Here is a 57,671-nt window from a genome sequence, read left to right on the forward strand (position 1 = left end):
GCTGCTGAACGGGACGTTGGCGTTGCCGGGCCTGCCGCCGATCACGTTCCCGGGTCTGCCGGCGTTCACGCTGCCGAACCTGCCGGCTCTGGGTGCCGACATCAACGCGGCGCTCAATGGGCTGGGCGGCTCGATCAGTGCGTCCCTGAACGGGTTTGGCGCGTCGCTCAACGCGATGTTGTCGGGCGGCCTGACTCTCGGAGCCAACTTGTCCGGATTGATTCAGACCGGTCAGACGCTGGCAACCAACTTCGCCGCGGGCATCAACGGAGCGATTCAGACGGGCGAGACGCTGGCGGCCAACTTCCTGGCCAATCTGCCCGCGCTGACCCTGCCGAACCTGGGCCTGACGATCAACGCCGCTCTGGGGGCCAGCCTCGGCGGGGCCCTGAACGGCCTGGCCCAAGGTGGGGCAACCCTGGCCGCCGGCCTGACGGGCGGCCTCTCGGGCCTGGTCCGTGCGGGCGAGGCCCTGGGCGGCGGCCTGGCGGCGAGCCTGGGCGGTCTGGCCGGCACGGGCAACGCCCTGGCCACCATCTGGGGCGACACGGCCGCTCAGATCGGTTCGGCGCTGTTCGGCGGTGTCTCGTCCAGCCTGGACGTGGCCTTCCCGGGCTTCATCGGGCTGAGCCAGTCCCTGGCGGGCGGCATTTCGGGCGCAGCCAACGCGCTGGCCCAAACCGGAGGCAACCTGGCGGCGTCGTTGAACCTCGCCCTGCGGGACCTCGCGCTTTCCCTGCAGGCCGCGCTCAACGCCAGCCTGGGTATCGGGGTCACCACCTGACCCGGTGGCGCCCAGGAGGCGTCGGGCGGTCCGGGCTCTTCCGAAGCGGAACCCTGACCGATCCGACCTCCTGGGCGCACGCCGCCGGTGGAATGGATTTGCAAACTACTGCATAACCATGCAGAATCGTCGGAATGGCCGACGTATTGAGGGTGGCGGTTGCCGGCGCCACCGGCTACGCGGGCGGGGAGATCCTCCGGCTCCTGCTCGGGCACCCCGCACACGCCGACGGCCGGCTCGCGATCGGCGCCGTGACCGCCGCCGCCAGCGCGGGCAGCGCGCTGGGTGAACACCATCCGCACCTGATCCCGTTGGCGCAGCGCGTGGTCGAGCCCACCGAACCCGCCACCCTCGACGGTCACGATGTGGTGTTCCTGGCCCTGCCGCACGGTCATTCGGCCGCGCTGGCCCAACAACTCGGCTCCGACACCGTGATCATCGACTGCGGCGCCGACTTTCGCCTCACCGACGCCGCCGCCTGGGAGCGCTTCTACGGGACGGCGCATGCCGGCAGCTGGCCGTACGGGCTGCCCGAACTGCCCGGCGCGCGCGACCGGCTACGCGGCGCACGGCGCATCGCGGTCCCGGGTTGCTACCCGACCTCGGCATTGCTGGCGCTGCTGCCGGCCATGGCCGAGGGCCTCATCGAGCCCGCGGTCACCGTCGTCGCCGTCAGCGGCGCGTCCGGGGCCGGTCGCGCGGCCAAGCCCGACCTGCTCGGCGCGGAGCTCATCGGGTCGGCGCGGGCCTACAACATCGGCGGCGCGCACCGGCACACGCCCGAGATCGCCCAGGGGCTGCGGGCCGTCACCGACCGCGACGTCGCGGTGTCGTTCACCCCGGTGCTGATCCCCACCTCCCGGGGCATCCTGGCCACCTGCACCGCGCGCACCCGGGCGCCGCTGTCGCAGCTGCGGGAGGCCTACGAAAAGGCCTACCACGCCGAACCTTTCGTCTACCTGATGCCGGAGGGCCAACTTCCCCGCACCGGATCGGTGCTCGGCAGCAACGCCGCGCACATCGCCGTGGCGGTGGACGAGGCCGCCGAGACGTTCGTGGCGATCGCCGCGATCGACAACCTGGTCAAGGGAACGGGCGGCGCCGCGGTGCAGTCGATGAACCTGGCGCTGGGTTGGCCTGAGACCGAGGGACTTTCGGTGATCGGCGTCGCGCCGTGACCGGGACAAACGAGGCGCGGCTGCTGCGCGAGCAGGGCGTCACCGCCCCGGCCGGGTTCCGGGCCGCCGGGATCGCCGCCGGGATCAAGGCCTCCGGAGCGCGCGATCTGGCGCTGGTCCTCAACGAGGGACCCGACTGCGCGGCCTCCGGCGTGTTCACCCGCAACAAGGTCAAGGCCGCGCCGGTGCTGTGGAGCCAGCAGGTGCTGACCACCGGGCAGTTGCGCGCGGTGATCCTCAACTCCGGCGGCGCCAACGCCTGCACCGGACCCGGTGGCTTCCAGGACACCCACGCCACGGCCGAGGCCGTCGCCGCCGCGCTGTCGGACTGGGGGACCGAGACCGGGGCCATCGAGGTCGCGGTGTGCTCCACCGGGCTGATCGGCGACCGGCTGCCGATGGACAAGGTGCTCGCCGGGGTCCGCGAGATCGTGCACGAGATGGCCGGCGGGCTGACCGGCGGCGACGACGCCGCGCACGCCATCATGACCACCGACACCGTGCCCAAACAGGTTGCGCTGCACCATCCGGACAACTGGACGCTCGGCGGGATGGCCAAGGGGGCGGGCATGCTGGCCCCGTCGCTGGCCACCATGCTGTGCGTGCTGACCACCGACGCGGCCGTCGCGCCGGACGCGCTGGATGGGGCGTTGCGCCGCGCCACCGCGGTCACCTTCGACCGGCTCGACATCGACGGGGCCTGCTCGACCAACGACACCGTGCTGCTGCTGGCGTCGGGGGCCAGCGAGGTCACCCCGTCCCAGGCCGACCTCGACGAGGCGGTGCTGCGGGTCTGCGACGACCTGTGCGCCCAGCTGCAGGCCGACGCCGAGGGCGTGACCAAGCGCGTGAACGTCACCGTCGCCGGGGCGGTCTCCGACGACGACGCGCTGGTCGCCACGCGCACCATCGCCCGCGACAGCCTGGTCAAGACCGCCGTGTTCGGCTCGGACCCCAACTGGGGCCGCGTGCTCGCCGCCGTCGGCATGGCGCCCGTCGCCCTGGACGTCGATCGGATCACGGTGTCGTTCAACGGTTTCACGGTCTTCGCCGACGGTGTTCCGGTGCCGGGCGCACGCGAGGTGGACCTGTCGGGAGCCGACATCGACATCACCGTCGACCTGCAGCTCGGCGACGGCAGGGCCACCATTCGCACCACCGACCTGTCGCATGGCTACGTCGAAGAGAACTCGGCCTACAGCTCATGACCACCAGCACGCTTCCCACCCAGATCAAGGCCCAGGTGCTCGCCGAGGCCCTGCCCTGGCTCAAGCAGCTGCACGGCAAGATCGTCGTCATCAAGTACGGCGGCAACGCCATGACCGACGACACCCTGCGCCACGCCTTCGCCGCCGACATGGCGTTTTTGCGCAACTGCGGCATCCATCCCGTCGTCGTGCACGGCGGCGGACCGCAAATCAGCGCCATGCTGCACCGACTCGGCATCGAGGGCGACTTCAAGGGCGGATTCCGGGTCACCACACCGGAAGTCCTCGACGTGGCACGGATGGTGTTGTTCGGGCAGGTGGGCCGCGAGCTGGTCAACCTGATCAACGCGCACGGACCGTATGCCGTGGGCATCACCGGCGAGGACGCGCAGCTGTTCACCGCCGTGCGGCGCAGCGTCACCGTCGACGGCGTGGCCACCGACATCGGCCTGGTCGGCGACGTCGAGCTGGTCAACACCGCGGCGGTGCTGGATCTGATTGCGGCCCGGCGCATTCCGGTGGTCTCGACACTCGCTCCGGACGCCGAGGGCGTGGTCCACAACATCAACGCCGACACCGCCGCGGCGGCGCTCGCCGAAGCCCTGGGAGCCGAAAAGCTGCTGATGCTCACCGATGTCGAAGGCCTCTACACCAGCTGGCCGGCACGCGATTCGCTGGTCAGCGAGATCGACACCGCCACACTGGCGCAACTGTTGCCCACGCTGGAGGCGGGCATGATCCCCAAAGTCGAGGCGTGCCTGCGCGCCGTCACCGGCGGCGTGCCCAGCGCGCACGTCATCGACGGGCGGGTCGAACACTGCGTGCTGGTCGAGCTTTTCACCGACGCGGGCACCGGCACCAAGGTGGTGAACGCGTGAGTCTCACGGACCGGTGGCAAACCGTCATGATGAACAACTACGGCACGCCGCCGCTGTCGCTGGTCAGCGGCGACGGCGCGGTGGTCACCGACGCGGACGGCAAGGCCTACGTCGACCTGCTCGGCGGCATCGCGGTCAACGTCCTCGGCCACCGGCACCCGGCCCTGATCGAGGCGGTCACCACCCAGCTCAACACGCTGGGCCACACGTCGAATCTGTATGCCACCGAGCCGGGTATCACGCTCGCCGAGGCGCTGGTCGAGCACCTCGGCGCGCCCGCCCGGGTCTTCTTCTGCAACTCGGGAACCGAGGCCGTCGAGGTGGCCTTCAAGATCACCCGGCTGACCGGGCGGACGAATGTCGTTGCGGCCCAAGGGGCATTCCACGGCCGGACGATGGGATCGCTGGCGCTGACAGGTCAGCCTGCCAAGCAGGCGCCATTCGAGCCGTTGCCGGGCAATGTCACCCATGTGCCCTACGGGGACACCAAAGCCCTTGCCGGGGCGGTCGATTCAGCCACCGCGGCCGTGTTCCTCGAACCGATCATGGGGGAGGGCGGCGTCGTCGTCCCGCCCGAGGGCTACCTGGCCGCCGCGCGGGAGGTCACCGCCCGCCACGGCGCGCTGCTGGTGCTCGACGAGGTGCAGACCGGCGTGGGTCGCACCGGCGCCTTCTACGCCCACCAACACGACGGGATCACCCCCGATGTGGTGACGCTGGCCAAGGGCCTGGGCGGCGGGCTGCCGATCGGTGCCTGCCTGGCCGTCGGGGCAGCCGGCGAACTGCTCACTCCGGGACTGCACGGCAGCACCTTTGGCGGCAACCCGGTCTGCACCGCGGCCGCGCTGGGGGTGCTCAAGGCGCTGGCCGACGGCGACCTGATCGCCCGCGCCGCGATGCTGGGCAAGACGCTGAGTCACGGCATCGAGGAACTGCGCCATCCGTTGGTGGACCACGTGCGGGGCAAGGGGCTGCTGCAAGGGGTGGTGCTGACCGCGCCGCACGCCAAGGAGGCCGAGGCGGCCGCGCGCGACGCCGGCTTCCTGGTCAACGCGGCCGCGCCCGACGTGATCCGGCTGGCGCCGCCGCTGATCATCACCGAGGCCCAGCTCGACGGCTTCGTCGAAGCGCTGCCAGCCATCCTGGACGGGGCCGAACGATGACCAGACACTTCCTGCGCGACGACGACCTGTCGCCGGCCGAGCAGGCCGAAATCATCACGCTGGCAGCCGAACTCAAGAAGGACCCGTTCGCCCGTCGGCCCCTGGAGGGGCCGCGCGGCGTCGCGGTCATCTTCGACAAGAACTCGACCCGCACCCGGTTCTCGTTCGAGGTGGGCATCGCCCAGCTCGGCGGGCACGCCGTCGTCGTCGACGGCCGCAGCACCCAGCTCGGCCGCGACGAGACCCTGCAGGACACCGCGCGGGTGCTGTCCCGCTACGTCGACGCCATCGTGTGGCGCACCTTCGGGCAGGACCGGCTCGAGGCGATGGCCGCCACGGCGACCGTGCCGGTCATCAACGCGCTGTCCGACGCGTTCCACCCGTGCCAGGTGCTGGCCGATTTGCAGACCGTTGCCGAGCAAAAGGGGTCACTGAAGGGGTTGCGGCTGAGCTACTTCGGCGACGGCGCCAACAACATGGCCCAGTCGCTGCTGCTGGGCGGGGTCACCGCCGGCGTCCACGTCACCGTCGCCGCGCCCGAGGGGTTCGCGCCCGACCCGGCCGTGGTGGCCGCCGCCCGCAACCGCGCCGAGGACACCGGCGCCTCGGTCACGCTGACCGCCGACCCCGACGCCGCGGCCAAGGGCGCCGACGTCCTGGTCACCGACACCTGGACGTCGATGGGCCAGGAGGGCGACGGGCTGGACCGGGTGGGGCCGTTCCGGCCGTTCCAGCTCAACACCAGGCTCGTCGGGCTGACGGACCCGGAAGCCGTTGTGCTGCACTGCCTTCCGGCCCACCGCGGGGACGAGATCACCGACGAGGTGATGGACGGCGCGGCCAGTGCGGTCTGGGACGAGGCCGAAAACCGGCTGCACGCCCAAAAGGCGCTACTGGTCTGGCTTTTGGAGCGATCGCGATGACGCGCGGCGGCCCGAAGACCACCCCTGTCGAAACGACTCGCGCCGGTCGGCAGGACCGCATCGTGGCGATCCTGTCGTCGTCGTCGATCAGCAGCCAGAGCGAACTGGCGGCCCGGCTGGCCGGCGAGGGCATCGACGTCACCCAGGCCACCCTGTCGCGCGACCTCGAGGAACTCGGCGCGGTCAAGCTGCGCGGCGCCGACGGCGGCGTCGGCGTCTACATCGTTCCCGAGGACGGCAGCCCGGTGCGGGGCGTGACCGGCGGCACCGCGCGGCTGTCCCGGCTGCTGGGCGAGCTGCTGGTGTCCGCCGACGCCAGCGCCAACCTCGCGGTGCTGCGTACCCCGCCCGGCGGCGCAAACTATTTGGCCAGCGCGATCGACCGCGCGGCGCTACCGTACGTCGTCGGCACCATCGCCGGCGACGACACCGTCTTCGTGGCCGCTCGCGAGCCGATGACCGGCGCCGAGCTGGCCACCACCCTGGAGAACCTCAAGTAAAAGGAGATTGGTTCATGTCAGAACGCGTCATCCTGGCGTATTCCGGCGGGCTGGACACCTCGGTGGCGATCAGCTGGATCGGCAAGGAGACCGGCCGCGAGGTGGTGGCGGTGGCCATCGACCTCGGCCAGGGCGGCGAGGACATGGAGGTGATCCGGCAGCGTGCGCTGGACTGCGGCGCCGTGGAGGCCGTCGTCGTCGACGCCCGCGACGAGTTCGCCGAGGGCTACTGCCTGCCGACCGTGCAGAACAACGCGCTGTACATGGACCGCTACCCGCTGGTGTCGGCGATCAGCCGGCCGCTGATCGTCAAGCACCTGGTGGTGGCCGCGCGCGAGCACGGCGGCAGCATCGTCGCGCACGGCTGCACCGGCAAGGGCAACGACCAGGTCCGCTTCGAGGTCGGATTCGCTTCGCTGGCACCGGATCTGGAGGTGCTCGCACCCGTCCGCGACTACGCCTGGACGCGGGAGAAGGCGATCGCGTTCGCCGAGGAGAACGCCATCCCGATCAACGTCACCAAGCGCTCGCCGTTCTCGATCGACCAGAACGTGTGGGGCCGCGCGGTGGAAACCGGTTTCCTGGAACACCTTTGGAACGCCCCCACCAAGGACATCTACGCCTACACCGAAGACCCCACCCTGAACTGGAGCACCCCCGACGAGGTGATCGTCGGGTTCGAGCGCGGCGTGCCGGTGTCCATCGACGGCCGTCCGGTCTCGATGCTGGGCGCCATCGAGGAACTCAACACCCGCGCCGGCGCGCAGGGGGTGGGCCGCCTCGACGTCGTGGAGGACCGACTGGTGGGCATCAAGAGCCGCGAAATCTACGAGGCACCCGGCGCGATGGCGCTGATCACCGCCCACACCGAGCTCGAGCACGTGACCCTGGAGCGCGAACTGGCCCGGTTCAAGCGGCACACCGACCAGCGCTGGGCCGAGCTCGTCTATGACGGGCTGTGGTACTCGCCGCTGAAGACCGCGCTGGAGGCGTTCGTCGCCAAGACCCAGGAGCGCGTCACCGGCGAGATCCGGATGGTGTTGCACGGCGGCCACATCGCGGTCAACGGCCGGCGCAGCGCGGAGTCGCTCTACGACTTCAACCTGGCCACCTACGACGAGGGCGACAGCTTCGACCAGTCGGCCGCCAAGGGCTTCGTCTACGTGCACGGGCTGAGCTCCAAGATCGCGGCCCGCCGGGACCAGGCCACATGACCGTTCTCCGGCGAGCAGACACAAAAGCACCCGACACGCCGGGCGCAGAGGTGCTTTTGTGTCTGTTCGGCACAGAAAAGTGAGCACCCGCGAGGGATCGCTGTGGGGCGGCCGCTTCGCCGACGGCCCGTCCGACGCGCTGGCCGCACTGAGCAAGTCCACGCACTTCGACTGGGTGCTGGCGCCCTACGACATCGTGGCCTCGCGCGCCCACGCCGTGATCCTGTTCCGGGCGGGGCTGCTCACCGAGGACCAGCGCGACGGGCTGCTGGCCGGACTGGACAGCCTCGCCGGCGACGTCGCCGACGGCAGCTTCACCCCGCTGGTCACCGACGAGGACGTGCACGCCGCGCTGGAGCGCGGGCTGATCGACCGGGTCGGCGCCGACCTCGGCGGCCGCTTGAGGGCCGGGCGCTCGCGCAACGACCAGGTGGCCACCCTGTTCCGGATGTGGCTGCGCGACGCCGTGCGCCGCGTCGCCCAGGGCGCGCTCGACGTCGTCGGCGCGCTGGCCGCCCAGGCCGCCGCGCACCCGGCGGCCATCATGCCCGGCAAGACCCACCTGCAGTCCGCCCAGCCGATCCTGCTGGCCCAGCACCTGCTCGCGCACGCGCACCCGCTGCTGCGCGACGTGGACCGCATCGTCGACTTCGACCGGCGCGCGGCGGTGTCCCCGTACGGGTCTGGAGCGCTGGCCGGCTCGTCGCTGGGCCTGGACCCCGACGCGATCGCCGCGGAACTGGGCTTTCGCGCCGCCGCCGACAACTCCGTCGACGCCACCGCGGCCCGCGACTTCGCCGCCGAGGCCGCGTTCGTCTTCGCCATGATCGGCGTCGACCTGTCCCGGCTGGCCGAGGACATCATCCTGTGGAGCTCCACCGAGTTCGGCTACGTCACCCTGCACGACTCCTGGTCCACCGGCAGCTCGATCATGCCGCAGAAGAAGAACCCGGACATCGCCGAGCTGGCCCGCGGCAAGGCCGGCCGGTTGATCGGGAACCTGGCCGGGCTGCTGGCCACACTCAAGGCCCAGCCGCTGGCCTACAACCGTGACCTGCAGGAAGACAAGGAACCCGTGTTCGACGCGGTGGCCCAGCTGGAGCTGCTGCTGCCGGCGATGGCGGGCCTGGTGGCCAGCCTGACGTTCAACGTCGAGCGGATGGCCGCCCTGGCCCCGGCCGGCTACACCCTGGCCACCGACATCGCGGAATGGCTGGTGCGCCAAGGCGTCCCGTTCCGGTCCGCCCACGAGGCGGCCGGGGCGGCGGTGCGCGCCGCCGAACACCGCGGCGTCGGCCTCGACGAGCTCACCGACGACGAGCTGGCCGCCATCAGCCCGGAGCTGACGCCGCAGGTCCGCGAGGTGCTGACGATCGAGGGCTCGGTGTCCTCGCGCGACGGGCGGGGCGGGACCGCGCCGAGCCGCGTCGCCGAGCAGCTCGACGCCGTCCTGGCCGCCGCCGCCGGGCTCAAGGACCGGCTAGGTAGCTGAGTTTCGCCGTTTCCGGCAGACTAAGCTTCCAGCCTGCGAGCAGGTTGAACCGTTCGACCCCGATCGTCGTCACCAAGGGATGGGACCTATGAGCGTCATCGCCGGCGTATTCGGTGCCCTGCCGCCGTACCGCTACTCCCAGCGCGAGCTCACCGACTTCTTCGTCGGCATTCCCGAATTCGAGGGCTACGAGGACATCGTCCGGCAGCTGCACACCAGCGCCAAGGTCAACAGCCGCCACCTGGTCCAGCCGCTCGAGCGGTATCCCGCGCTGAAGGACTTCGGCCGGGCGAACCGCATCTTCATCGACAAGGCCGTCGACCTCGGCTGCGAGGCGCTGTCGGGCGCGCTCGACGAGGCGGGCCTGCGGCCTTCGGACCTCGACGTGCTGGTCACCACGACGGTCACCGGCATCGCCGTCCCGTCGCTGGATGCGCGCATCGCCGGGCGGCTGGGGCTGCGCGACGACGTGCGGCGGATGCCGCTGTTCGGCCTGGGCTGCGTGGCCGGGGCGGCTGGCGTGGCCCGCCTGCACGACTATCTGCGGGGGGCCGAGGACGGCGTCGCGGCCCTGGTCTCGGTCGAGTTGTGCTCGATGACCTACCCCGGCTACAAGCCGTCGCTGGCCGGCATGGTCGGCAGCGCGCTGTTTGCCGACGGCGCCGCGGCGGTGGTCGCCACCGGTGAGCGCCGCGCCGACCAGATCGGCGCGCGCGGGCCCACCATCGTGGACTCGCGCAGCCACCTGTATCCGGATTCGCTGCGCACCATGGGCTACGACGTCGGCGCCGCCGGGTTCGAGCTGGTGCTGTCCAAGGACGTGGCCGCGGTCGTGGAGCAGTACATCTCCGACGACGTGACGTCGTTTCTGGGCGCGCACGGGCTGAGCGTCGCCGACATCGGCGGCTGGGTCAGCCATCCCGGCGGTCCCAAGGTGATCGAGGCGATCGTCGCGGCGCTCGAGTTGTCGCCGCAGGCGCTGGAGCTGACGTGGCGCTCGCTCGGCGAGATCGGCAACCTGTCGTCGGCGTCGGTCCTGCACGTGCTGCGGGACACCCTGGCCAAACCGCCGCCCAGCGAGAGCCCCGGGCTGATGCTCGCGATGGGCCCGGGATTCTGTTCCGAACTCGTGCTGCTGCAGTGGCACTGATTTTGCTGTGCTCGTGGATATTTCGTCGTACCGTAGGGGATCGCCCGTTGCTGGTGGGGCATCGAGGCAAGTGATGGCGATGATGCGGCGGGAGCGTGGTCGGGGGTTTGTTCGGGGGTTTCGGGGGGCTGAGCGAGAAGCCGTCCCCGACCCCCGTTCGGATGACTGACGAGAGGCCGGGTCGCGTGAACAGCACCCAAGATGAGCTCGTCGAGGCGCTCCGCCGATCACTGAAGGAAAACGAGCGGCTGAAGCGGGAAAACCGCCGTTATCTGGCGACCGAACCGGTCGCGGTGGTGGGGATGGCCTGCCGGTATCCGGGCGGGGTGGACTCCCCGGAGGCCCTGTGGGAGATGGTGGCCGAGGGCCGCGACGTGGTTTCGGAGTTCCCGGCGGATCGCGGCTGGGACCTGGCGGACCTGTTCGATCCCGACCCCGACGCGGCGGGCAAGTCCTACGCGAGGTGCGGCGGATTTCTGTCCGGCGTCGGCGATTTCGATGCCGGGTTCTTCGGGATCGCGCCGAGTGAGGCGCTGGCGATGGATCCGCAGCAACGCCTGTTGCTGGAGGTGTCGTGGGAGGCGTTGGAGCGGGCCGGCATCGACCCGCTCGCGCTGCGCGGCTCGCCCACGGGCGTGTTCGCCGGGGTGTTCCACGGTTCCTACGGCGGGCAGGGCCGGGTGCCCCGTGACCTGGAACGCTATGGGCTGCGCGGGTCCACCCTGAGCGTGGCGTCCGGACGGGTGGCCTACTCGCTGGGGCTGGAGGGTCCCGCAGTGTCGGTGGACACCGCGTGCTCGTCGTCGCTGGTGGCGATGCACCTGGCCGCGCAGTCGTTGCGGTCCGGCGAGTGCGACCTCGCTTTGACCGGCGGCGTGACCGTGATGGCGACGCCGGCGATGTTCATCGAATTCAGCAGGCAGCGAGCGCTGTCCGCCGACGGGCGCTGCAAGGCCTACGCAGGGGCGGCCGACGGCACCGGCTTCTCCGAGGGCGTCGGCGTGCTGGTGCTGGAGCGGCTGGCCGACGCCCGGCGGCTGGGCCATCCGGTGCTGGCGGTGCTGCGGGGGTCGGCGGTGAATCAGGACGGCGCCTCCAACGGGCTGGCGACGCCCAACGGGCCGTCGCAGCAGCGGGTGATCCGGGCGGCGCTGGCCAGCGCGCGGCTGGGCGCGGCCGACGTGGACCTGGTCGAGGGCCACGGCACGGGCACCACCCTGGGCGATCCCATTGAGGCTCAGGCGCTTTTGGCCACCTACGGGCAGGACCGGCCGGCCGATCGGCCCCTGTGGCTGGGGTCGATCAAGTCGAACATGGGGCATTCGTCGGCCGCGGCGGGCGCCGCCGGCGTCATCAAGATGGTGCAGGCGATGCGGCAAGGCCTGATGCCCAAGACGTTGCACGTGGACGAACCCACGCCGCATGTGGATTGGTCGGCCGGGGCGGTGTCGCTGTTGACCGAGCCGCGCGCCTGGCCTGCGCAGGACCGGCCGCGGCGCGCGGGGGTGTCGTCGTTCGGGATCAGCGGCACCAACGCGCACGTGATCCTGGAAGAGGTTGCCCCGGAAAGCGTTGGGGTGCAAGGTGATAATGCGGCCGCCCCGTGGGTGCTGTCGGCCCGCTCACCCGAGGCGCTGGCGCAGCAGGCCGCCCGGCTGCTCGCACGCGTGAGCGCCGATCCGGGCCTGCGTGCGGTGGACGTGGGATGGTCCCTGGTGGCGACGCGCTCGTCGTTCGCCCATCGCGCGGTGGTGGTCGGCAGTGTTCCCGACGAATTGGCCGCCGGCCTGGCGGGCCTGGCCGGCGGTGAGCCGGGCGCGAACGTGGTGACCGGCCGGGCGCGGCCGGTGGGCAAGACGGTGTTCGTGTTTCCCGGGCAGGGCTCGCAGTGGGCCGGCATGGGCGCCGAGTTGCTCGACACCTCACCGGTATTCGCCGAGCAGCTGCGGCGCTGCCACGACGCGCTGGCCGCGCACGTGGAATGGTCGCTGCTCGACGTCATCCGCGGCGCGCCGGGGGCGCCGGGGCTGGATCGCGTCGACGTGGTGCAGCCCGCGCTGTGGGCGGTGATGGTGTCGCTCGCCGAATTGTGGCGCTCGCTGGGCGTGGTCCCCGACGCCGTGATCGGGCATTCGCAGGGCGAGATCGCGGCCGCGTGCGTGGCGGGCGCGCTGTCGCTCGAAGACGCCGCCCGGGTCGTCGCGCTGCGCAGCCGGCTGCTGGTGGGGCTGTCGGGCGCGGGCGGCATGGTGTCGCTGGCCTGCGGGCCGGCGCGGGCGCGGGAGTTGGCGGTCGAGTGGGGGGATCGGCTGAATGTCGCCGCGGTCAACGGTGTTTCGGCGGTCGTGGTGTCCGGCGATCCGGATGCCCTGGGCGAGCTGATGCGGCGCTGCGAGGCCGAGGATATCCGTGCCCGCGCCATCGACGTGGACTACGCGTCGCACTCCGCGCACGTCGACGCGATCCGCGAGCCGCTCGCCGGCGCGTTGGCCGGCATCGCGCCGCGGTCGTCTTCGGTCGCGTTCTTCTCGACGGTGACCGGCGGGCGTATGGACACCGCCGGCCTGGACGCCGACTACTGGTTCCGCAGCATCCGCCAGACCGTGCAATTCGACGCGGCGGTGCGCAGCGCGGCCGGCGCGGGGCATCGCGTCTTCGTCGAATCCAGCCCCCACCCGGTGCTGATCGCCGGCATCGAGGACACGCTGGCCGATGCCGGTTTCGGGGACGACGCGGTCGTCGTTCCATCGCTGGGACGCGATGATGGTGGGCTGCAACGCTTTTGGCTGTCCGCCGGGCGGGCGCACGTGGCCGGCGCCGCGGTGGATTGGCGGCCGGCCCTGGCCAGCGGGCGACGGGTGGACCTGCCGACGTACGCGTTTGTGCGGCGGCGGTTCTGGCTGGCGGACGGGTCGGCGGTGTCGGGCGATGCCGGCGGCCTGGGCGTGGCGGGCGCCGGGCACGCCCTGCTGGGCGCGGTGGTGGAACGGCCCGATTCGGGTGGGGTCGTGCTGACCGGCCGGCTTTCGGTGGCGGCTCAGCCGTGGCTGGCCGCGCACGCGGTGGCCGGGACGGTGTTGTTCCCCGGGACGGGTTTCGTGGAGTTGGCCGTCCGGGCCGGCGACGAGGTCGGCTGCGGGGCGATCGAGGAGCTGACCCTGTCCGCACCGCTGGTCTTGCCCGCGACCGCGGGCGTGCGGGTGCAGGTGGTGGTCGGCGCGCCCGACGAATCCGGACGACGGGACGCGTCGGTGTATTCGGCTGGCGCCCAACCGGGTTCGGAATGGGTGTTGCACGCGCAGGGCGTGCTGGGCGAACGGGCGGTCACGCCTTCCGCGGACCTGTCGGTGTGGCCGCCTGTCGGTGCCGCCGCGGTGGACGTCGGCGGCGCCTACGACCGCCTGGCGGCGCGCGGCTATGAGTACGGCCCCGCGTTTCGCGGCCTGCGGGCGATGTGGCGGCGCGGGGACGAGACCTTCGCCGAGGTCGACGTCCCGCAGGAGGCGGGCGCGCAGGCCGGCGGGTTCGGGCTGCACCCGGTGCTGCTCGACGCGGCGCTGCATGCCGTGGGGGTGGCGGCGGAAGGCGCCCCGACCGTGTTGCCGTTCTCCTGGCAGGGCGTGTCGCTGCACGCGGCCGGCGCCACCCGCGCGCGCGTTCGGATAGCGCCGGCGGGCGCCGAGGCGGTGGCGGTGGAGTTGGCCGACGCGGCGGGGCTGCCGGTGTTGTCGGTGCGGTCGCTGGTGATGCGCCCGGTGTCGCCGGGGCAGCTGTCGGCGGCCGGGCAATCTCCGGCCCCCGCCGAGGGGCTGCTGGAGGTGGTATGGGCGCCGATCACCGCGGCGGACAACGTCTTTGGCGAGGACATTGCGGTGTGGCAGCTCGCCGACGCCGACCCGGACGTGGTGGGTTCGGTACACGCGGCCACCACAGAGGTGCTGGGCGTGTTGCAATCCTGGCTGGCCGGCGACGGGTCCGGGGTGCTGGCGGTCCTCACCCGCGGCGCCATGGCACTGCCCGGCGAGGACGTCTCCGACCTGGCGGGCGCAGCGGTGTGGGGGCTGGTGCGCTCGGCGCAGGCCGAACACCCCGGCCGGGTGGTGCTGATCGACTCCGACGGCTCGGTCGAGGTCTCGGCGGTGATCGGTTGCGCCGAGCCGCAATTGGTGATCCGCGCGGGTGTGGTCCACGCGGCCCGGCTGGCCCCGGTGGCGGCCGACTCGGTCCTGCGGCTGCCGGCGCGGGGCTGGCGGCTGGACGCCGGACGCGGCGGCACGCTGGAGGACCTGGTGGTGCGCCCCGGGCCGCAAGCCGAATTGGGGGCGGGGCAGGTGCGCGTGGCCGTGGCCGCGGTCGGGGTGAATTTCCGGGATGTGTTGGTGGCGCTGGGCATGTATCCCGGCGGCGGCCAGCTCGGGGCCGAGGGCGCCGGGGTGGTCGTCGAGGCCGGGCCGGGCGTGACGGGGGTGGCCGTCGGCGACCCGGTGATGGGACTGCTCGGGGTGGTCGGTTCCGAGGCGGTGGTGGACGAGCGCCTGGTCACCCGGGTGCCGGCGGGGCTGTCCCTGGTGCGGGCCGCGGGCGTGCCGGTGGTGTTCCTGACCGCGCTGTACGGGTTGGCGGTGCTGGCGGGGCTGCGGGCGGGGCAGCGGGTGCTGGTGCACGCCGCCACCGGTGGGGTGGGCATGGCCGCGGTGCAGCTGGCGCGGCACTGGGGCGCGGAGGTGTTCGCCACCGCCAGCCGCGGCAAGTGGGACACGTTGCGCGCCATGGGTTTCGACGACGACCACATCGGCGACTCGCGGACGCTCGGGTTCGAGGAGAAGTTTTTGGCCGCCACCGGTGGGGCGGGCGTGGACGTGGTGCTCAACTCGCTGGCCGGCGAGTTCACCGACGCGTCGTTGCGCCTGTTGACCCGCGGCGGCCCGTTCATCGAGATGGGCAAGACGGATCCCCGCGACCCGGTCCTGATCGCGCAGCAACACCCGGGCGTGGTGTATCGGGCGTTCGACCTGATGGAGGCCGGCCCCGACCGCACCGCGGCGATGCTGGCCGAGGCGCTGCAACTGCTGGCCGACGGCGCCGTGGAACCGTTGCCGCTCACTACGTTTGACGTGCGGTGCGCCGTGGCGGCCTACCGGTTCGTCAGCTCGGCGCGCCACATCGGCAAGGTGGCACTGACGATCCCCGACGGGCCCGGCGGGCCGCTCAGCGGCTGCGGCGGCGGGCTGGCCGGCGGCAGCGTCGTCGTCACCGGCGGCACCGGCATGGCCGGTTCGGCGCTGGCCCACCACCTCGTCGAGCGCTACGGGGTGGCGCACGTGGTGCTGGCCAGCCGCGCCGGAGCGCGCGCCGACGGCGTCGCGGAGCTGGTGGGCCGATTGGAGGAGGCCGGGGCCAAGGTGTCGGTGGCGGCCTGCGACGTGGCCGACCGCTCGGCCGTGGCCGCGATGCTCGCACAGCTGCCGGACGACTACCCGCTGCGCGCGGTCGTGCACGCGGCCGGGGTGCTGGACGACGGGCTGATCTCCTCGCTGACACCGGACCGGGTGGACGCGGTGTTGCGGGCCAAGGTCGACGGGGCCTGGAACCTGCACGAGCTGACCCGGGACCGCAATTTGGCCGCGTTCGTGGTGTTTTCGTCGATGGCCGGGACCGTGGGCACACCGGGCCAGGCCAACTACGCGGCAGCCAACAGCTTCCTCGACGGGTTGATCGCGCATCGACGCGCGCACGGTCTTCCGGGTCTGTCGGTGGCCTGGGGGCTGTGGGAACAGTCCTCGGCGATGACGGCGCACCTGGGCGAGCGGGACAAGGCCCGGATCGGCCGGATCGGGCTGGCGGCCCTGTCCACTGAGCAGGCGCTGGAGTCGTTCGACACCGCGCTGCTGGTGGAGCGCCCCGTGGTGGTCGCCGTCCGGGTGGACCGAGCCGCCCTGTCCGACAACGCCGACGGGCTGCCCCCGCTGCTGCGCGAGCTGGCCGGACGCCCGGGCCGTCGCGTCGTCGCCGAGGCCGAGGTCACCGCGTCGACGACCGGCCTCAAGGCACGCCTGCACGGGCTGAGCCCGGAGGCGCGCCGGCACGAACTGGTCGAGCTGGTGCGCGGCAACGCAGCGACCGTACTGGGCCTGCCCGGCGGCGCGGACGTCGAGCCCGGCCGGGCGTTCCAGGAACTCGGCTTCGACTCCCTGACCGCCGTCGAACTGCGCAACCGGCTGAAAACCGCCACCGGGCTTACCCTTTCGCCGACTCTGATTTTCGACTACCCCACGCCGGCCGTCCTCGCCGACCACCTCGGCGCCGAACTGGCCACCACCACCGACCGGCCGGCCCTGATGGCCCGCTTCGACGACATCGTCCGCGAACTGCAGGCGCTGCTCGACGCGCCCGACTGCAAGCCCGACGACAAAGCGCGGCTGAGCGCCCGCATCCACAATCTGCTTGCCAACCTCGCGCCCGCCGACCGTGCCGAGCCGGAACGGCTCGACGAGCTCGACCAGGATCTGCACGCCGCCGACGAAAGCGAACTTTTCGCGATCCTCGACGATGAGCTCGGAATCTGAGCATCAGGAATGACCCGGAAATGGCTCGAGATATGACGGACCCGAATACCTCCAAGCACGTCGACTACCTCAAGCGCCTGACCGCCGACCTGCGCCGGGCCCGGCGGCGGCTCGCCGAGCTCGAGGGCAAGCTGTCCGAGCCGGTGGCGATCGTCGGCATGTCCTGCCGCTACGCCGGCGGGGTGGATTCGCCGGAAGCCTTGTGGCAGCTGGTGGTCGAGGGCCGCGACGCGGTGGGCGACTTTCCCGCCGACCGGGGGTGGGACGTCGACGCACTGTACGACCCGGACCCCGACGCGCCGGGCAAGATGTACATGCGCCAGGGCAGTTTCCTGCAGAACGCCGGCGACTTCGACGCGGGGTTCTTCGGCATCGGGCCCAGCGAGGCGCTGGCGATGGACCCGCAGCAACGGCTCATGCTCGAGGTGTCCTGGGAAGCGTTGGAGCGGGCCGGGATTGACCCGCTGGGGCTGCGCGGCTCAGCGACGGGGGTGTTCGCCGGGGTCATCCACGCCGGCTACGGCGGCGAGGTGAAGGGCGAGCTGGAGGGTTACGGCCTTACCGGCTCCACGCTGAGCGTGGCCTCGGGCCGGGTGTCCTACGTGCTGGGGCTCGAGGGCCCGGCGGTGTCGGTGGACACGGCGTGTTCGTCGTCGTTGGTGGCCATGCATCTGGCGGCGCACGCGTTGCGTTCGGGGGAGTGCGATCTGGCGCTGGCAGGTGGCGTCACGGTCATGGCCACCGCGGCCGCGTTCGTCGAGTTCAGCCGGCAACGGGCGCTCGCCCCCGACGGCCGGTGCAAGGTGTACGCCGGCGCCGCCGACGGCACGTCGTGGTCGGAAGGCGCGGGCGTGCTCGTGCTGGAGCGCCTGGCCGACGCGCGGCGGCTGGGGCATCCGGTGCTCGCGGTGCTGCGCGGGTCGGCGGTCAATCAGGACGGCGCCTCCAACGGGCTGACGGCCCCCAACGGGCCGTCGCAGCAGCGGGTGATCCGCGCGGCGCTGGCCGACGCCGGGCTGACCACCGCCGACGTGGACGTGGTCGAGGGGCACGGCACCGGAACGGTATTGGGCGATCCGATCGAGGCCCAGGCGCTGCTGGCGACCTACGGGCAGGACCGGCCGGCGGACCGGCCGCTGTGGCTGGGATCGATCAAGTCCAACATCGGTCACACCTCGGCCGCGGCCGGGGTGGCCGGGGTGATCAAGATGATCCAGGGGATGCGGCACGGGCTGATGCCCAAGACGCTGCACGTGGATGAGCCCACGCCGCATGTGGATTGGTCGGCGGGCGCGGTGTCGCTGCTGACCGAGCCCCGCCGCTGGCCGGCCCGGCCGGGCGGCCCGCGCCGGGCCGGGGTGTCGTCGTTCGGGATCAGCGGCACCAACGCCCACGTGATCGTCGAACAGGCCCCCGACAGGCCGGAAGATCCTACGCCTGAACGCGACGACTCCAATCCCGTTGTGCCGTGGGTGGTTTCGGCTCGATCCGAACCGGCGCTCGCCGCTCAGGCGGCGCGTCTGTTGACGCACCTGGACACGGATGCCGCCGCCGCCGACGTCGGCTGGTCGTTGGCCACCACGCGGTCGCCCCTCGAGCATCGGGCGGTCCTCGTCGGCGCCGATCGCGAAGCGCTGCGCGAAGCCTTGGCAGAACTGGCCGCCGGCAACCCGGCGCACGCGGCGGTGGGGATCGCGCGGTCGCCGGGCCAGACGGTGTTCATGTTCCCCGGTCAGGGCTCCCAATCGCTCGGCATGGGCGCCGCGCTGCACGGGCGTTTCCCGGCGTTTGCCGCCGCCTTCGACGAGGCCGCCGCGGCGGTGGACGCCCACCTGCGGCTGCCGCTGCGCCAGGTGATGTGGGGCGAGAACCCGGAGTTGTTGCAGAGCACCGAGTTTGCCCAGCCGGCGCTGTTCGTCGTCGAGGTGGCGCTGGCGGCGCTGTGGCGGTCGTGGGGCGTGCTGCCCGACGTGGTGCTCGGCCACTCGGTGGGCGAGCTCGCGGCCGCGCACGTGGCCGGGGTGCTGTCGCTGCCCGACGCCGCGCGCGTGGTGGCGGCGCGCGGGCGGTTGATGGCGGGGCTGCCCGCCGGCGGCGTGATGGTCGCCGTCGCCGCCGACGAGGCCGAGGTGGCCCCGCTGCTGACCGGCGCCGTGAGCATCGCGGCGGTCAACGGCCCGAACGCGGTGGTGGTGTCCGGTGAGCGGGCCGCGGTCGACGCGGTGGCCGGCGGGCTGGCGCAGCGCGGCCGGCGTGTGCACCGGCTGGCGGTCTCGCACGCGTTCCACTCGGCGTTGATGGATCCCGTGCTCGACGAGTTTTCCGCGGTGGTGGCGGACGTCAAGCCCGGTGAGCCGCGAATCACGTTGGTGTCCAACGTGACCGGTCAGCCGGCCGGGCCGGGGTACGGGTCGGCGGCGTACTGGGTGCGGCACGTGCGCGAGCCGGTGCGCTTCTTCGACGGGGTGCGGGCGGCCGAGGCGCTGGGCGCCGGGGTGTTCCTGGAGGTCGGCCCGGGCGCCGCCCTGACGGCGTCGGTGGCCCAGGCATCGACCACGCCGACGGTGACGTCGGTGGCCAAGGACCGCCCCGAGATCGATTCGGTGCTGCGCGCGGCCGCGAACCTGTTCGTCGCCGGCCGCGCCGTCGACTGGGCCGCGACGTTCGAAGACCTGAACCCGCGACGGATTCCATTGCCCACCTATGCCTTTCAGCGGCGCCGGTATTGGCTACCGGCCGAGCTGGTCGGCACCAGCGACGTGGGCGCGTCGGGGTTGGTGGGGACCGAGCACGGCTTGTTGGGCGCGGTGGTGGAGCGGCCCGACTCCGGCGGCGTGGTGCTGACGGGCCGGCTGTCGACGGTCGCCCAGCCGTGGCTGGCCGACCACGCGGTGGCCGGCACGGTGTTGTTCCCGGGCGCCGGGTTCGTCGAGCTGGTGCTGCGCGCCGCCGACGAGGTCGGCTGCTCGGTGGTCGAGGAGCTGACGCTGTCGGCCCCGCTGCTGCTGCCGGTGACCGGCGGGGTGCGCGTGCAGGTGGTGGTCGGGGTGGCGGGCGAGTCGGGGCGCCGGCCGGTCGCGGTGTATTCGGCGGGCCTGCATGCGGATTCGGGCTGGGTGTTGCACGCCGAGGGCGAGCTGAGCGTGGACCCCATCCAACCCTCCGCCGAGCTGTCGGTGTGGCCGCCGGCCGGGGCGACGCCGGTGGACGTGGCCGGCGGCTACGACCGGTTGGCCGAACTGGGCTACGACTACGGCCCGGCCTTCCGCGGCCTGCAGGCGATGTGGCGGCGGGGCGGGGAGATCTACGCCGAGGTCGCCGTGCCGCCGGCCGCCGGGGTGACCGTCGGCGGGTACGGCATCCACCCGGTGCTGCTGGACGCGGCCCTGCACGCGCTGGGGATGGACGACGAACACGCCCACGCCGTCCTGCCGTTCTCCTGGCAGGGCGTGTGCCTGCACGCGGCCGGCGCGCCGCGGGCGCGGGTGCGGCTGGCCCCGGCCGGCGCCGGCGGGGTCTCGCTGGAGCTCGCCGACGCGGCGGGCCTGCCCGTGCTGACCGTGCGGGAGTTGGCTCTTCGGCCGGTGTCGCCCGGGCAGCTGTCGGCGGGGGCGGCCCGCACCTCGGGTGAGGGCCTCTTCGAGCTGGCCTGGGCGCCGCTGGAGCCCGACGCCGCGGGCGCCCCGGTCACGGTGTGGGAGTTGGGGTCCCAGGGCGGCCCGCCCGCTTCGGTGTACGCCGCCACGCACGAGGCGCTGGGCGTGTTGCAGTCCCGGCTGGCCGCCGACACCGCGGGCGTGCTGGTCGTGCTGACCCACGGGGCGGTCGGGCTGAGCGACGGGGAGGTCACCGACCCGGCCGCCGCGGCGGTGTGGGGGCTGGTGCGCTCGGCGCAGGCCGAGCACCCCGGCCGGGTGGTCCTGGTGGATTCGGACGGGTCGCTCGACCTCGACGACATGAACGCCGTGATCGACGGTGGCGAACCGCAATTGGTGGTGCGCGCCGGCGAGGTGTATGCGCCGCGGCTGGCGCCGGCCCGGGTCGGGCCGCTGCTGGCGCTGCCGCCGGGGGAGTGGCGGCTGGCGGCGGGAGAGTCGGGGACGCTCGAGGAGCTCGTGGTGCAGCCCCGCCCGCGGGCCGAACTGGCCGCCGGGCAGGTGCGGGTGGCGATCGCGGCCGCCGGGGTGAACTTCCGGGACGTGCTGGTGGCGCTGGGCATGTATCCCGGCGCGGCCGAGTTGGGCGCGGAGGGCGCCGGGCTGGTCGTCGAGGCCGGGCCCGGCGTGACCGGCCTGGCCGTCGGCGACGCGGTGACGGGGATCGTGGGCCTGACGGGTTCCGAGGCGGTGGTCGACCAGCGCCTGCTCACCCGGGTCCCGGCGGGCTGGTCGTTGGCCCAGGCCGCCGGGGTGCCGGTGGTGTTCCTCACCGCGCTGTACGGGTTGTCGGATCTGGCCGGGCTGCGCGCGGGGCAGCGGGTGCTGGTGCACGCCGCCGCCGGCGGGGTCGGGATGGCCGCGGTGCAGCTGGCGCGGCACTGGGGCGCGGAGGTGTTCGCCACCGCCAGCCGCGGCAAGTGGGACACGTTGCGCGCCATGGGTTTCGACGACGACCACATCGGCGACTCGCGGACGCTCGGGTTCGAGGAGAAGTTCCTGGCCACCACCGGCGGGACCGGCGTCGACGTGGTGCTCAACTCGCTGGCCGGCGAGTTCACCGACGCGTCGCTGCGCCTTCTGACCCGCGGGGGCCGGTTCGTCGAGATGGGCAAGACCGACCTGCGCGACCCGGACCTGATCGCGCGGCAACACCCTGGCGTGGGGTATCGGGCGTTCGACCTGATGGAGGCCGGCCCCGACCGCATCGCGGCGATGCTGGCCGAATTGATGAGCCTGTTCGCCGCCGGCACGCTGACGCCGTTGCCGGTCAAGGCTTTCGACGTGCGGCACGCCCCCGAGGCCTACCGGTTCGTCAGCCACGCCCGCCATATCGGCAAGGTGGTGCTCACCCTGCCCGACGGTCCCGGCGGGCTGGCCGGGGGAACGGCCCTGATCACCGGCGGGACCGGCATGGCCGGTTCGGCGCTGGCCCGCCACCTGGTCGGCCGTTACCGGGTTCCGCACGTGATGCTGGTCAGCCGCGGCGGCGAACGGACCGGCGGCACAGCCGAACTCGTGACCGAGCTGACCGAAGCCGGCGCGTCGGTCACGGTGGCCTCCTGTGACGTCGCCGACCCGGTCGCGGTGGCCGCGCTGCTCGACCAAATGCCGACGGCCCATCCGCTGCGTGGGGTGTTCCATGCCGCGGGCGTGCTGGACGACGGCCTGATCACCTCGCTGACCCCCGACCGGCTGGACGCGGTGTTGCGGGCCAAGGTCGACGGCGCCTGGAACCTGCACGAGCTCACCAAGGACCTGAATCTGTCGGCGTTCGTGATGTTTTCGTCGATGGCCGGCATCGTGGGCGCCCCGGGCCAGGGAAACTACGCGGCGGCCAACAGCTTCCTGGACGCGCTGGCCGCCTACCGGCGCGCCCACGGCCTGACCGGGACGTCGGTGGCGTGGGGGTTGTGGGAGCAGCCCAGCGCCATGACGCGGCACCTCGGCGACGCGGACCGGGCCCGCATGAGCCGCGCCGGGCTGGCGCCGCTGTCCAGCCGGCAGGCGTTGGCCCTCTTCGACGACGCGATGCTGGCCGACCGCTCGGTACTGGTGGCCACCCGGCTGGACACGGCGGCGCTGGGCCGCGCCGGCGACGCGCTGCCCCCGCTGCTGCGCGGGCTGGCGGCCCGCCCGAACCGTCGCGTCATCGCCGACGCGGGCGCCGCGGCGGCCTCGGCGTCGGGGCTGCGCGCGCGCCTGCACGGGCTCACCGCCGAGCAGCGGCACCGCGAGCTCGTCGATCTGGTGTGCGGCGACGCCGCCACCGTGCTCGGGCACGCCGGCGTCGACGCCGACCGCGACTTCGGCGACCTCGGGTTCGACTCGCTGACCGCGGTCGAGCTGCGCAACCGGCTCAAGGCCGCGACGGGGCTGACGCTGTCGCCCACGCTGATCTTCGACCACCCCACGCCCTCGGCGCTGGCCGAACACCTCGACACCGAATTGGCCGGTGGCGCCACCGATGCGGCGCCGGACCGCCTGGCCCGATTCAACGACGTCGCGGGCGAACTGCAAACGCTGATCGACCAGCCGGGCTGGACCCCCGCGGACAAAGACCAGCTGAGCGCGCGCGTCCAGGCGCTGCTGGCCGCCCTGCAGCCCCAACCCGACCCCGACTCCGACCCCGACGACAAGTTCTACGAGGACTTTCCGGACGACTTTCACGACGACATCGAAACCGCCACCGAGGCAGAGCTTTTCGCCATCCTCGACGAGGAAGTCGGGCCGTAGCTCGTGCCGGCCACCGACCTAGCGGACGTAGCGATCATTGGGCTGGCGTGCCGATTCCCCGGTGCCACCGACCCCGGGGAACTCTGGCGCCTACTGCGCGACGGGCGAGAGGCCACCCGGCTGCCGTGCGACACCGCGGAATTCGACGCGGACTTCTTCAACCTGTCGCCGCGCGAAGCCGCCGCGATGGACCCCCGCCAAAGGCTGGCCCTGGAACTGGCCTGGGAGGCGCTGGAGCACGCGTTCGTCGTGCCGGAGACCCTGCGCGGCGAGCGGGTCGGCGTCTACCTCGGGGCGATGACCGACGACTACGCGGTGTTGACGCTGGGGGAGCACCCCGACCACCACAGCTTCGCCGGGATCAGCCGGGCGCTGATCGCGAACCGGATCTCCTATGCCCTGGGGCTGCAGGGCCCGAGCCTCGCTGTCGATTCCGGCCAGTCGTCCTCCCTGGTGGCCGTCCACCTGGCATGCGAGAGCCTGCGCGCGGGCGAGTCCGAGCTGGCCCTCGCCGGCGGCGTCCACCTCAACCTGGCGCCCGAAACGGCCGCGCTGGAAAGGGAATTCGGTGCGGTGTCGCCCTCCGGGCACACCTACGCCTTCGACGCGCGCGCCGACGGCTACGTGCGCGGCGAAGGCGGCGGCCTGGTGCTGCTGAAGCCGTTGCGCGCCGCCCTGGGGGACGGGGACCGCATCCACGCCGTCATTCGCGGCAGCGCCGTCGGCAACGCGGGGCACACCGCCGCCGGGCAGACCGTGCCCTCGGTCCCGGCGCAGGCCGACGTCATCCGTCGCGCCCTGGGGGCCGCCGGGCTCGACGCCGACGGGCTGGACTACGTCGAGGCGCACGGCACCGGCACCGAAGCCGGCGACCCGGTCGAGGCCGCGGCGCTGGGCGAGGTGTTCGCCGGGCGCCGGGACCCGATCGCGCTGGGTTCGGTGAAGACCAACATCGGTCACGCAGGCGCCGCGGCGGGCATCGCCGGCCTGCTCAAGACGGTGCTGGCGCTCGAAAACCACGCCATCCCACCGAGCCTCAACTACGTCACGCCGTCGGCCGACCTGGACGCCCTGGGGCTGCGGGTCAACACCGCGCTAGAGCCCTGGCCGCCGACGGCCGACGTGCCGAGACGCGCCGGGGTGTCGTCCTTCGGGATGGGCGGCACGAATGCCCACGTGATCGTCGAGGGCGCCCCCGATCCACCGAAAAGCCCTGCCGCCGAACGCGATCCGGCGCCGTCGGTGTGGGTGCTGTCGGCCCGCTCGGGACGCGCGCTGGCCGGCCAGGCCGCGCGGCTGCTGGCGCACGTCGCCGACGAGCCGGCGCTGCAGGCCGGCGACGTGGCGTGGTCGCTGGCGACGACCCGGTCGGTCTTCGAGTGCCGGGCGGTGGTGGTGGGCGCCGACCGCGCGGCCCTGACCGCCGGGCTGACGGGCCTGGCCGCCGGCGAGCCGCGCCCCAACACGGTGGTTGGCCGGGCCGGCGCGCCGGGCAGGACCGCGTTCGTGTTTCCGGGTCAGGGGGCGCAGTGGCTCGGCATGGGGACCGACCTGTACGCCCGGTTCCCGCTGTTCGCAAAGGCTTTCGACGAGGCCGCCGAGGCGCTGGACGCCCGGCTGCGGCTCCCGCTCAAGGACGTGATCCGCGGCGGCGACCCAAACCTGTTGGACAACACCGAGTTCGCCCAGCCGGCGCTGTTCGCCGTCGAGGTCGCGCTGGCGGCGCTGCTGGCGCACTGGGGCGTCGTCCCCGACGTCGTGCTGGGCCACTCGGTCGGCGAGATCACCGCGGCCCACGTGGCCGGCGTGCTGTCGCTGGCCGACGCCGCCACCATCGTCGCGGCGCGGGGACGGCTGATGGCCGCGCTGCCCGACGGCGGCGCGATGGTCGCGGTGGCCGCCGGCGAGGCCGAGGTCGCCGCCATGCTCACCGACGGAGTGGCCGTCGCGGCGGTCAACGGCCCCGATTCGGTGGTGCTCTCGGGTGCGGAGGCCACCGTCGGCGCCATCACCCGAACGCTGGCGCGGCGGGGCAGGCGGGTGCGTCGGCTGGCGGTCTCCCACGCGTTCCACTCGCCGCTGATGGACCCGATGATCGACGACTTCGCGGCGGTGGTCGCGGACATCACGCCGCACGAGCCACGAATCATGCTGGTGTCCAACGTGACCGGACAACCGGCGGGACCCGGATACGGGGTCGCGGACTACTGGGTCGAGCACGTGCGCCGCCCGGTGCTGTTCGCCGACGGGGTGCGGGCCGCCGAATCCTTGGGCGCGGACGTGTTCCTCGAAGTCGGCCCGGGTAACGGCCTGGGCGCCGCGGTTGAGCAATCCCTCACCACCGACGGGCCCGCGGCCGTGGTCACGCTGGCCAAGGACCGCCCCGAAACCGAATCGCTGCTCGCCGCCGCCGGCCGGCTCTTCGTCGCGGGCGCACCAATCGACTGGCAAGCGGTCCTGCAGTGCGGCCACCGCGTGCCGCTACCGACGTACGGCTTTGCCCGGCAACGCTTTTGGGTGGACGCCCACCCACACTCGCCGTCGCCGGCGGCGACCGGGACGGCCGAGCTGACCGAGCATCTGCAAGGACTGGCGCCCGCCGAGCGGCATCGCGAGCTGGTCGAGCTGGTGCGAGCGCACGCCGCCGCGGTGCTGGGGCACTCCGGTGGCCACGCCGTCGACGCCGAACGGGCGTTCCAGGATCTCGGGTTCGACTCCCTGACCGGGGTCGAACTGCGTAACCGGTTGCGGGCCGACATCGGGCTGCCGCTGTCGCGCACCCTCGTCTTCGACTACCCCAACCCGGCGGCGCTGGCCGATCACCTGGCCCACCAACTGCTGCACGGTGACCACCGGGAGTCGGACGAGGACCTAATCTGGTCGACTCTGCGCAAGATTCCGCTTCGCGAGCTTCGGCGAACCGGACTGCTCGACAAACTATTGCTGATGGCCGGCGACCCGGAGAAGCCGCTCACCGACCCGACGGTCAGCGACGACACCATCGACTCCCTGACGCCGGAGGCGCTAATAGCGCTGGCCCTCGATTCCGATGACCCCGACGGCACCCGTCGCTGATCTTGACGAAACTCCTGATTGCGGAATTGAATACGCGGCGCGCTTAAAACGCTTATTTGACAGACGTTGAATATCAAGCACTTTGCGATATCGCGCCAAAACTTCTAAACTTCCCACGTTAATGTGCGGGTCTCAGCGGGGGTGTGAGAGCAGCGACTTTCGTCCAGTCACAACCTTAAAGGCAGGGGCATGAGCGTTATCGCGGGTGTGTTCGGTGCGCTACCACCGCATCGGTATAGCCAGAGCGAAATCACCGACCAATTTGTCAACTTCCCGGGACTCAAGGAACACGAAGAGATCATTCGGCGTTTGCACGCCGCCTCGAAGGTCAACAGCCGCCATTTCGTCCTGCCGCTGGAGCGCTACGCGACGCTGACGGACTTCGGCGAGGCCAACGAGATCTTCATCGAGAACGCCGTGAACCTCGGCTGCGAGGCCCTGCTGGGCGCACTCGACGAGGCCGGCCTGGAACCCCAGGACATCGACCTGATCGCCACCACCACGGTCACCGGTGTCGCGGTGCCGTCGCTGGACGCCCGGATCGCCGGGCGCCTCGGCTTGCGGCCGGACGTGCGCCGGCTGCCGCTGTTCGGCCTGGGCTGCGTGGCCGGCGCCGCGGGTGTGGCCCGGTTGCACGACTACCTGCGCGGCGATCCCGACGGCGTCGCCGTGCTGATCGCCGTCGAGCTCTGCTCGCTCACCTACCCGGCGATGAAGCCGACGGTGTCGGGGCTGGTCGGCAGCGCGCTGTTCGGTGACGGGGCGGCCGCGGTGGTGGCCGTCGGCGACCGCCGCGCCGAACGGGTCCGCGCCGCCGGCCCGGATATCGTCGATTCGCGCAGCCGCATGTACCCCGAATCGCTGCACATCATGGGCTGGAACGTGGGCTCCTCGGGTTTCCAGCTGGTGCTGTCGCCGGAGCTGACGAACCTCATCGACCAGTACCTGGCCGACGACGTCAACGGCTTTTTGGCGATGCACGGGCTGGCCAAGGACGACATCGGCGCGTGGGTGACCCACCCCGGTGGCCCCAAGGTAATCGACGCGATCACCCGCAACCTCGAGCTCGAACCCGACGCGCTGGAACTGACGTGGCGGTCGCTGGGTGAGATCGCCAACCTGTCGTCGGCCTCGGTGCTGCACATCCTGCGCGACACCATCGCCAAGCCGCCGCCGAGCGGCAGCCCGGGGCTGATGCTGGCGATGGGCCCAGGGTTCTGCTCCGAGCTGGTGCTACTGCGCTGGCGCTAGCTCGGCCGGCGCGACGACCGGAATTCCTTTGGGAGCGGCCATTGCTCGGGCATAGGGGCTCACTCGAGCAGCTCCGAGAGCTCCAGCCATTGCGCCTCCATCATGGCGGTCTCGTCCTCGAGCTCGCGCAGTTCCCGCGTCAGCCGCGTCAGCCCGGCGTGGTCGGACTGGTCGTGATCGGCGAGCTCGTGATGCTTGTCCGTGATTTGCCCGGCCAGCCGCGCCAGCCGGCGGTCGACGGAGGCCAGCTCCTTTTCCGCGGCGCGCCGCTGCGCGCCCGCCGGTCGTGCCGCGCGCGGGGCGGGTGCTTCGACGTTCTGCGACGCCGCCAGCCGCAGGTATTCGTCGATGCCGCCGGGCAAATGCCGCAGCCGGCCGTCGAGGATCGCATACTGCTGATCGGTGACCCGCTCGAGCAGGTAGCGGTCGTGCGATACGACGATCAGCGTGCCCGCCCACGAGTCGAGCAGATCCTCTGTGGCGGTGAGCATGTCGGTGTCGACGTCGTTGGTGGGCTCGTCGAGCAGCAGCACGTTCGGTTCCGACAGCAGCGTCAGCATCAGCTGCAGGCGGCGGCGCTGCCCGCCGGACAGGTCGCCGACGCGCGACGACAGCTGGCCCCCCGAGTTGCGCCCGCCGAATCCGAGCCGCTCCAGCAGCTGGGCCGGGGTGACGTCGCGCCCGTCGACCTGGTAGCCGCCGCGCAGCCCGCCCAGCACGTCGGCGATCCGCTCGCCGGCGACCGCGTCCAGCTCCTCGCCCCGCTGGTCGAGCACGGCCAGCCGGACGGTCTTGCCGCGCTTGACGCGCCCGGTGTCGGGTGTGACGGTCCCGGCGATCAGGCCCAGCAGCGTCGACTTGCCGGCCCCGTTGGCCCCGACGATGCCGGTGCGTTCGCCCGGGGCGATCCGCCATTCGACGTCGCGCAGCACCGGCCCGTCGCCGAACGAGACCGATACGTCGAGCAGGTCGACGACGACCTTGCCCAGCCGCGCGGTCGCCAGCCTGGCCAGCTCGACGGTGTTGCGCAGCGGCGGCACGTCGGCGATCAGCTGGTTGGCGGCGTCGATCCGGAACTTGGGCTTGGAGGTCCGCGCCGGCGGGCCGCGGCGCAGCCAGGCCAGCTCCTTGCGCAGCAGGTTCTGCCGCTTGGCCTCGGCCGCGGCGGCCACCCGGTCACGTTCCACGCGTTGCAGCACGTAGGCGGCGTAGCCGCCCTCGAACGGCTCGACGATCCCGTCGTGCACCTCCCACGTCGCGGTGGCGACCTCGTCGAGGAACCAGCGGTCGTGCGTGACCAGCAGCAGCCCGCCGGCGTTGCGGGCCCAGCGTTGCCGCAGGTGGCCGGCCAGCCAGGTGATTCCTTCGATGTCGAGGTGGTTGGTGGGCTCGTCGAGGGCGACGACGTCCCATTCGCCGATCAGCAGCCGGGCCAACTGCACCCGCCGGCGCTGCCCGCCCGACAGCGTGGCGACCGTAGCGTCCCAGGCGATGTCTGAAACCAGCCCGCCGACGACTTCGCGCACCCGCGGGTCGCTCGCCCACTGGTGTTCGGGCGCGTCGCCGACCAGCGTCCAGCCGACCGTGTGGTCGTCGTCGAGGGTGTCGGCCTGGCTCAGCGCGCTGACCCGCAGCCCACTGCGGCGGGTGACGCGCCCGGCGTCGGGCGCTAATTGCCCGGTCAGCAGGTTCAGCAGGCTGGACTTGCCGTCCCCGTTGCGCCCGACGATGCCGATGCGCGCCCCGTCGTCGACCCCCAGCGTGACCGACTCGAACACGACCTGGGTCGGGTATTGCAGACGTATGCCCTCGGCGCCCAGTAGGTGTGCCACCGGGCCATTATTCGAGGGTCAGCAGCGCGTGGTCGACGTGGGTACGGGTGTCGGGGGAGGTCTTGCCGACGATCGCGTTCAGGAAGCGGGCCGCGAGGTCGCGCACCTTGAGGTTGGATTCCTGGGACCGCCACACCAGGATGTCGAACGCCCGCTCGGCGGTGATGCCGTAGGCGCTCATGAGCACACCCTTGGCCTGCTCGATGCGGGCGCGGGCGTCGGCCACGGCCTCGAGGACGTTGGTGATGTCGGTGTGCAGCGAGTCGGTGACGTCGACGTAGAAGCCGGAGGTGCCGATCAGCGCCCCGGTGCCGTCGGTCATCCGGTCGCCGGCGACGACGAGGCAGTGGGTGCGTCCGGCGGTGTCGATGATGCGGTGCCGGCTGCTGAACGGCTTGCCCTTGTGGACGTTGTCCAGCACGGTTGCGCAGCGCTCGCGGTCGTCGGGGTGCTTGTGCTGCAGCAGCAGTTCCGTGGTCGGCTCGACCTCGCCCGGCTCGTAGCCGTGCATGCGCGCGACCGGGTCCGACCATTCCCAGCGCTGGCCCTCGAGGTAGAACCGGAAGCGGCCGACCCGCTGCGGGTCGCCGAGCCCCAGGACCAGATCGACCGCGCCGAGCTCTTGCTCGACGAGGTCGGACATGAGCGCCTCGCGCCGCGCTTCCGAACGGTCCTCGCCGGCCTGCCCGTCGCGATCCTCATAGGTGTCACCCTCGAAGTTCACACTCATTGGCTCAAAATGCCCATTTTCATGCTCATCCATGCACGGCGCTGCGAGGTTTTTGGCGCGTCAGCGCACCCGATACTGCTCGGCGTCGCGGTGTTTGAACTCGAGCCCAAGCCCCGGTGTTTGCTGGTCGGGCCGCAGCGCCCCGCCGTCGGGGTCCAGGGCGCCGTCGAAGAGCAGGTGCTCGATGCGGTGGTGGTCGTGGAAGTACTCGAGGTGGCGCAGGTTGGGGATCGCGGCGGCGACGTGGGCGTGGAGGTTGGGGGCGCAGTGCCCGGAGACGTCGACGTTGTGCGCGGCGGCGACGGCCGCGGCGCGCAGCCAGTCGGTGATGCCGCCGCAGCGGGTGACGTCGATCTGCAGGCAGTCGACCGCCTCGGCGGCCAGCATCCGGCGGAAGTAGCTGAGGTCGTAGCCGTATTCACCGGCGGTGACGTCGGGGGTGACCTGGTCGCGCACCTCCCGCAGCCCGGTCAGGTCGTCGGAGGACACGGGTTCCTCGAACCAGGTGACGTCGTGGTCGGCCATGGCGTGGGCGACGCGGATCGCCTGCTTGCGGCGGTAGCCGCCGTTGGCGTCGACGTACAGCTCGGTGTCGGGCCCGATCACCCTGCGCGCCAGGGCGATTCGGTCCAGGTCGCGGCGCTCGTCGGAGCCCGAGGACTCGCCGATCTTGATTTTCACCCGCGGGATCTTCCAGGCGTCGACCCAGCGCTCGAGCTGGGTGCGCGTCTGGTGCTCGTCGTAGGTGGTGAACCCGCCGCTGCCGTAGATCGGCACCTCCGGGCGAACCACCCCGAGCAGCCGGCACACCGGCAGGTCGAGGAGCTTGCCCTTGACGTCGAACAGCGCGGTGTCGACGGCCGAGATCGCGCAGGACGCCAGGCCGGGGCGCCCCATGTTGCGGATCGCTTTGACCATCGATTCCCAGGCCCCGGTGATGTCGAAGGCGCTGTGCCCTTTGACGGCACCGGCGAGCGGCCCGGTGATCAGCTGGCCGCAGGCGCCGGCGGCGTAGGTGTAGCCGATCCCGCGCCGTCCGCCCGCGGCCACCTCGGCCAGCACCAGCGTGGTCGACGACCAGGCGAAGGTACCGTCGGCTTCCGGTGCGTCGGTGGGGATTTCGTACACCTGCGCGGTGATCTCGTCGATGCAGGCGTCGGGGCGCACCATGGCAGACCTCCTAGATGTCCAAAGCGGCGCGGGCGGAGGCGGGCAGGGTATGCCGGGTGATCGGCGCGGCGATCCGATGGCGCAGGCGGGCCAGCGCGCCCAGCGCATCGTCGGCCTGCGAGGGCTTGGCGGTCTTTGCCCGGCGCGCGTCAGCGGCCCCGGCGACGGCGAACAGGCCGGCGATCGCGGCGCTGGCCAGCGTCAGCCGCCGCGACCGGCGGTCCAGCGCGGCCCACACCAGCATCGTGGCCGCGTGCACGAAATCGACCTCGGCGCCCAGGGCCAGGGACACGGCGTCGGGGCGGACGTCGGTCGCCGCCGCCTGCGCCAGCAGTCGCGCCCCCAGGATGCGGGTAACGGCCTGTTCGCGTGTCGTTGCCGTTTGTCCGGTGATCAGCCGCAGCAGCGGGCTGGGGACGGCGAGCAGCACCGCCCCGTAGACGATTCGCGCCCAGGCGGTCATCGGGCCAGGCGCCGCGCCAGCAGCCCGCCGAGGGCGCCCAGCGCGCCCAGCGCTCCGGCGCCGCCTGCGACGGGGTGCTGGGAGAGCCACACCTGCGGGCTGTGGGAGTGGGACTTGTCGTCGAACTCGCCATGGGCGCCGTGGTCGCTGCCGGGCTCCTGGTCGACCGGCTCCCACAGGTTGCTCGGCTGTTGGCCGTTCACGCGTTCCCCGGTCTGCTGCGAGTCGTACCCGGTGCGGCCGAGGTAGCGGTCCAGCAGGGGAGCGAGGAACTTCTGCCCGAGCAGGGTGACCGCGGTGCTGTCGCCGACCCAATACTGCTTGCGCTCCGGGTGATCGGCGGCGTAGGCGACGCCCCGGGCGGCGACTTCGGGCTGGTAGATCGGCGGCACCGGCTGGGGATGGCGGGGCAGCCGGGACAGCACCCAGGAAAACTGGGGCGTGTTGACCGCGGGCATCTGCACCACGGTGATCCGCACGTTGGAGTCCTCGTGCAGCAGTTCGCAGCGCACCGATTCGGTGAACCCGTTGACGGCATGCTTGGCGCCGCAGTAGGCCGACTGCAGCGGGATGGATCGCTGACCGAGCGCCGAGCCCACCTGCACGATCGTGCCGCGGTCGCGCGGCTTCATCTTGGCCAGCGCCGCCATCGTGCCGTACACGTAGCCGAGGTAGGTCACCTCGGTCACGCGCTTGAACTCCTCGGCGGAGATCTCCCAGAACGGCGCGAACACCGACGTGAACGCGACGTTGACCCAGGTGTCGATCGGGCCGAAGGCCGCCTCGGCCTCGTCCGCGGCGGCGGCGACGGCCTTGTAGTCGGCGACGTCGGTCGGGATGGCCAGCGCCTTGCCGCCGCCGGCCTCGACGTCGGCGGCCGCCCCCTCGAGTCCGGCGGCGCCGCGTGCGAGCAGGGCGACGTTCGCGCCGCGCTGCCCGAACAACTGGGCGGTGGCGCGGCCGATGCCGGCGCTGGCTCCGGTGATCACCACTGTTTCTGTCATCGCGAAATGCCTTTCTCTCTCAGTCGTGGTGGATGGCGTCCTCGGCCAGGGTGGCCGTGCATTCCAGCAGCAGGGCGTGCGCGAACGCCTGCGGCAGGTTGCCGCGCAACTGGCGCTGCCGGACGTCGTATTCCTCGCAGAACAGCCCGGGCGGGCCGCACGCGGCGCGGTTGCGTTCGAACCAGCGCATCGCGCAATGGGCGTGGCCCAGTTGATCTTCGGCCAGCGCCATCATGAACCCGCACAGCAAGAAGGCGCCCTCGGCGTCGCCGAGGTCGCGTTCGTCGTGCCGGAAGCGGTAGACGTAGCCGTCGCGGGCGAGGTCCCGGCGCACGACGTCCAGCGTGGCCCGGGTGCGCGGGTCGTCGGCGGGCACGGCGCCGCGCACGGGCGCCAGCAGCAGCGACGCGTCGACCCCGGTCAGCTGCGGGCTGCGTTGCCAGTAGCCGTCGTGCGGGTGCAGGCTACTGGCGGCGGTGTCGGCGAGGATCGCATCGGCCAGCGAGGCGCACGTGCTGACCTCCGCGCCGGCGCCGGCCACCTTGGCGATGGCGCGCAGCCCGGCCACGCAGGCCAGCCGGGACTGCGTCCAGTGCTGGTCGTCGACCTCCCAGATCCCGGCATCCGGCTCGCGCCAGCGCTTTTCGATGGCGCCGATCGCGGCCTGCGCGGCGCGCCAGCCCTCGGCGTCGAGCCGGTCGGCGTCGCCGGCCCGGGCCAGCAGCTGCAGCGCCTCGCCGAAGACGTCGAGCTGGAACTGCTGGTTGACCCAGTTGCCGATCTTGTCGGTGCCGCCGGGGTAGCCGGGCAAATCCAGCGTTTCCTCGCTCGGCACCGCGCCGCCGTTGACGGTGTAGGCGGGCTTGAGGTGCGGGCCGTCCTCGAGCAGCCGGGCGCCGACGAACCCGACGGCATCGTCGAGCAGCTCGGTCGCCCCCACCGCCGCGGCCGCGACGCCCGCGTACACCTGGTCCCGGATCCACGCGTAGCGGTAGTCGTAGTTCTGGTTGGTGTGCGCGCGTTCGGGCAGGCTCATGGTGGCCGCCGCGACCATGCCCCCGCCGCTGCTGGTCAGCCCGCGCAGCACCGCATACGAGTGGCGGCCGTCGCGGGGCGCGATGGTGCAGCTCAGCTCCGGCATGCTGCGCTGCCAGGTGGCCGCGGTTGCCTCCCAGGCGATGTCGGGATCGGGTGGCTCGTCGGGCAGCGTGCGTTCGGACAGCTCCAGCACGAAGTCGTGGTGGCAGCCCTCGTCGATGGTGAGCTCACAGGTCAACAGCTCGCCGCGGTCGCGCGCAGAGTGCGCCGGCCGCGCCTCGCCACCGCCGCACCAGCGCCACCGCAACCGCCCGGACCGCCCGCTCCACAACCCGTCGTCGAGGGACGGGTTCCCGAGGCCGTGGCGGCCGAATGCGGCGCTCGGCCGCAGCAGGACCCGCACTTGGGCCGTGCCGCGGCAGCCCGTCAACCGCCGCAGCAGCACCACCCGGTCGGGGTCCCCGGGAAAGGCCAGCGCCTCACGGCATTCCACGATGCCGTCGCGGGTAGTCCAGCGGTTCCGCCAGATCAGGCTGCCCGGCTCGTAGTAGCCGCCCCAGACGTGCCGCACGTCGGTCGGGGTGATCGCATAGACCCCGTCGCCGCCGATCAGGGCGGAGAAGACGCCCTCGGATTCCCACCGCGGCGCGCACATCCACGCAACGTCGCCCTGCGGCCCGAGCAGCGCGCCGCGCTCGCCGTCGGCGATGAGCGCGTACTCGCGCAGCACCCGGGGCGGGAAGGCCGCCTCGACGTCGTAGGTCTGTTCAGCCACGCGCTCCCGCCTTCGACCGGGCCTGGGTGTCGGGGCGGATCTGCCCGGTGGCCATCCGGTCGGCCAGCCGCGAGGCCAGCGCCATGATCGTCAGCGCCGGATTGGCCGAACCCTGTGTGGGGCAGACGGATCCGTCGGCGAGGAACAGGTTGGGCACCCCCCACACCCGGTGATCGGAGTCGACCACCGAGTTTTGGGGGCTGGTGCCCATGCGGGCGCCGCCGATCAGGTGGGCGAAACGCTGGATGGTGAGCACGTCCTGGGCGTCGGCGGCCTGCAGGATGTCCGCGATCACCTTGGTCGAGTACTCCATGTTGGCCTTGTCGTTGTCGCACAACGTGTAGTCGAACCGGGCCACCGGGATGCCGTAGGTGTCCTTCTCGTCGGCCAGCGTCACCCGGTTGTCGGGCCGCGGCAGCAGCTCGTTGAGCACGCCGATGGTCGCCCAGTGGTTGTAGTCGCGCATGTACTCCCGCAGCGCGCGGCCCCAATGCCCTTCGGCCATCACGTGTTCGGCCCAGCCGATGGGCAGCGGCGACACGGTCTGGATGGAGAAGCCGCGGGCGAACCCGCGGGCGGGGTCGGTCTCGTAGAACTGTTCGGAGGACACCTCCGGCGGTGGTGCCTTGTACATCCGGACCTCTTCGGACCACCGGCCCGCGGACTGCGTGGCGCCCTGCACCATCACGTAGCGGCCGACCTGATCGTCGTTGTTGCCCAACCCGTTCGGGAAGCGCTCGCTGGCCGAGTTCAGCAGCAGCCGCGGCGTTTCAATGGAATAGCCGGCGATCGCAACGGCTTTGGCGCGCTGCAGCCGCTCGGCGCCGCCGGCCTCGTCGTAGTAGACCACGCCTTTGGCCACACCGGTCTCGTCGAGCTCGACGCGTACGGCCATGCTGTCGGCGCGGATCTCCACATCGTGCGCCAGCGCGTCGGGCAGATGCGTGACGTACGGGCTGGCCTTGGCGTTGACCTTGCAGCCCTGCAGGCAGTAGCCGCGGTAGATGCAGTGCGGCCGGTTGCCGAAGGTCCCGTTGACGATGCCGACGGGTCCCACCCGCATCTCGATGCCGAGCTTCAGCGCGCCGTCCCACAGCTTGGCGGCGGCACCCGAAATCGGGTGCGGGGCAAAGGAATACCGATGGGGGTCACCCCACGGCCAGTTCTGGCCGGCCACCGGCAGCTCGAGCTCGATGCGCTCGTAGTGACGGCGGACGTCCTCGTAACGGATCGGCCAGTCGGCGCCCACGCCGTCGAGGCTGTAGGTCTGAAAGTCGCTGGGGTGAAAGCGCGGGCAGTACCCCGCGTAGTGGACCATCGAGCCGCCCACGCCGCGCCCGGAGTTGTTCTTGCCCAGCTCGATCGGGTCGTCGCCGCCGATGATGCGCTTCTGCGTCCAGTACAGCTCGTGCGAGCCGGCCTCGTCGGACACCCAGTCCTCGTCCGGGTGCCAGAACGGGCCGGCCTCGAGGATGACGATCCGCCAGCCCGCGCGCGCCAGCCGTTGCGCCAGCACCGATCCGCCGGCACCCGCCCCCACGACCACGAGGTCGACCTCGTCGTCGTCGCGGTAGCGGCGCATGGTCTTTTCGCCGGGCAGGTCGCGCGAATGCACGTCGAGCAGGAAGCGGGAATCGTTGTCCTTCGGCCCCACCGCCCCCTTGAGCAGGCCGCGCCAGAAGTCGCCCATCACACCTCACCGTTCTTCACGACCTGGACCGGGTCTTCGTCGGTGGCGCCGGGGGTTTCGAAGGGTTCGCGCGCCGCGGCCGGCCCGGTGGCGCCGCCGAGGCGCATGAACCCGCGCGGGTAGGCCGGGCCGCCGAACCCGATCTCGTTCCACGCCCAGGGGTGGGAGTAGAAGCCCGACAGCGTCATTCGCATGCACACCGACCACGCGCGCTTGACGTTCAGCCGGTCCCAGGTGCCGCCGTCGAGCTTGCCCTGCGAGAACTGGCCGATGATCTCCTCGCGGATGTCGGGTCCGGCCGCGGCGAACGAGGTCTTGCCGTAGCGGCTCGACGCGGTCTCGTCGAGCGCGCGCAGCACCAGCCGCCACGTGTCGCGATCGTCGGGCATGTCGGCGTACTGGTAGCCGTCGAGGCGCCCGTCGGCGAGCTTGGCGTCGACGGACTCGGCGACCGGCACCCGGGGCTCGGTGTACTGCGCCAGCACCGTGTCGCAGAAGGCGCGCAAGCAGGGCTCCTCGCCGGCGCTGAAAAACCGCAGCGGGCCGGGCGGCTCCAGCCGGGCCAGCACCACCTTGCGGGTGGCCTCGTCCCAGGTGTCTTTGGTCGCCAGCACGTCGAAATCGGGGTAGCGGCCGATCATCTGCGGGGTGGTGCCGCGGCGTTGCCGCGGCAGCCAGGACGGGTGCGGGGCCTCGCCGTCGGGGCGCAGGTTGGGCAGGTGGTCGGGGCGTGCGGTGTCGGCCATTCGCGCTTACCCCCGGAACCGTTCGCGGCGCAGGATCGACGCCAGCAGCCCCATCCCCCCGACCATGCACATCAGTCCCGGCGCCGCGATCGGCGGGCCCATGGGAACGTTGTAGGACGCGTGTTTCCAGCCGCCCGGTTTGCGCGCCACCCCGCGGGCGTGCAGGTACTCGCCCATCAGCCCGTTGGCGGTGTAGATGCCGGCGGTGATCGGCAGCCACAGTTTGGCCCAGCGCCGCGAGAACACCCCGCCGATGCCCGCGACGACCACCGGCGGGGTCACCACGATCGGGCTCCACATCCATTTGTTGCCGAAGCTTGCCTTGTAGTGCTCGAAGTAGATCTCGGCCGTCGTGACGAGGGCCGCCATGGCCGTCAGGCCGGACAGCGAGCGCTCGAAGCGGCCGTGGGCGACGTTGTACAGCGCCCGCTCGGTCAGGTGCTCGGCCTCATCCGTGCGCCGTCCGCCGTTGCCTAACAAGAACATTGGTTGCCCTTCCTCGGTGGTTTGGTGTTGCCGAGCCTCGCTCCCACACGCTCCGGCAGCCGAACCCGGTCGCGACGACGTGCTGAGATAGCCGTCCCGAGAACTGGTTGGCGCCCAGCTGTGTGTTTCAACCGAGGGGTCCTGACGGCATGCGGGCATGCGTCGCGAACCTTGCGCCATCGGTAGATACCCCGTTGCGCCGCTGGTTAACCGGGAAGATCACGGGCGGGCGCCGCCCTCGCGGACGGTACGATTAGCCGCGCAGTTCCCGGCTACCCTCGGTGATCACCCGAAGGAGCGCCCATGATCACGTTGGACCGCCTGGTGAACGTGCTGGGCGGTTATGGGGTCCGGCTGCGTTGGTCCTCGCTGCCGCGCACGGCTGAGCTGCGCAGCGTGGTGGTCCACGAGCCGGCCGCCGAGGGCCAGGTGATGGGGGATTTGCTGCTGGCGATCGGTGCCCGGTCACCCGCCGAAGCGGCGCGGTGGGCGGCCGCGGCGCGGGCCGCGGTGGTGGTGATGCGAGACGGCGGGGAACCGATCACTTTCGAGGGTGAATCCGATGTCGGCGCGGTACTGGTGATCGACGAGTCGGTGCCGTGGAGCGAGGTCTCCGCGGTGGTCTACGGCCTGGTACTCGAGGGCCGCGAGACCGAATCCGGACGTGGTCCCACCGACTTGTTCGCGCTGGCTGACAGCCTGGCCGACGCGGTCGGCGGTGCCGTGGTCATCCACGATCGGCTGTTGCGGGTGCTGGCGTATTCGCGCTTGCAGCAGCACGCCGACGCGGCACGTGTCGAGACGATCCTGGAGCGCCAGACACCGGAATGGCTGCGCGAATTCTACGAGCGCCGAGGGGTGTTCGCGCACCTGGAAGCGCGCGACGATCCCCTGTTCGTGGCTCAGGACGCCGAGCACGGGTTCACCGGGCGGATGGTCGTGGCGGTGCGCTCGGGACGACAACTCATGGGCTCGGTGTGGGTGGCGTGCGCGACGCCGCTGGATGACGCCGCGCGCACCGCCCTGGCCGAGGAGGCGCACACGGTGGCGCTGCATCTGCTGCGCTCGCGCGCGAGCGCGGATCTGGAACGCCAGGTCGAATCCGACCTGGTGATCCGGCTGCTGGAGGGAAGCGCCGACGCCGCCACGCTGGCCAGCAGACTGGGCCTGCGCGGGCGCCTGCGGGTGATCGCGCTGCAGGCGTCGGGCGGCCCCGACCGCGACGGCGCTCTGCTGTTGGCTTTTGAGCGCGCCACCACCGGGTTTGGCTGGTCACGGCCGGGCCGCAGCGCGTTGGCGGGCAACACCGTCTACACCGTGCTGCCGGGCGAGCAGCCCACCGCGGCGCGGCGCTGGGTGGCGGGCCTGCGCGCCGCGCTGCCCGACCGGGTGACGGTGCTGGCCGGCATCAGCGGCCCCGCCGATGCGGTCGAGCTGGCCGCCGCCTGCCAGGAGGCCACCGAATGCCTGGCGCTCGACGAGGCGTCGCCCGGAGCCGCGCCCCCCGCCTATGACGGGTCGTGGGACGACATCGTGCTGCGGCGGCTGCGCACCGCGGCGCGCTCCGGCCGGTCGCCGACGCGCGGACCGGTGGCCGAGTTGCGCCGCCACGACCAGGCCAACGCGACCGGCTACGTGGCGACGCTGCGCGCGTGGCTGGAGGCCCAAGGCGACCCGGCCGCGGCCGGCGAGCGCTTGGGCGTGCACGAAAACACGGTGCGTTACCGGTTGCGCAAAATGGCCGAGATCACCAACCTGCCGCTGGACGATGCCCGCAAGCGGCTGGCCATGATGATCGAACTCGCCGCTCTCGACACCGATTAGCCCGGGCCGTTGTCGGATGGCGACAACGGCCCGCGGCGGCGTTGTCCGGCTGGGGCAATCCCTCCGCGCTCGCCCGCACCACCATGGGATCGGGAGACCAAATCCGGATTGTGGAGGTGTGTGTGATGGTCGGCGTCGAGCGAATCGGCGGCGGACCCCGATCGGCGATCGTCGTCGGCGCGGGCATCGTGGGATTGTCGACGGCCTGGTTCCTGCAGGAGCGCGGCGTCGAGGTCACGGTGGTGGACGGCGCCGACGAGCCCGTCGGCGCCTCGTGCGGTGACGGGGGATGGGTGGCCCCGGGACTGGCCCTGCCGTTGAACTCCCCGGATGTGTTGCGGCCCGGGCTGGGCGCGCTGCGCGACCCGGCCGCCCCGCTGCACTTCCCGCTGACCGCCAAGACGGGATTGCGGGTGTTTTTGACCCAGTTCCTCGCCAGCAGCGCGCACTCACCGTGGCAGCGGGCAATGCGGGCCAACATGCCGCTGAACGAAGACTCCATCGAGGCGTTCGACGTGCTCGTCGCCAACGGGGTCGATGCACCCGTGACCGCCACACCGGTCACCGCCGCATTTCGCACCGCCGCGGAGGCGGAGCACCTGCTGTGGCAGCTTCGCCAGCGCGAAAACGCCGGGCAGACAACCTATGTCACCGGGTTGTCGGGTGACGCGTTGCGCGAGCAGATACCACTGGCCTCACCGGGGATCACCGCCGCGCTGAACATCAACGGTCAGCTGTTCGTCGACCCGCGCCGATTCCTGGACGCTCTGACGCGCGCGGTGGTGCATCGGGGGGCGCCGATACACCGATTGGAAATCGCCGACGTCGTCAGCTCGGACAGCGGTGTCGCTGTGCACTCGCGTCGCCGGGTGCTGACCGCGGACGCCGCGGTGATCGCGACAGGGGCGCGACTGGTTCAGCTGGCGGGCCGCTGGTTGCGGGTCCCGGTGCAGGTCGGTCGCGGCTACTCCTTCACCGTGCCCGTGGACAATCCGATGCCGGCTCCCGTCTACCTGCCGCACGCCCTGGTGGCATGCACACCCTTCGAGGGCGCCATGCGCGTCTCCGGCACGCTGGATTTTCGTCACCCGCATCGCTCGGTCATCCGGGAACGGGTCGGCGCGATCGTCGCCTCCGTCGCCCCCTTGTTGGACGGCGTGTGCTGGGACGATCTCGGCGACGTGCGGGCGGATGCATACCCGCTGACACCCGATGGTCGTCCCCTGATCGGCGAGGTGTCGCGCGGTGTCTACGTCGCCGGCGGACACGGCGTATGGGGATTGACGCACGGGCCGGTGACCGGCCGCCTGCTGGCCGAGCAGATCACGACGGGCAAGCAACCCGAGGTGCTGGCCGAGTTCGATCCGCTGCGCCTGAGCGGCGCCCGGGGGGACTAACCCCACAAACCACGTCTGGACCCGAGGGCCTGAGTCCTCGGGGGCGGTGCTTGTCGCCTCCGACCCGACGGCCCCCTCCTGAGACCCTCCTGCGAAAGGAACCAGCACGATGACGAGTACCCAACGGTGGTTGACGCGGCAGGAATATGCCCGTCTGCAGCACGAGCTCGCCACGCTGCGACGCTGCACCCGGGGTGGCGGCGACCTGCTGACGTGCGACGTCGACCTGATGGCGCGGCAAACCCGCATCCGCGAGATCGAGGCCTTGCTGGACGGTGCGGTCGTCGACGGGGATCCCGTCGGTCAGCCCGTCGCCCGGCCGGGCATGGTCGTGACGATCCGCTACGACGCGACCGGGGAAACCGACACCTTCCTGCTCGGCAGGCGCGGCGCCGGCGACCCCGACATCACCGCCTACTCGATGGCATCGCCGCTGGGCCGCGTGATCGTCGGTGCGCGTCCCGGTGACCAACGCATGTACGCGATCCCGCATGAGACGGGTCGCGCCGTGACGCTGCTGGAAGCCGTGCCTTACGAGTTGTATCGGCCCAAACCGCCCGTCCCGTGACGGGTGATCTCAATTACCGGTAACCACAAGTGATATCGAGGAGTTTTTATGCTTATCGGCAACAAACGCTGCCATCGTCCCGGCATGTCGCTGCGCACACACTTCCAGCCCGGCCTGCTCGTAGTGCAGGTGACGGGGGCGATCGAAGCGTGCAACGCCACCCGGCTGAGCGACTACATCGGCGATCTGGCGAAGCCCGACCGGCCCTTGATCCTCGATCTTCGGGGTGTGGATTTCATCAACAGCGACGGCTTTTATGCGCTGGTCAGGATAGCCGAGTACGCGCATCGGACGGGGATGGACTGGGCGCTGGTAACCAGCGAGGCAGTCGATCGGCTCCGCAGTGTCACGCGCAGCACCTACCGGCTGCCCGTCACGGCCTCGGTGGACGAGGCCATGCGGCAGTTGACATTTCGCCACCCCGGCTGGTCCCCACCACGTCGGGTTGTCACGACGACGAAAGAGCTCACGAGATGCTGACGCGAGGAGACGGTTCGCACACAACGCAATTGACTCATGAGCCGACGAAGGAAGAGGTAGTGAATATGGTCGCGATCGAGTGGCTTGACCAGGACAGTCTATGGGCCCTTTCCAGGCGGATGGACAAGCTGGGCGTGTTGTCGGTGTACGTGAACGCAGATCCCCGCCGCGACCCGAATTCGCAAGCGGCGGCGATCGACTTGAAGAACCGGTTCCGGGAGTTGCGCAGCCGGGTTGCCGAGGACAGGGGCGCTGAACGCGGCCGCGATGTGGTTGCCGCGCTCGACCGGCTCTGGCCGCAAATCGAGGACCTGACAAGCCCGACTGCCTCGGGGCGAAGCCGAATCGCGTTCGCCGCGTTGGACAGTGGCTGGGTGCTGCGGCTCAAGAGCGCGATGCCGGTGCCCAATCGGGTGGTATTGGGCGACGGCCCGTTCATCCACCCGCTGCTGGAGTTGCTCGACGAGGGTCGGGCGGCAGGTGTCGTCCTGATTTCGGCGCAGGAGGCCCGGATGTTCGAATGGCGGGCCGGATCATTGCAGTTGCTGAGGCGAATCGAACAGCCTTATGTTCAGGCGCCGCATGAGCGAGCCGGCCAAATCGGGGGCGGTCCCGACGGGCAGTTTCACACGCCGATGCGCGAACAGCGCCAGGCGCGCGAACGCGACCGGATGCTGCAATTTTGTGGAACGAGTCGCCGAAATGGCAGCGGATCTGGCCGGATACCGCGGCTGGGAGCGGATACTCGTCAGTGGCGGCGAACGCTGGACCGAGCCGACCGTCGCGAGATTCCCCCGGGCACTTCGTGGCAAGGTATTCGCGGATGCGCGGATCTTCAACGGGCGCAACGATGACGAACTGGCCATGGCAGTGACGGACTGGGTTCACGACCAGCACGCCGAGCACGAGCGGCAGCTCGTGGAACACGTGCGCGACGTTGCCGGGTCGGGGCGCGCGGCCCTGGGTTTGTCCGAAGTGACCGCAGTGCTCAACGCCGGCAGGGCCGCACACCTCCTGTACGACCCTCAGGTCCGCTACCAGGGGACGGTGGGCGCCGACGGGTCGCTTTACGGTGGAGACGAGGCCGGCCCGAACGGACATCCGGTGACCCGGGAGCCCCGGTTGACCGAACGGCTGGTCGAACGGGCACTGATGACCGGCGCCCGGATCAGTCCGGTAGACGGCGCTGCCGACACCGGACTAAAGGACGCCGAGGGCGTGGCCGCGTTGCTGCGCTGGTAGGCGCGCGCCACAAACGCAGGCGGTCCTTTTGTCGCGGTGTGACAAGGCGGCCAACGCGATTCGTAGCAGCATGGATTTCGGACGCTGGCATCCATAAGCGAACAACCGAGAAAGGCAACTCATGACATCCACCCCGTACGCCGACGCCGCACGCGTCCGGCGGCCGGCGACGCACACAGCGCGCCTGCGGTTGAAGCCGACGTCGAAACGGGCGGGCCCGGTGCGCGGTCACGTGCAAGGGGCGTGGTGGCCGCACTCGACATTGCTCGCCGACGAACTCCCGTCACTGCTCGAGGCTTTCGCGCGACGGGTGGGTGTGATCGACCGCGTCGCGTATCACCAAAGCGATTGGTCGCCGGCAATTTCGAGCCCCGACGGCGAAGTGATTCTCGATCCCGGTGCCGAATCGCCCGATGTCGTGTCGGTGTTCGGTGAGCCCTTCGGCCGGCTGCGGCTGCTGCTGGTATCTCCCTACGCCGATCCCAGCGACGCGTACACGGCGATGACGACGGCGGCAAGCCCCGGCGATGCCTCGACCCCCGACCAACTGCTCGGTCACTCCGCACGTCGGGCCGAAGATCGCCGCAACGCCCTTATCGCGTTGCAGCGCTGGGAATCTGACGGGGGAGCAGTTTGTGGTGCTCGATGACGACCGCCCGAAAAACGAAGGAGTAATGATGATGACGTCAACGCTGCGTCTGGGCCGGATTGCCGGCGTGGCAGTCGGTGTCCACTGGAGCGTGCTTGCCATCGTGGCGCTGCTGGTCGTCGGTTTGTCGACGCACTTCGGCGGGATGGTTCCGGGATATCCCTGGGCGGCCTACCTGCTGGTCGCGTCGCTGGCCGCCGCGCTGTTCGTGCTGTCCCTGCTGGCTCACGAGATGGCCCACGCGATCGTGGCGCAACGCAACGGCGTCGAGGTGGAGGGCATCACGCTGTGGCTGCTCGGCGGGGTCGCCCGGCTGCGCGGTGAAGCCACCACGCCGGGTGCGGATTTCCGCATTTCCGCGATCGGCCCGCTCAGCAGCCTGCTGGTGGCGGCGGTGTTCGGCGCCGCGGCGTGGGCGGCTGAGCACGCCGGCATGAGCGCGCTGGTGGTGGCGGTGCCGAGCTATCTGGCTGCGATCAACGTGGTGCTGGCAGTGTTCAACTCGATCCCGGCGGCGCCGCTGGACGGCGGTCGGATCCTGCGCGCGGGCGTTTGGGCGTGGCGGGGCGATCGCCTCGCCGCGACGGTGGTGGCCGCCCGGGCCGGGCGGCTGTTCGGATTCATCCTGATCGCGCTCGGCATTCTCCAGGCCATCGGCGGCGTGGGCGGCCTGTGGTGGATCCTGCTGGGATTGTTCGTGGTCACCATGGCCAGCGCCGAGGAGCACCAGGCCCGCACCAGCACCGCGCTGGCCGGGATCCGGGTCCGGGACGTCATGGCCGAGCACCCCGAGACCGCGGACGGCAACGCGACCATCGCCGGGTTCCTGCGCGACATCGCGCTGCTGCGCCGGCACTCCTCATTTCCGCTGCTCGACGACGCCGGCAGGTTGCAGGGCCTGGTCACGCTCAACCGGATCCGCGGCGTGCCGGCCGAGCGGCACGCGACCACCCTGCTGAGCGAGGTGGCCTGCCCGCCGGACGAGATTCCGCGGGCCCGCCCCGAGGAACCGCTTGCGGAGTTGCTTCCCAGGCTGAGGGGCTGCACCGACGGCCGTGCCCTGGTGTTCGCCGGCGACGCCATGGTGGGCATCGTTTCCCCCAGCGACATCAGCCGCGCGGCGGCACTCCACGGCCTGGGCGTGCAGTTCGGCGCCGGGGGCGCCGACATCGCCGAATTGACGTCCCGGCGACCGGGCGCAGCGCTGGTCAACTGAGCCGTCGGCGCCCCGCGCCCGTGGTGTGAACTGATCACTGCGCCCCCGCCGAGCAAACCCCCAGGCCAGCACCGCCGAGCACGCTGATGTGCCATGATGTTCCCGCTGTCAACACGCAGGGAGCAGCGGTGGATCTCAATATTTCGATGGTCACGCGACCGGTCGGGCGCCTGATCGCCACGGCGCAGAACGGCCTGGAGGTGCTGCGGCTGGGGGGCTTGGAAACCGAGAGTGTCCCGTCGCCGTCCCAGACCGTCGAGAGCGTGCCGATGTACAAGCTGCGGCGGTATTTCCCGCCGGACAGCCGGCCGGGCCAATCGCCGGTGGGGCCGCCCGTGCTGATGGTGCACCCGATGATGATGTCGGCGGACATGTGGGACGTCACACGCCAGGACGGCGCGGTGGGCATCCTGCACGCCCACGGCCTGGACCCCTGGGTCATCGACTTCGGCTCCCCGGACAAGGTCGAGGGCGGCATGCGCCGCAACCTCGCCGACCACATCGTCGCGCTGAGCCAGGCCATCGACACGGTGAAGGACGCGACCGGCAGCGACGTGCACCTGGTCGGCTACTCGCAGGGCGGAATGTGGTGCTACCAGGTCGCGGCCTACCGCCGCTCCAAGGACCTCGCCAGCATCGTGACGTTCGGGTCGCCGGTGGACACGCTGGCCGCCCTGCCCATGGGCATCCCGCCAAACTTCGGCGCGGCCGCAGCGAACTTCATGGCCGACCACGTCTTCAGCCGGCTGGCCATCCCAAGCTGGATGGCGCGCACCGGTTTCCAGATGATGGACCCGCTCAAGACCGCCAAGGCGCGGGTGGATTTCGTGCGCCAGCTGCACGACCGCGAAGCACTGCTGCCGCGCGAGCAGCAGCGCCGGTTCCTCGAGCGCGAGGGCTGGATCGCGTGGTCGGGCCCGGCGATCTCCGAGCTGCTCAAACAGTTCATCGCGCACAACCGCATGATGACGGGCGGCTTCGCCATCAACGGTCAGCTGGTGACGCTCACCGACATCACCTGCCCGGTGCTGGCCTTCGTCGGCGAGGTCGACGACATCGGGCAGCCCGCCTCGGTGCGCGGTATCCGGCGGGCGGCGCCCTACGCCGAGGTCTACGAACGTCCCATCCGCACAGGACATTTCGGCCTGGTCGTCGGATCCAGGGCGGCCAAGGAGAGCTGGCCGACGGTCGCCGCCTGGGTGCGCTGGCTGTCCGAGGGCGGGGACAAGCCGGACGGCATCGACCCGATGGCCGACCAGCCGGCCGAACACACCGACAGCGGGGTCGCGCTCAGCTCCCGGATCGCGCACGAGCTCGGCGAGGCATCCGAAGCGGCGCTGGGACTGGTGCGCGGCGCGGCCAACACGGTCGTCGCGGCCAACAAGTCGATGCGCACCCTGGCCGTCGAGACGGTCCGCACGCTGCCGCGACTGGTGCGGCTGGGGCAGATCAACGATCACACCCGAATCTCGTTGGGCCGCATCATCGACGAGCAGGCGCACGACGCTCCGCAGGGCGAATTCCTGTTGTTCGACGGCCGCGTGCACACCTATGAGGCGGTGAACCGGCGCATCAACAACGTCGTCCGCGGCCTGATCGAAGTCGGGGTGCGCCAGGGCGACCGCGTCGGCGTGCTGATGGAGACCCGGCCCAGCGCTCTGGTCGCGATCGCCGCGCTGTCCCGGCTGGGCGCCGTCGCGGTGGTCATGCATCCCGAATCCGACCTGGCGGCGGCGATCCGGCTCGGGGGAGTCAGCGAGATCCTGACCGACCCCACCAATCTCGCAGCGGCACGCCAACTTCCGGGCCAGGTGCTGGTGTTGGGCGGCGGTGAGACGCGCGATCTGCAGCTGCGCGAGGACGCTTCGGAGCAATCCCAAGTCATCGACATGGAGCAGATCGACCCCGACGCCGTCGAGCTGCCCGCGTGGTATCGCCCCAACCCCGGCCTGGCGCGCGACCTCGCGTTCATCGCGTTCAGCGCGGCCGGCGGCGAGCTGGTCGCCAGGCAGATCACCAACTACCGCTGGGCGGTGTCGGCGTTCGGGACCGCCTCGACGGCCTCCCTCGACCGGCGCGACACCGTCTACTGCCTCACGCCGCTGCACCACGAGTCCGCGCTGCTGGTCAGCCTGGGCGGCGCGGTCGTCGGCGGCACGCGCATCGCGCTGTCGCGCGGCCTGCAACCGGACCGCTTCGTCCAGGAGGTCCGGCAGTACGGCGTGACGGTGGTGTCCTACACCTGGGCCATGCTGCGCGACGTTGTCGACGATCCCGCGTTCGTGCTGCACGGCAACCACCCGGTGCGGCTGTTCATCGGCTCGGGCATGCCGACCGGCCTGTGGAAGCGCGTCCTCGACGCGTTCGCGCCCGCCCACGTCGTCGAATTCTTCGCCACCACCGACGGACAGGCGGTGCTGGCCAACGTGTCCGGCCACAAGATCGGCAGCAAGGGCCGCCCGCTGCCCGGCGTGGGACGCGTCGAGCTCGGGGCCTACGACGCCGAGCACGATCTGATCCTCGAGGACGACCGCGGCTTCGTTCAGGTCGCCGCGCCCGGCGAGGTCGGGGTGCTGCTGGCGGCCTCCAACGGGCCGATCGACCCGAGCGCGTCGGTCAAGCGCGGCGTCTTCGCCCCCGCCGACACCTGGATATCGACCGAGTACCTGTTCTACCGCGACGGCGACGGCGACTACTGGCTGGCGGGCCGGCGCGGCTCGGTCGTGCACACCGCGCGCGGGCTGGTGTTCGCCGAGCCCGTCACCACCGCGCTGAGCTGCATCACCGGCGTCGACCTCGCGGTCACCTACAACGTGCCGTTCGGCAACCTGGACGTCGCGGTCTCGGCGGTGACGTTGTTGCCGGGGGCCAGCATCACCGCGGCGGATCTGACCGAAACCCTCGCGGACCTGCCGATCGGGCTGGGACCCGACATCGTGTGCGTGGTACCGGAAATGACGCTCAGCGCGACCTACCGTCCCACCGTCAGTGCGCTGCGCGCGGCCGGGATCCCCAAATCCGGGCGCCACGCCTGGTATTTCGACACCACCGGCGGGCAGTACCGGCGGTTGACCCCGGCCGTGCGGGCCGAACTGAGCGCCGTGTACCGGGGTGACGATGATTGATCGGACCCTGCTCGACATCCTGGTGTGCCCGGCCGACCGGGGCCCGTTGGAGCTGATCGGAGACGAACTGCTCTACAACCCGCGGCTGCGGCGCGCCTACCGCATCGACGACGGCATCCCGGTGCTGCTGATCGACGAGGCCCGCGACGTCGACGACGACGAGCACGAGCGCCTCATGGCGCGGGCGCGTCCGGCAGATCCCCGGTGAGGTAGCGCTGCAGGTTCGGCGCGATGGTCCGCGCGATGTGCTCGGCCGGCAGCGACGCGAACGGCTCCAGTCGCAGGATGTAGCGCGCCATCACCACACCCACCAGTTGCGATGCGACGAACTGGATCCGGACGAGGCCGCTGCCGGGCGGGTCGTCGACGCGGGCACCCACCTCGACCGCGATCACGTCCTCGATGAACGTGCGGAACAGGTTGACCTCCGAGCCGGCCAGGATCGACCGCAGCGTGGCGACGAACGCCGCGCCGACCTCGGAGTCCCACAGCCGCAACAACATCGACGGAATCGTGTAGCCGAGCTCCTCGACCGGCACGTCGCGCAGCGCGCCGATGACGTCCATCGGGTCGACCGGGATGTGCACGGCCGCGGCGAACAGCTGCTCCTTGGTGCCGAAGTAGTGGTGCACCAGCGCCGAGTCGACGCCGGCCGCCGCGGCCACCGCCCGAATCGAGGTATTGCGGATACCGTTGCGCGCGAATAGTTCTCGCGCGCCGGCCAGGATCCGGTCGCGGGTGTCGGAGGTCCCGGCCGGTCGGCCCCGCCGCCGGCGGCCGGTGTTGGTGGCGGTCACGGCGTCCGTCGCCGCAGCGTCGCCGCGGCCAGGCACAGCGCCGCGATCGCGAAACCCAGCACGACGACGATGTCGCGCACCGCGGTGAAGGTCAGCTCCGGGTGCGCGCCCACCTGCTGCAGCGCCTCCAGCGCGTAGCTGGCCGGCAGCGCGTTGCTGATCCACTGCAGCCAGTGCGCCATCAGCGCGCGGGGCACGATGATGCCGGCCAGCAGCAGCTGGGGGACCATGACCAGCGGGATGAACTGCACGGCCTGAAATTCGGTGCGGGCGAACGCACTACACAGCAGGCCCAGCCCGACACCGAGCATCGCGTTGACGATCGCGATGACGAACACCCACGCCGGGCTGCCGGCCGTGTCGAAGCCGAGCAGCCAGAACGACACGACGCAGGCCAGGATCGCTTGTGCGGCAGCGGCTACCGAGAACGCGCTGCCGTAGGCGATCAGCAGGTCGAGGCGGCGCAGCGGCGTGGTCAGGATGCGCTCGAGGGTGCCGGAGGCCCGTTCCCGCTGCATCGTGATCGAGGTGATGATGAACATCACGAACAGCGGGAACAGGCCGAGCAGGATCAGGCAGGCGTTGTTGAACGGTGACGGTGTGCCCGGGCGATGCGGGGAGTTTTCGAACATGAAGTACATCAGCGTGATGACGAGCACCGGCACCACCAGGATCAGGGCGACGCTGCGGTGGTCGGCGGCCAGCTGGCGCAGGATCCGCGTCGTCGTCGCGGTGTAGCCCTTGAGGTTCATCCGGCCTTTTGCGTGATGGCGCGCCTGATGATGGACAGAAACGCGTCCTCCAGTGACGGACATCCGGTGTCCTCTCGTAGTCGGGTCGGGGTGGTGTGCGCGACGAGGTGGCCCTCGCGCATCAGCAACAGGTCGCCGCAGTGGTCGGCCTCGTCCATCACGTGACTGGAGACCAGCAGCGTGCTCCCGCCGCGGGCCAGCGCGGTGAACTGCTCCCAGAGATCCACTCGCAGCACCGGGTCGAGGCCGACGGTCGGCTCGTCGAGCACGAGGAGCTCCGGCTGGCAGACCAGGGCGCACGCCAGTGACAGCCGGGTGCGCTGGCCGCCGGAGAGATTGCCGCAGAAGGCCGTCCGGTGATCGGTCAGCCCCACCCGTTCGATCGCGTCGTCGGCGGCCTCGGTGCCGAATCCGTAGAGCGCGGCGAAGTAGCGGACGTTGTCGACGATGCGCAGGTCGTCGTAGATCGTCGGGTCCTGCGGCATGTAGCCCACGCGATGGCGCAGCGCCGGGCTGCCCGCCGGCCGGCCGAGCACCGTGACCGCGCTTCTCGGCTGCACGATCTGGGTGCCGACGATGCAACGCATCAGCGTGGTCTTGCCGCAGCCGGAGGGGCCGAGGATACCGGTGATGCTGCCCTGCGCTATGTGCACCGAAAAGTCGTGCAGGACCGGGCGTTTGAAGCGGGTGACGCGCAGGCGCTCGATGCTGATGGCGGGGGCGGGCCCGCTGGCGAATAATTCATCACTCGATGAACTCATCATGTGATGAATATTCGTCCGCTGCGGCGGGGTTGTCAAGGGCTGCAATACCGCGAAAGTGCAACTGGCAACGCATCGCCCGAGTAGCGCCGTCGCTAGAGCACTCTCGCGGCAGCCCCGCCAAGCGATAGCGCCGGCGCCATCACAATCCGGCAGAATCTATGCCCCGCCTCGAGGCACGCACGTGATTGCTGATGCAGCTGGGCATCAACCCTCCGGGCGGCCCCCGAAATCCGGGCGGCGCAACGGCAGATGCCCGTGCACGCCCTCGGCATACGCGGTCTCGGCGTGTTGGGTGAGGTCGATGCCGGTGGTCTCGTCTTCCGGGTTGAGCCGGAATCCGATCACCCGATCGACCACCTTCGCCAGCACGAACGACATCGTGAACGAGTATCCGGTGACGACCACGATCGCGAACGCCTGCTTACCCAGCAGCCCCAACCCGCCGCCGTACAACAGACCCCGCGGGCCGGACGTCATGACGGCCGTGGCGAGCAGCCCGATCAACGACACCCCGACCACGCCGCCGACGAAGTGCACCCCGACCACGTCCAGCGAATCGTCGTAGTTGAAGCGGAATTTCGCGCCCACCGCGAACGAACACACGACGCCCGCCGCGACGCCGACGAGCGCCGCGCCGAGCGTGTTGACGGTCCCGCACGACGGGGTGATCGCGACCAGGCCGGCGACCACCCCGGACGCCGCGCCGAACGTGGTGGGCCGGCCGTCGCGGAAGCGCTCGACCGTCAGCCAGCCCAGCATGCCCAGGCACCCCGCGACCAGCGTGTTCAAAAATATGGCCGCGGCGGTTCCGTTGGCGCCCAGGGCCGATCCGGCGTTGAACCCGAACCAGCCGAACCACAGCAGCCCGACGCCGAGCAACACGAACGGCAGGTTGTGCGGGCGCATCGCGTCCTTCTTGAAGCCGATTCGCGGCCCGACCACCACCGCCAGGGCCAGCGCGGAGGAACCCGAGACGATCTCGACGACCAGCCCGCCCGCGTAGTCGAGCACGCCCATCTTGGCCAGCCAGCCGCCGGGGCCCCAGACCCAGTGCGCGACAACCGAATACACGACAATCGCCCACACCGTTACGAACGCCATCCAGGCCGCGAACTTGGCGCGGTCGGCGATCGCGCCGCTGACCAGCGCGGCGGTGACGATCGCGAACCCCAGCTGGAACGTGGCATAGAGCAGTTCGGGCACCGCGCCGTGGGCGGTGTCGGGAGTGATGCCGAGCATCCCGATGTGCCGCAGGTTGCCGACGAACCCGCCCGCCCCGTCGTCGGAGAAGGCGACGGTGTAGCCGACCAGCAGCCACGCCACGGTGACCAGCGGGATGGAGATGAAGCTCATCATGATCATGTTGAGCACCCCGGTGGTGCGCACCATCCCGCCGTAGAAGATCGCCAGGCCCGGGGTCATCAGCAGCACCAGCGCCGTGCTGGCCAGCAGCCAGGCGGTGGCAGCGGGGTCGATCGCATGCATTTCTTGGGCTCCTTCTTGGGCTCCTTGGCCTCGTCAGAGGTCCCGACACGCAGCCACCGGGATACTGCCACGTTTGTGCCGCCAGTAGGTTCGATTGGTGGCCGCACACCAGCTTTTAGTCGACCCGGTCGCGGCCGCGCACCGGCTGCTGGGCGCCACCCTCACCGGTCGCGGGGTGCGCGCCGTCGTCGTCGAGGTCGAGGCCTACGGCGGGGTCCCCGACGGACCCTGGCCCGACGCCGCGGCCCATTCGTACCGCGGGCTGTCCGGCCGCAACGCGGTGATGTTCGGCCCGCCCGGGCGGCTGTATACGTATCGCAGCCACGGAATCCACGTCTGCGCCAACGTCTCGTGCGGGCCCGACGGGACCGCCGCGGCCGTCCTGCTGCGCGCGGCGGCCATCGAGGAGGGCGCCGACGCCGCGCGCGCCCGCCGCGGCGAGCTGGTCCGCGCAAACGCGCTGGCGCGCGGCCCCGGCAACCTGTGCTCGGCCCTGGGAATCACCATGGACGACAACGGAATTGACCTGTTCGGGCGGCGCAGCCCGGTGACCCTCGAGCTGCACGACCCGCTGACCGCCGTGTCCGGGCCGCGCGTCGGGGTGAGCAAGGCCGCCGACCGGCCGTGGCGATTGTGGCTCGCGGGCCGCCCGGAGGTCTCGGCCTACCGGCGAAGTCCGCGGGCGCCCGCCCCCGGGACCAGCGACTAAAGTCGTGCGCGATGTCTTCCGGGATCCTTGACGAGCTGGGCTGGCGCGGGCTGATCGCGCAGTCCACCGACCTCGACGCGCTGGCCGCCGAGGCACGGCGCGGGCCGCTGACGGTCTACGCCGGCTTCGACCCGACGGCCCCGAGCCTGCACGCCGGGCACCTGGTCCCGCTGCTGGCGCTGCGCCGGTTCCAGCGCGCCGGGCACCGCCCGATCGTGCTGGCCGGCGGGGCCACCGGCATGATCGGCGACCCCCGCGACGTCGGCGAGCGCACCCTCAACGAGGCCGACACCGTCGCCGCGTGGACCGAGCGGATCCGCGGCCAGCTGGAGCGCTTCCTGGAATTCGACGGCTCCGCCGACACACCGACCGGCGCCGTCGTCGTCGACAACCTGGACTGGACGGGCCCGCTCTCGGCGGTGGAGTTCCTGCGCGACATCGGCAAGCACTTCTCGGTCAACGTCATGCTCGATCGCGACACCATCCGGCGGCGCCTGGACGGCGAGGGCATCTCCTACACCGAGTTCAGCTACATGCTGTTGCAGGCCAACGACTACGTGCAGCTGCACCAGCGCCACGGCTGCACGCTGCAGATCGGCGGCTCCGACCAGTGGGGCAACATCATCGCCGGCGTGCGCCTGGTCCGCCAGAAGCTCGGCGCCGCCGTGCACGCGCTGACGGTCCCGCTGGTGACCGCGGCCGACGGCACCAAGTTCGGCAAGTCCACCGGGGGCGGCAGCCTGTGGCTGGACCCGCAGCTGACCAGCCCGTACGCGTGGTACCAGTACTTCGTCAACACCGCCGACGCCGACGTGATCCGCTACCTGCGGTGGTTCACCTTCCTGTCGGCCGACGAGCTGGCCGAGCTGGAGCTGGCGACGGCCGAGCGCCCCCAGCAGCGCGCCGCCCAGCGCCGGCTGGCCCGGGAGCTGACGGTGCTGGTGCACGGCGAGGCGGCCACCGAGGCGGTCGAGCACGCCAGCCGGGCGCTGTTCGGGCAGGGCGAGCTGGACCGGTTGGACGAGGCGACGCTGGCCGCCGCGCTGCGCGAGGCGTCGGTCGCCGAGCTCAAACCCGGTGGCCCCGACGGGATCGTCGACCTGCTGGTGGCCAGCGGCCTGTCGGCCAGCAAGGGCGCCGCGCGGCGCACGATCGGGGAGGGCGGCGTGTCGGTCAACAACGTGCGCGTCGACAGTGCGGAGTGGGCGCCGCGGCCGGCGGACTTCCTGCACGGCCGGTGGCTGGTCCTGCGCCGCGGCAAGCGCAACATCGCGGGGATCGAGAAAGTCCGCTAGCCAAAGCGTTACCGTGTCGTGGCCCCGACGTGACCGTCGCCGACCACTGTGGTCACGGTGACTGCGACGCGGGTGCTGCGGGCTGTGGGGATGGGCGCGGGCGTGGCCGGGTTGACGGCGGCGCTGGCGGCACCCGTGCACGCCGACCTGATGGGCAACGCGTTCCTGCGGGCCCTCACCAACGCCGGCGTCCCGGTCTCCGAGCCGGACAGCGCGATGGCGCTGGGGCAGTCGGTCTGCCCGCTGCTGGTGGCGCCCGGTGGGTCGTTCGACTCCGTGATCGCCGCGATGGCCGACGGCGGCGCGATGTCCCACGATGCCGCCGGGGTGTTCACCATCATCGCGATCGCGACGTATTGCCCGGCGGTGCTGGCGCCGCTGCTGTCCAACCGGGCCCCGGCGTAACCCGATGGGGGCGACCCGCCGCACCCGGCTTCGCCGCGTTTGCGATCGCCCCTAGCCGTATCCTCGGCTGCGTGGTCGAGGACAGGCAGCGGCGCGGACCGCGCACGGAGCGCCCTTCGCAGGACGGGCCCCCGATACCGGCCGGGGTGGAGGCCAACCAGCTGGCGCCCGAAGTCCGCCGCGAGCTGAGCACCCTGGATCGCGCCACCGCCGACGCGGTAGCGCGCCACCTCGTCGCCGCCGGCGACCTGATCGACGCGGACCCCGAGGCCGCGCTGCGCCACGCCCGCGCGGCGCGGGCGCGGTCCAGCCGCATCGCCGCGGTCCGCGAAGCCGTCGGGATCGCCGCCTACCAATGCGGCGACTGGTCGCAGGCGCTGGCCGAACTGCGCGCCGCCCGCCGGATGGGCAGCAAGTCTGCGCTGCTGGCGCTGATCGCCGATTGCGAACGCGGACTTGGTCGCCCGGAGCGGGCGATCGAGTTGGCGCGCGGCCCCGAGGCGGCCCAGCTGTCCGGCGACGACGCCGACGAGCTGCGCATCGTCGCCGCCGGCGCCCGCGCGGATCTGGGGCAGCTCGAACAGGCGCTGACCATCCTTTCCACGCCGCCGCTGGACTCCGGCCGCACCGGGTCGACGGCGGCGCGGCTGTGCTACGCCTACGCCGACACGCTGCTGGCGCTGGGCCGCAACGACGAAGCGCTGCACTGGTTTCTGCGCTCGGCGGCCGCCGACGTCGACGGCGTCACCGACGCCGAGGAACGCGTCGGCGAGCTGGCCTGAGATGACCTGCCGACTATGAAAAGCCTTGCCCGGCAATATGATTGCCTCCTGATCGACCTGGACGGCACCGTCTTCCGCGGGGCGGAGCCAACCAAGGGCGCGGTGCAGTCGCTCGACGACGTGAAAAGCCGCAAGCTCTATGTCACCAACAACGCGTCGCGCAGCGCCGACGAGGTCGCCTCACACCTGCGCGACCTCGGCTTCGACGCCGCCGGCTCGGACGTCGTCACCAGCGCGCAGAGCGCGGCCGGGTTGCTGGCCGACGAGTTGAAGCCGGACTCGAAGGTGCTGATCGTGGGCACCGACGCGCTGGCCAACGAGGTCGAGGCCGTGGGCCTGCGGCCGGTGCGCCGGTACGACGACGATCCCGTCGCCGTCGTACAGGGCCTGTCCACCGCCGTCGGCTGGCCGGATCTGGCCGAGGCCGCGCTGGCCATCCGCGCCGGCGCGCTGTGGGTGGCGGCCAACGTCGACCCCACCCTGCCCACCGAGCGCGGCCTGCTGCCCGGCAACGGGTCGTTCGTGGCCGCGCTGCGGGCCGCCACCGGCGCCGAGCCGCGGGTCGCCGGCAAGCCGGCCCCACGCCTGCTGCAGGACGCGGTGGCCCGGGGTGACTTCCGTGCGCCGCTGGTCGTCGGGGACCGGCTGGACACCGACATCGAGGGCGCCAACGCCGCCCGGCTGCCCAGCCTGATGGTGCTCACCGGAGTCAACAGCGCGCGGGACGCGGTCTACGCCGAACCGGACCTGCGGCCGACCTACCTCGGCCACGACCTGCGCTCGTTGCACGCCGACGCCGACGTGCTCGCGGTGGGCCCCCAGCCGGGCTGGCGGGTCGACACCAAGGACGGAGCGGTGACGATCGGCGCCGACGGCACCGACGACGGGGATGGGCTGGCGGTCGTGCGCGCTGTTGCCGCCGCCGTATGGGCGGCGGATCGGCCATTGGACATCGAAGCGGGAGACGACCGGGCCCGCGACGCGCTGCAACGGTGGTCCCTGATCTAAGGGGTGCGAGCGGCGGCCTCCCGCGCCGCATTGACAAACTCGGCCCAGCGAGCCGGGGGATGTAGGTGCCCCACGCCGTGCAGCACCTCCAAATCGGCTTTGGGAACCAACCGGGCCACATATTCGGAGTGGTGGACGGGGACGGTGACGTCAGTGTCGCCGTGCCACAGCCGGACTGGACATTTGACGGCGGCGTAGTCCAGTCCCGACGGCTTGCCCATCAGTCGGAAGTCTTCGACCCACCCGTCCGGCCCGTGTCTGGTCGCTTCGCAAAAGGCGGCGACGGCAGCTTCACGTACTTCGGGATCGCGGTAGAGCGCGCGATCCTCCGGGCTCAGGTCTTTCTCGAATTGACGCGAAAACCGTTCTGCCGAGGTGTGTTTGATCACCCACCTGACGAGGGCGGGAGTCCTGCGGGTCAGTCCTATCGTCGTCGCGATCGTCCTGGCCATGCCTTCATGACGACGTGGGGTTTCCCCGGGGCCGATGCCGCTGACGATGCCGACGAAGGTCAGCTGCTCGGGAAACGCGAGGGCACAGGCAATCGCGTACGGACCGCCGGTGGAATAGGCCAGGATGCCGAACCGGCCTATGCCCAGCTCGTCGGCGACCGCGACGACATCAGCGGGCCAATCGCAGTATCGCCGGCCGGCCACGTGCGTCGAGCGGCCGAAGCCGGGCCGATCGATTCCGATGAGGCGCACACCGGTGCTGTCGAGGGCGGCGCGGTACGCCGGATGAGCGAAGTCCAGCCTCGACCCGGGGACACCGTGAAAACAGAACAGCGGTGTTCCGTCGAGGCACCCCATTTGCGCATAAGCCACCCACCGACCCGATTCTGTAAGTACGGATCCCTCGACAACGGACATCTCCGCTCCTTGGCAAGCTGGCGCGCGGCAGGCTCGGTCAGCGAAATGTACCCCGGGCAGCGGTGATTCCTGCCGCTTTCCGCGTCCGAGGCGGTACACGGTTGGGCAAAGTGTTAGCGGGTGACTAGCGTGGGAGCGCGATGACGATCGATCCCGAACAGCTGCGCGCTGAAATCGACGCCCTGGTGGCCCAGTTGCCCGAGCCCGACGCCGAACACGAGCTGTCGCTCGACCAGCTCGAGGACATCGCGCGCCGCCTCTCCGAGGCGCACGACGTGCTGCTTTCCGCCCTGGAGTCGGCGGAGAAGGGCTGAGTGCGGCCGTGGCACGGCGTGCCCGCGTCGACGCCGAGCTCGTGCGCCGCGGGCTCGCGCGGTCCCGTCAGCAGGCCGCGGAGCTGATCGGCGCCGGCAAAGTGAGCATCGACGGCCTGCCGGCCCGCAAGCCCGGCACCGCCGTCGACGTCACCGCGGCCCTGACCGTCGCCGCCGACACCGGGCGCGGCTGGGTCTCGCGCGGCGCGCACAAACTCGTCGGGGCGCTGGACGCGTTCGGCATCGCCGTCGAGGGCCGCCGCTGCCTGGACGCCGGCGCGT

General features: G+C 71.4%; 41 protein-coding genes and 5 pseudogenes (1 of these 46 running past the window's edge). 32 read left to right on the plus strand and 14 right to left on the minus strand.

The window, feature by feature from the left end:
* The 14 genes and pseudogenes from AC5Y43_RS23165 to AC5Y43_RS23230 form a co-directional block, all read left to right on the plus strand.
* Positions 1-784 (plus strand): annotated as a pseudogene (locus AC5Y43_RS23165) (hypothetical protein); the annotation flags it as partial.
* A 118-nt stretch (positions 785-902) separates the two neighbouring features.
* Positions 903-1,962 (plus strand): annotated as a pseudogene (argC, locus tag AC5Y43_RS23170) (N-acetyl-gamma-glutamyl-phosphate reductase).
* Entirely contained in the window at positions 1,959-3,170 is a 1,212-nt protein-coding gene (argJ, locus tag AC5Y43_RS23175; RefSeq protein WP_499976429.1) for a bifunctional glutamate N-acetyltransferase/amino-acid acetyltransferase ArgJ, read from the plus strand. The pseudogene argC and the gene argJ overlap by 4 nt, the downstream one beginning before the upstream one ends.
* A complete protein-coding gene (gene argB, locus AC5Y43_RS23180; RefSeq protein WP_499976431.1) occupies positions 3,167-4,048 on the plus strand; it encodes an acetylglutamate kinase in 882 nt (293 codons plus the stop codon). The genes argJ and argB overlap by 4 nt, the downstream gene beginning before the upstream one ends.
* Before the next feature lie 26 nt (positions 4,049-4,074).
* Positions 4,075-5,211 carry an acetylornithine transaminase gene (locus AC5Y43_RS23185; RefSeq protein WP_499976568.1) on the plus strand — a complete coding sequence of 379 codons (1,137 nt, stop codon included), beginning with the start codon at positions 4,075-4,077 and terminating at the stop codon, positions 5,209-5,211.
* Positions 5,208-6,134, plus strand: a complete 927-nt coding sequence (gene argF, locus AC5Y43_RS23190) for an ornithine carbamoyltransferase (protein WP_499976433.1) — start codon at positions 5,208-5,210, stop codon at positions 6,132-6,134. The genes AC5Y43_RS23185 and argF overlap by 4 nt, the downstream gene beginning before the upstream one ends.
* Complete coding sequence (locus AC5Y43_RS23195) at positions 6,131-6,634, plus strand: arginine repressor (RefSeq protein ID WP_499976435.1); 504 nt, start codon at positions 6,131-6,133, stop codon at positions 6,632-6,634. The genes argF and AC5Y43_RS23195 overlap by 4 nt, the downstream gene beginning before the upstream one ends.
* 14 nt (positions 6,635-6,648) lie before the next feature.
* Entirely contained in the window at positions 6,649-7,848 is a 1,200-nt protein-coding gene (locus tag AC5Y43_RS23200) for an argininosuccinate synthase (RefSeq protein WP_499976437.1), read from the plus strand.
* Between the two features lie 79 nt (positions 7,849-7,927).
* On the plus strand, positions 7,928-9,340 hold the full coding sequence (gene argH, locus AC5Y43_RS23205; protein ID WP_499976571.1) for an argininosuccinate lyase: 1,413 nt from the start codon (positions 7,928-7,930) through the stop codon (positions 9,338-9,340).
* A gap of 88 nt (positions 9,341-9,428) precedes the next feature.
* Positions 9,429-10,490 (plus strand): type III polyketide synthase, encoded by a 1,062-nt coding sequence (locus AC5Y43_RS23210; protein ID WP_499976439.1) that lies wholly within the window; start codon positions 9,429-9,431, stop codon positions 10,488-10,490.
* Positions 10,491-10,651: 161 nt separating this feature from the next.
* Entirely contained in the window at positions 10,652-17,056 is a 6,405-nt protein-coding gene (locus AC5Y43_RS23215; protein ID WP_499976440.1) for an SDR family NAD(P)-dependent oxidoreductase, read from the plus strand.
* A gap of 32 nt (positions 17,057-17,088) precedes the next feature.
* On the plus strand, positions 17,089-23,448 hold the full coding sequence (locus AC5Y43_RS23220; protein ID WP_499976442.1) for a type I polyketide synthase: 6,360 nt from the start codon (positions 17,089-17,091) through the stop codon (positions 23,446-23,448).
* A gap of 3 nt (positions 23,449-23,451) precedes the next feature.
* Positions 23,452-26,523, plus strand: coding sequence for a type I polyketide synthase (locus tag AC5Y43_RS23225; protein ID WP_499976444.1), 3,072 nt, complete (start codon positions 23,452-23,454; stop codon positions 26,521-26,523).
* A gap of 183 nt (positions 26,524-26,706) precedes the next feature.
* A pseudogene (locus tag AC5Y43_RS23230) lies at positions 26,707-27,774 on the plus strand (type III polyketide synthase); the annotation flags it as partial.
* A gap of 59 nt (positions 27,775-27,833) precedes the next feature.
* Here the strand turns inward: AC5Y43_RS23230 and AC5Y43_RS23235 are convergent.
* The 9 genes from AC5Y43_RS23235 to AC5Y43_RS23275 all read right to left on the minus strand — a co-directional run bounded on the left by AC5Y43_RS23235 (position 27,834) and on the right by AC5Y43_RS23275 (position 37,708).
* Positions 27,834-29,606, minus strand: coding sequence for an ABC-F family ATP-binding cassette domain-containing protein (locus AC5Y43_RS23235; RefSeq protein WP_499976448.1), 1,773 nt, complete (start codon positions 29,604-29,606; stop codon positions 27,834-27,836).
* A gap of 7 nt (positions 29,607-29,613) precedes the next feature.
* Positions 29,614-30,249 carry a PAS and ANTAR domain-containing protein gene (locus tag AC5Y43_RS23240; RefSeq protein WP_499976573.1) on the minus strand — a complete coding sequence of 212 codons (636 nt, stop codon included), beginning with the start codon at positions 30,247-30,249 and terminating at the stop codon, positions 29,614-29,616.
* 147 nt (positions 30,250-30,396) lie between these two features.
* Positions 30,397-31,506: an enolase C-terminal domain-like protein gene (locus tag AC5Y43_RS23245; protein ID WP_499976450.1), complete on the minus strand. Its 1,110-nt coding sequence runs from the start codon at positions 31,504-31,506 to the stop codon at positions 30,397-30,399.
* A 10-nt stretch (positions 31,507-31,516) separates the two neighbouring features.
* Positions 31,517-31,969, minus strand: coding sequence for a hypothetical protein (locus AC5Y43_RS23250; protein WP_499976452.1), 453 nt, complete (start codon positions 31,967-31,969; stop codon positions 31,517-31,519).
* Positions 31,966-32,973 carry an SDR family oxidoreductase gene (locus AC5Y43_RS23255; protein WP_499976455.1) on the minus strand — a complete coding sequence of 336 codons (1,008 nt, stop codon included), beginning with the start codon at positions 32,971-32,973 and terminating at the stop codon, positions 31,966-31,968. The genes AC5Y43_RS23250 and AC5Y43_RS23255 overlap by 4 nt, the downstream gene beginning before the upstream one ends.
* A 19-nt stretch (positions 32,974-32,992) precedes the next feature.
* On the minus strand, positions 32,993-34,786 hold the full coding sequence (locus AC5Y43_RS23260) for a glycoside hydrolase family 15 protein (protein ID WP_499976457.1): 1,794 nt from the start codon (positions 34,784-34,786) through the stop codon (positions 32,993-32,995).
* On the minus strand, positions 34,779-36,476 hold the full coding sequence (locus AC5Y43_RS23265; protein ID WP_499976460.1) for a GMC family oxidoreductase: 1,698 nt from the start codon (positions 36,474-36,476) through the stop codon (positions 34,779-34,781). Before AC5Y43_RS23265 ends, AC5Y43_RS23260 begins: the two co-directional genes overlap by 8 nt.
* Positions 36,476-37,222, minus strand: coding sequence for a gluconate 2-dehydrogenase subunit 3 family protein (locus AC5Y43_RS23270; protein ID WP_499976462.1), 747 nt, complete (start codon positions 37,220-37,222; stop codon positions 36,476-36,478). Before AC5Y43_RS23270 ends, AC5Y43_RS23265 begins: the two co-directional genes overlap by 1 nt.
* A gap of 6 nt (positions 37,223-37,228) precedes the next feature.
* Positions 37,229-37,708, minus strand: coding sequence for a hypothetical protein (locus tag AC5Y43_RS23275; protein WP_499976464.1), 480 nt, complete (start codon positions 37,706-37,708; stop codon positions 37,229-37,231).
* A gap of 303 nt (positions 37,709-38,011) precedes the next feature.
* Between AC5Y43_RS23275 and AC5Y43_RS23280 the strand changes: the two genes are divergently transcribed.
* The 11 genes and pseudogenes from AC5Y43_RS23280 to AC5Y43_RS23330 all read left to right on the plus strand — a co-directional run bounded on the left by AC5Y43_RS23280 (position 38,012) and on the right by AC5Y43_RS23330 (position 48,417).
* Positions 38,012-39,532, plus strand: coding sequence for a PucR family transcriptional regulator (locus AC5Y43_RS23280; protein ID WP_499976466.1), 1,521 nt, complete (start codon positions 38,012-38,014; stop codon positions 39,530-39,532).
* A gap of 125 nt (positions 39,533-39,657) precedes the next feature.
* A complete protein-coding gene (locus AC5Y43_RS23285; RefSeq protein WP_499976469.1) occupies positions 39,658-40,929 on the plus strand; it encodes an NAD(P)/FAD-dependent oxidoreductase in 1,272 nt (423 codons plus the stop codon).
* A 109-nt stretch (positions 40,930-41,038) separates the two neighbouring features.
* The gene (locus tag AC5Y43_RS23290) at positions 41,039-41,497 is read left to right on the plus strand and encodes a GreA/GreB family elongation factor (RefSeq protein WP_499976471.1); all 459 of its coding nucleotides are present in this window, start codon (positions 41,039-41,041) and stop codon (positions 41,495-41,497) included.
* A 48-nt stretch (positions 41,498-41,545) separates the two neighbouring features.
* On the plus strand, positions 41,546-41,977 hold the full coding sequence (locus AC5Y43_RS23295) for an STAS domain-containing protein (RefSeq protein WP_499976473.1): 432 nt from the start codon (positions 41,546-41,548) through the stop codon (positions 41,975-41,977).
* A gap of 395 nt (positions 41,978-42,372) precedes the next feature.
* Positions 42,373-42,585, plus strand: a pseudogene (locus tag AC5Y43_RS23300) (baeRF10 domain-containing protein); the annotation flags it as partial.
* Positions 42,586-42,679: 94 nt separating this feature from the next.
* Positions 42,680-42,814, plus strand: a pseudogene (locus tag AC5Y43_RS23305) (baeRF10 domain-containing protein); the annotation flags it as partial.
* Positions 42,815-42,841: 27 nt separating this feature from the next.
* Positions 42,842-43,219: a hypothetical protein gene (locus AC5Y43_RS23310; RefSeq protein WP_499976586.1), complete on the plus strand. Its 378-nt coding sequence runs from the start codon at positions 42,842-42,844 to the stop codon at positions 43,217-43,219.
* 121 nt (positions 43,220-43,340) lie between these two features.
* Entirely contained in the window at positions 43,341-43,868 is a 528-nt protein-coding gene (locus AC5Y43_RS23315; RefSeq protein ID WP_499976475.1) for a DUF5994 family protein, read from the plus strand.
* Between the two features lie 31 nt (positions 43,869-43,899).
* Positions 43,900-45,084: a site-2 protease family protein gene (locus AC5Y43_RS23320; RefSeq protein WP_499976478.1), complete on the plus strand. Its 1,185-nt coding sequence runs from the start codon at positions 43,900-43,902 to the stop codon at positions 45,082-45,084.
* 146 nt (positions 45,085-45,230) lie between these two features.
* Positions 45,231-48,209, plus strand: coding sequence for an acyl-CoA synthetase (locus AC5Y43_RS23325; RefSeq protein WP_499976576.1), 2,979 nt, complete (start codon positions 45,231-45,233; stop codon positions 48,207-48,209).
* The gene (locus tag AC5Y43_RS23330; protein WP_499976481.1) at positions 48,202-48,417 is read left to right on the plus strand and encodes a Trm112 family protein; all 216 of its coding nucleotides are present in this window, start codon (positions 48,202-48,204) and stop codon (positions 48,415-48,417) included. Before AC5Y43_RS23325 ends, AC5Y43_RS23330 begins: the two co-directional genes overlap by 8 nt.
* On the opposite strand, the gene AC5Y43_RS23335 is transcribed toward AC5Y43_RS23330, so the two are convergent.
* The 4 genes from AC5Y43_RS23335 to AC5Y43_RS23350 form a co-directional block, all read right to left on the minus strand.
* Positions 48,383-49,006 (minus strand): TetR/AcrR family transcriptional regulator, encoded by a 624-nt coding sequence (locus AC5Y43_RS23335; RefSeq protein WP_499976485.1) that lies wholly within the window; start codon positions 49,004-49,006, stop codon positions 48,383-48,385. The two genes, AC5Y43_RS23330 and AC5Y43_RS23335, sit on opposite strands and share 35 nt — an antisense overlap.
* Positions 49,003-49,758, minus strand: coding sequence for an ABC transporter permease (locus tag AC5Y43_RS23340; RefSeq protein ID WP_499976488.1), 756 nt, complete (start codon positions 49,756-49,758; stop codon positions 49,003-49,005). Before AC5Y43_RS23340 ends, AC5Y43_RS23335 begins: the two co-directional genes overlap by 4 nt.
* Positions 49,755-50,522 (minus strand): ABC transporter ATP-binding protein, encoded by a 768-nt coding sequence (locus AC5Y43_RS23345; RefSeq protein WP_499976490.1) that lies wholly within the window; start codon positions 50,520-50,522, stop codon positions 49,755-49,757. Before AC5Y43_RS23345 ends, AC5Y43_RS23340 begins: the two co-directional genes overlap by 4 nt.
* A gap of 204 nt (positions 50,523-50,726) precedes the next feature.
* Positions 50,727-52,007, minus strand: a complete 1,281-nt coding sequence (locus tag AC5Y43_RS23350; RefSeq protein ID WP_499976493.1) for an ammonium transporter — start codon at positions 52,005-52,007, stop codon at positions 50,727-50,729.
* Between the two features lie 97 nt (positions 52,008-52,104).
* On the opposite strand from AC5Y43_RS23350, the gene AC5Y43_RS23355 reads away from it, so the two are divergent.
* The 5 genes from AC5Y43_RS23355 to AC5Y43_RS23375 all read left to right on the plus strand — a co-directional run bounded on the left by AC5Y43_RS23355 (position 52,105) and on the right by AC5Y43_RS23375 (position 56,206).
* Complete coding sequence (locus tag AC5Y43_RS23355; RefSeq protein ID WP_499976496.1) at positions 52,105-52,716, plus strand: DNA-3-methyladenine glycosylase; 612 nt, start codon at positions 52,105-52,107, stop codon at positions 52,714-52,716.
* Positions 52,717-52,727: 11 nt separating this feature from the next.
* Positions 52,728-54,011, plus strand: coding sequence for a tyrosine--tRNA ligase (tyrS, locus tag AC5Y43_RS23360; RefSeq protein WP_499976499.1), 1,284 nt, complete (start codon positions 52,728-52,730; stop codon positions 54,009-54,011).
* A 48-nt stretch (positions 54,012-54,059) separates the two neighbouring features.
* Positions 54,060-54,416 carry a DUF732 domain-containing protein gene (locus AC5Y43_RS23365; RefSeq protein WP_499976504.1) on the plus strand — a complete coding sequence of 119 codons (357 nt, stop codon included), beginning with the start codon at positions 54,060-54,062 and terminating at the stop codon, positions 54,414-54,416.
* 71 nt (positions 54,417-54,487) lie between these two features.
* On the plus strand, positions 54,488-55,198 hold the full coding sequence (locus tag AC5Y43_RS23370) for a hypothetical protein (RefSeq protein ID WP_499976508.1): 711 nt from the start codon (positions 54,488-54,490) through the stop codon (positions 55,196-55,198).
* A 15-nt stretch (positions 55,199-55,213) separates the two neighbouring features.
* Complete coding sequence (locus AC5Y43_RS23375) at positions 55,214-56,206, plus strand: HAD-IIA family hydrolase (protein WP_499976510.1); 993 nt, start codon at positions 55,214-55,216, stop codon at positions 56,204-56,206.
* Here AC5Y43_RS23375 and AC5Y43_RS23380 read toward each other — a convergent pair.
* Positions 56,203-57,075, minus strand: coding sequence for an alpha/beta fold hydrolase (locus tag AC5Y43_RS23380; protein ID WP_499976512.1), 873 nt, complete (start codon positions 57,073-57,075; stop codon positions 56,203-56,205). The genes AC5Y43_RS23375 and AC5Y43_RS23380 overlap by 4 nt on opposite strands.
* A gap of 140 nt (positions 57,076-57,215) precedes the next feature.
* Between AC5Y43_RS23380 and AC5Y43_RS23385 the strand changes: the two genes are divergently transcribed.
* Together AC5Y43_RS23385 and AC5Y43_RS23390 are read left to right on the plus strand one after the other, a co-directional pair.
* Positions 57,216-57,389, plus strand: coding sequence for a hypothetical protein (locus AC5Y43_RS23385; RefSeq protein WP_499976514.1), 174 nt, complete (start codon positions 57,216-57,218; stop codon positions 57,387-57,389).
* A gap of 8 nt (positions 57,390-57,397) precedes the next feature.
* A protein-coding gene (locus tag AC5Y43_RS23390) for a TlyA family RNA methyltransferase (RefSeq protein WP_499976516.1) crosses the window boundary here: on the plus strand, positions 57,398-57,671 show its 5' portion. It continues 536 nt past the right edge of the window; the window shows 274 of its 810 coding nt (coding positions 1-274); it begins with the start codon at positions 57,398-57,400; its stop codon lies beyond the right edge, outside the window.

This window comes from Mycobacterium sp. NGS57, assembly GCF_059812405.1.

What these genes read in the sequence shown, in the direction of transcription:
- argB (WP_499976431.1), top strand. Translation starts at nt 3,167, where the DNA reads ATGACCACCAGCACGCTTCCCACCCAGATCAAGGCCCAGGTGCTCGCC.
- AC5Y43_RS23185 (WP_499976568.1), top strand. Translation starts at nt 4,075, where the DNA reads ATGATGAACAACTACGGCACGCCGCCGCTGTCGCTGGTCAGCGGCGAC.
- argF (WP_499976433.1), top strand. Translation starts at nt 5,208, where the DNA reads ATGACCAGACACTTCCTGCGCGACGACGACCTGTCGCCGGCCGAGCAG.
- AC5Y43_RS23195 (WP_499976435.1), top strand. Translation starts at nt 6,131, where the DNA reads ATGACGCGCGGCGGCCCGAAGACCACCCCTGTCGAAACGACTCGCGCC.
- AC5Y43_RS23200 (WP_499976437.1), top strand. Translation starts at nt 6,649, where the DNA reads ATGTCAGAACGCGTCATCCTGGCGTATTCCGGCGGGCTGGACACCTCG.
- AC5Y43_RS23210 (WP_499976439.1), top strand. Translation starts at nt 9,429, where the DNA reads ATGAGCGTCATCGCCGGCGTATTCGGTGCCCTGCCGCCGTACCGCTAC.
- AC5Y43_RS23215 (WP_499976440.1), top strand. Translation starts at nt 10,652, where the DNA reads ATGACTGACGAGAGGCCGGGTCGCGTGAACAGCACCCAAGATGAGCTC.
- AC5Y43_RS23220 (WP_499976442.1), top strand. Translation starts at nt 17,089, where the DNA reads ATGACGGACCCGAATACCTCCAAGCACGTCGACTACCTCAAGCGCCTG.
- AC5Y43_RS23240 (WP_499976573.1), bottom strand. Translation starts at nt 30,249, where the DNA reads ATGTCCGACCTCGTCGAGCAAGAGCTCGGCGCGGTCGATCTGGTCCTG.
- AC5Y43_RS23245 (WP_499976450.1), bottom strand. Translation starts at nt 31,506, where the DNA reads ATGGTGCGCCCCGACGCCTGCATCGACGAGATCACCGCGCAGGTGTAC.
- AC5Y43_RS23250 (WP_499976452.1), bottom strand. Translation starts at nt 31,969, where the DNA reads ATGACCGCCTGGGCGCGAATCGTCTACGGGGCGGTGCTGCTCGCCGTC.
- AC5Y43_RS23255 (WP_499976455.1), bottom strand. Translation starts at nt 32,973, where the DNA reads ATGACAGAAACAGTGGTGATCACCGGAGCCAGCGCCGGCATCGGCCGC.
- AC5Y43_RS23265 (WP_499976460.1), bottom strand. Translation starts at nt 36,476, where the DNA reads ATGGGCGACTTCTGGCGCGGCCTGCTCAAGGGGGCGGTGGGGCCGAAG.
- AC5Y43_RS23270 (WP_499976462.1), bottom strand. Translation starts at nt 37,222, where the DNA reads ATGGCCGACACCGCACGCCCCGACCACCTGCCCAACCTGCGCCCCGAC.
- AC5Y43_RS23275 (WP_499976464.1), bottom strand. Translation starts at nt 37,708, where the DNA reads ATGTTCTTGTTAGGCAACGGCGGACGGCGCACGGATGAGGCCGAGCAC.
- AC5Y43_RS23280 (WP_499976466.1), top strand. Translation starts at nt 38,012, where the DNA reads ATGATCACGTTGGACCGCCTGGTGAACGTGCTGGGCGGTTATGGGGTC.
- AC5Y43_RS23285 (WP_499976469.1), top strand. Translation starts at nt 39,658, where the DNA reads ATGGTCGGCGTCGAGCGAATCGGCGGCGGACCCCGATCGGCGATCGTC.
- AC5Y43_RS23290 (WP_499976471.1), top strand. Translation starts at nt 41,039, where the DNA reads ATGACGAGTACCCAACGGTGGTTGACGCGGCAGGAATATGCCCGTCTG.
- AC5Y43_RS23295 (WP_499976473.1), top strand. Translation starts at nt 41,546, where the DNA reads ATGCTTATCGGCAACAAACGCTGCCATCGTCCCGGCATGTCGCTGCGC.
- AC5Y43_RS23310 (WP_499976586.1), top strand. Translation starts at nt 42,842, where the DNA reads ATGGCAGTGACGGACTGGGTTCACGACCAGCACGCCGAGCACGAGCGG.
- AC5Y43_RS23315 (WP_499976475.1), top strand. Translation starts at nt 43,341, where the DNA reads ATGACATCCACCCCGTACGCCGACGCCGCACGCGTCCGGCGGCCGGCG.
- AC5Y43_RS23320 (WP_499976478.1), top strand. Translation starts at nt 43,900, where the DNA reads ATGACGTCAACGCTGCGTCTGGGCCGGATTGCCGGCGTGGCAGTCGGT.
- AC5Y43_RS23325 (WP_499976576.1), top strand. Translation starts at nt 45,231, where the DNA reads ATGGTCACGCGACCGGTCGGGCGCCTGATCGCCACGGCGCAGAACGGC.
- AC5Y43_RS23330 (WP_499976481.1), top strand. Translation starts at nt 48,202, where the DNA reads ATGATTGATCGGACCCTGCTCGACATCCTGGTGTGCCCGGCCGACCGG.
- AC5Y43_RS23340 (WP_499976488.1), bottom strand. Translation starts at nt 49,758, where the DNA reads ATGAACCTCAAGGGCTACACCGCGACGACGACGCGGATCCTGCGCCAG.
- AC5Y43_RS23345 (WP_499976490.1), bottom strand. Translation starts at nt 50,522, where the DNA reads ATGATGAGTTCATCGAGTGATGAATTATTCGCCAGCGGGCCCGCCCCC.
- AC5Y43_RS23350 (WP_499976493.1), bottom strand. Translation starts at nt 52,007, where the DNA reads ATGCATGCGATCGACCCCGCTGCCACCGCCTGGCTGCTGGCCAGCACG.
- tyrS (WP_499976499.1), top strand. Translation starts at nt 52,728, where the DNA reads ATGTCTTCCGGGATCCTTGACGAGCTGGGCTGGCGCGGGCTGATCGCG.
- AC5Y43_RS23375 (WP_499976510.1), top strand. Translation starts at nt 55,214, where the DNA reads ATGAAAAGCCTTGCCCGGCAATATGATTGCCTCCTGATCGACCTGGAC.
- AC5Y43_RS23380 (WP_499976512.1), bottom strand. Translation starts at nt 57,075, where the DNA reads ATGTCCGTTGTCGAGGGATCCGTACTTACAGAATCGGGTCGGTGGGTG.
- AC5Y43_RS23385 (WP_499976514.1), top strand. Translation starts at nt 57,216, where the DNA reads ATGACGATCGATCCCGAACAGCTGCGCGCTGAAATCGACGCCCTGGTG.